Source organism: Legionella sp. PC1000 (assembly GCF_014109805.1).
Lineage (GTDB): Bacteria > Pseudomonadota > Gammaproteobacteria > Legionellales > Legionellaceae > Legionella > Legionella resiliens.
Window position 1 is genome coordinate 395,343 of sequence record NZ_CP059400.1, and the last position, 57,671, is coordinate 453,013.

Here is a 57,671-nt window from a genome sequence, read left to right on the forward strand (position 1 = left end):
AAGCTTTCCATCTTTGGAGCGAGTTCCTTCAGGAGCAATCCACATAACAATACCGCTTTCCATTAATTGCTGCGCATACGCCAAGTCTTTAATCGCTTGATATTTATTTTTTCGATCAATAAAAGGGAATTCTGCAGCTTTCATCGCTTTACCCATTAAGGGAATTTTTGCGAGTTCCTTTTTTGACAACATCCGAATGGAATGATTTGGAAATGCTTTAAATGCAAGAGGAATATCATAAGCGCTTGAGTGATTGCACATAATAATTGTAGCTTTTCCTGGTTGCGGCTGGACATTAAACGGGTTTATCACTTTATACTCTACTTGTACAGCATTCAGTAACTGATCAATCCAATGGTGTAGCGCATTATCTGTCCATTGCCGGCTTATGGTGCTAAAAAAATATTTAAAGAGACAGCGCGTACTGGTAACTGCCGTATAAAAAATGATATTGCAAAGAATCCATGCGGTTCGTAATTGATTTGTTCTCATTCGCGTTAAGACTAAGTGAATTAGCGGTAATATAACGCAAGTTGATTCGCTTGCACAGATAGTTTTTAAGAAGTCTAAATGTATCTATGGGATTGGCAATAGGCTTTGCCCCAATCGAAACACGATAAATTTAAAAAAATCCTACTGCCCTGCCTACGGTATTGATGAATGAGTCATCGGGGAGGACCGCATGAATATCAAAACCATTCGACATAATTTTATCCTCACCCCAACGTTCGTCCATGTAATATCGATATCGAGTTCCATGTAAATGACTAATAGCTCCTATTTTTTCTCTTATCCCATGCCTTCTTTCATCTTCAATGAGTTCAAAATACCGTAAATTGTAATAAAGATTTTCAGGCATGAGTTCCTTCGCTTTTTTAAAGTAGGGAATGGACTCTTGCTTTTTCTCCTCAAAATAAACAAGGGTATCGGCGAGTAAATAATAAATTTTCGCGAGGATTTGACGCATTTCCTTTGATTTTGGCTCATTAATAGTAATAAAAGTTTTAAGCTCGTTCTTCAAATCGTCAATTTCATTTTTATGCACTTTAATAAAATCAACACGGGCGCTTAAACTGTCGTTATAATCAATAGGCACACCAAGTTGGGCAATCAGACAATCAATTTTTCGTAATAATAACTTATTTAATTGATTATAGACTTCCTTTAATGTCGTGTTGCTATTGAGAAATAGAAATTCACTGAGTCGATGTTGCGCTTTGCTTAATTGGGTTCGATCGGATTCTTTCACCGGGTGCTCTAATTCATCGATCGCCAAAAGCGTGGCCGCATAACTTAAAGTCGCCTCCCTGATTAGCGAATCGTGTGGTTGGATACTCACTATTTTTTTAGCCAGCTCTATTTGTTCTTCAGCCATTTGCAGTGCTTCTTTTGTCTTTTTATAGAGCAATGCTTCTTTTATCTGTGATGCATTTGTATTGAATTGAGTAAAATAATATTCACGCAAGCGTTCAAGCTTAAACTTATTAAATTTGAGGTTTTGACTGTTTCGATACAAAACATCAGCGTCCTGAAAACGATGACTTTCCATAGCGAGGTCAAATTGATATAGAGTCCACTCTTCTCTCATCATGATGTCGTGCATGGAATTGTCCTGATCTAAAATTTGGGGTTCAAGTCTGACTGCTTGAGCTAAATACTCGAGGGTTTGATTGCCAGTGAAGAACTGGGTTAATCTCCATTTACTTTTTTCTTTTTTAGCGTCCTCTAAATAACTTTTGGCTACTTGGGTACGTAATTCAGGATATGATATTAAGTAAACTATTTGTTCTTCATAGCTAAAATTGTTTTGTATATAATTAACTGCTTTTTGTTGATCTTCTTTGTTCGTTGATAAGAATAATGCACTAATGAGTTCCATCGCATTGATTAATGCTTGAGGGTCAGTTTCTTCTTGGGTTAAGTAAAAATCAATAAATTCTTCCTTAAATTTTTTTTTGACTTCTGGAGACCACTCCAATGCTTCATAAAATTGTTGTTGTGAAGCCAGGGATTGTGCATAGGTTTTGGCAAAAAGACTGGATTTAAAACAATCTATTTTGCTGACATGTTGGCGGTAATAATTAATTTGGCGAATTGCAGCATCAATTGTTTCATTGTCTTGGGGATCGATGGCAGGAAGCAAATAAGCCAGAGATTCTCGTATAAAGGCTTGACCAAAAGGGTAGTTCCTCCGGATGGATTCATTGAGTTCAGGAAAGGCAGGTGAATGCGCAATGAAATAACTAACTAATAATTGCTGGAGTTCATTAGAAGTTTGATTTGTTCTTGGTAAATGGACTAAGCGTATAAAATTTGTGGAAATTGGAAATCCATCATTGCATTTACTCAATTCTTTAGATTTAAAACCCTTTAGGTAGCCGGCATAGGCAATTTTACCTAAAGTCATTTCAATGCGATTAGGATGGCAATGATTCTCAAAACCCAACCAGCCTTTAAATGATTCAAAAAGAGTACGAAACCAACTGACCTGAAAAACATCGACTCCATCTGTGTAGAGTCTTTGCCGGGGACATGAAGCAATTTCTCGCCAAAACATTCGATATTCATCTTCATCAAAATCATAAATAAGAAAGTCTGGAAGATGCACTGTTCCTTTTACTTGATATTGTTCAGCGATATGTCTTGCTAATCTTAAACGTAACATAAAAAAATCCCAGGAAAATTAGGCAATTACATGGTAATTTAAAATCAAGTATTGGGCAATTAAGTTATAGAATGAACAAACTTAATTGGATGTTTCATTTTGACATTGGGGACAAAAAAAGGAATTACGTCCAGAAATTACCACCGATTCAATAGGCTGTTGACAGAGCAAGCACGGTTTATTTTTTCGGCCATATACTTTAAGCGAGATACTAAAATAACCCGGTTTGCCATCAAAAGCATAAAAATCACGTAGGGTAGTGCCACCACATAATATAGCCTGTTTAAGTACCTCTTTAATCTGTTTGGTGAGCATATAACACGCTTCTTCTGAAAGCATTTTCGCTGGGGTATTAGGATGGATATGCGCTAGGAAAAGGCTTTCTGTAGCATAAATATTGCCTACACCCACCACAACTTCACTATCCATAATTAATGATTTAATCGGTTTGTTCTTATTTTGAGCTTTTTGAAAGAGGTAATGACCATTGAATTCCTCACGAAGAGGTTCGGGACCTAAATGGCTAAGTAATCGATGTTGATACGGGTTTTCATTGATGTACAGGAATAAACCAAAACGCCTGGGATCACAGAATCGGAGTACGAGCTCGTTTGCCATCGTTAAGAGAATGTGATCATGCTTTTCTGGCTGGCTTTTATCCGCTACGATACCCAGGTGACCTGACATTCCCAGATGAATTAAAAGATATCCTTCTGAGAGCTGGATTAGAATGTATTTTGCCCTACGAGAAACAGCAATTATTCTTTTGCCTGCACATAATTGATCCAAGTTGTCGGGAACCGCGATGCGGAGTTGAGAATTGCGGACGATGATTTGTTTAATTGTCTGCCCTTCCAGATGGGATTTAATTCCTTCTTTTGTCGTTTCGACTTCAGGTAATTCGGGCATTATTTTTTATCGTCATGTTCAATAATTCTACCCTGACTTTTATTAATCTCTTCTGTTTTAGTCGAGTGGCTTGGGAACAAATATTGTTTTATTGTCGCGACCAACCAAAGGATTCCTCCTATGAGAAGGCCCCAAACCAAAACATACGAGAACATAAATAACAGACCAAAAAATAGTGCAATAGCAACTCCGGCTACCAAGAAAGGCACCAAATTTTCAAAAATTTTTCCTAAAGGAGATTTTTCGTTCATAACATAATTTCCTATCTTATTATTTATTAATTATCGGCTACATAATGAAATGTTGCAACGTAAAGAGTAAAATTGTGTTATCCTTAGTATGATGGTATAAGGATTTTTTAAATTCTTACATTGAGTACCTAACTAAAGGATGAGTTTTTTCTTAATTTGCATTTTTGCATTTGAAGTGGAGCTATTATGGTTTTTGGTTATTTAAACCTGTCTTTTTGGGGATATGTGGTTGCCACATTGATTTTGACGCAAATTACTATCGCCGCAGTAACATTATATCTTCATCGCCACCAAACCCATCGCGCGTTGACGCTGCATCCGATTATCAGTCATTTTTTCCGTTTGTGGCTGTGGTTAACTACTGGAATGGTTACTGCAGATTGGGTGGCTATTCATCGAAAACATCACGCATCAGCAGATGTTGAGGGTGATCCGCACAGCCCTGTAGTGTTCGGTATTAAAAAAGTATTTTGGGAAGGAGCTGAACTCTACAAAGTAGCGCGTAAAGATAAAGAAATGGTCGCTAAGTACTCTCATGGTACTCCTAAAGATTGGCTGGAGCGAAAAGTTTATTCTCCCCATTCTTCCAAGGGAATATTGCTGATGTTGTTCATTAATTTATTCTTATTTGGTGTTCCTGGAATCACGATTTGGGCAATTCAAATGATGTGGATACCATTTCATGCTGCCGGTGTAGTGAATGGAATTGGGCACCATTGGGGGTATCGAAATTTTGAATGTCCGGATGCTGCAAGAAATATTATCCCCTGGGGCTTTTGGATAGGGGGTGAAGAATTGCATAACAATCACCATACTTTTGCTTCTTCAGCCAAGTTTTCCATTAAATGGTGGGAGTTTGATATAGGTTGGATGTACATTCGAATTCTTTCCTTTTTAGGCCTTGCCAAAGTAAAAAAATTACCACCAAAACTGGCGATGGAAGAAGGAAAGCTGCAAGTGGATTTGGATACGGTGAAAGCAGTTATTGCGAATCGTTTTCAGGTCATGTCGAACTATTATAAAAGCGTGATTAGACCCATTCTCAAGCAAGAAAAGCATAACCTTATTGAAAATACGGAAGAAAAGAAGCTTTTGGCGCGTGCTGGAAGTTTATTGAGACGCGAGAATTGTTTGTTGAACACAAGAGCGAGAATGCGTTTATCTCATCTGTTGGAAGCGCGTGAACAATTGCGTATTGTTTATGCATACAAGCAATCGCTACAAAATATTTGGTTAAAAACAGCCTCTACTCAGAAAGAGTTAATCGATGCATTACAGCAATGGTGCAGGCAAGCAGAAGAGTCTGGTCTTGAAGTCTTGAGGCAATTTGCCCAACAGCTAAAAGGATATGTTCCTGTATATAGGTAATTTTTCTGTAATTTCTCACCATGTTGTCTCATAGAGGAGAGAACAGGTGAGAAGTTATGGTTTTATTTGTTTTTAGTTTCGATCGTCTATAGTAGTATTTTATTATCGCAATAACAGGGAGTCGTTATGATGAAAGGTGTAGCAATAGTTACGGGTGGAACTGGTGGTATAGGTACAGCCATTTGTCAACGCTTAGCTGCCGATTTTCAGGTCGTCGCGTGTTATTTCAAACATGGTAAACATGAAGAAGCGAAGCAATGGCAAGAAGAGCAAAAAGAGCTGGGTCACGATATTGATATCGTTTATGGTGATATCGCACAATTTGCAGATTGTGAAAAGATAGTGGCTTTAGTCATGGAGCGCTATGGCAGTGTTGATGTACTGATTAATAATGCAGGCATTACTCAAGATTGCAGTTTACGAAAAATGTCTCCAGATCAATGGCAAAATGTTATCGATGCCAATTTGACCAGCGTATTTAATATGACCCGCAATGTAATCCCAATTATGATCGATAAGGGTTTTGGCCGCATCATAAGTATTTCCTCCATTAATGGACGGAAAGGCCAATTTGGTCAATGTAACTATGCTTCAACTAAATCCGCGTTGTATGGGTTCACCAAAAGCCTGGCTTTAGAAGTAGCAAATAAAGGCATAACGGTGAATACAGTTTCTCCTGGTTATGTAGAAACGCCAATGCTTACTTCTTTAAAAGAAGAGGTGCTCAAATCAATCATCGCAAGTATTCCTGTTGGCCGCTTGGGAAATCCAAAAGAAATAGCTGATGCGGTTGCTTATTTAGCATCCCCCGATAGCGGATTTATTACCGGCGCAAACTTAGATATTAATGGTGGACAGTATATGTAAAATTAGGTCTGGATTTGATTAATAATCCGGGCATTACTGTTTCTTTATCATTAATTTTCGCAAATCTAACTCATAGAGAACCATATGCACCATAATAATATTGTATTGATCACTGGAGGTACCGGAGATATAGGTACAGCAATTGCAAAAGAATTGAACTCTTCTTACAAACATGTTTTTTCTCTTGATTTAATTTCTGAAGAGGAAGGGAAAGCATGGAAAAAAGAGTTAACGGATGAAGGATATAAGAATATCTATTTTCGCCATATGGATGTAACTGATTATGAGCAATGCGGAGAGGTTATTTCTTCCATTATTGAAGAATACGGTAATGTTGACGTGCTCATTAATAATGCAGGCATCACTCGAGATGCTGTATTTACAAAAATGACTAAACAGCAATGGGATGAAGTATTAACAGTTAATCTTGATGGCATGTTTAATGTAACCCGTCATGTAGTTGAAAACATGAGAGAACATGAATCAGGACGCATCGTTAATATTTCTTCGGTGAATGCGCAAAAAGGTCAATTTTCGCAAGCAAATTATGCTGCTTCAAAAGCAGGTGTTTATGGTTTTACCAAAAGTTTGGCACAAGAACTAATGAGTAAAAACATCACTGTGAACAGTCTTTCTCCCGGATATGTTGATACTCGATTGATGAAAGGTATTAGGCCAGATATTCTGGAAGGGATTATTGCCCAAATTCCTGCAAAGCGGTTAGCTAAGACCCAAGAAATTGCCTGGGCTGTAGAATTTTTAATTAGTGATAAAAGTCGATACATTACCGGGGCTAATCTTAGTGTGAACGGCGGTCTCCATATGTATTAATAAAGATTGCATTCTTCCATTTATTAAAGACTATCCTCTTCTGGTTTACGAAAGAGGAAAAAGGTGAAGTTTTTAACAATGCAAAATTCACCTAAATATTAAGAGAAAACTATGACTCGATTAATAAAAAAATACAAAAATCGCCGGCTTTATGATACTGAGACAAGTCAGTATATTACCCTTGAAGAATTGCAGCGTTATGTGGTAGATGGCGTGCAATTTAAAGTAGAGGACTCATTAACAGAGAAAGACTTAACCAATGCCATCTTGCTACAAATTATTGTGGAAATGGAGGCGGGCTCAACTCAATTTTTATCTTCAGATATTTTGCGGCAAATCATTTCTCTTGCCAATCATCCGATGCATGCTTCTTTAAAACAGATGATGGAGCAGATGTTTCAAGTTATGGAAAAACCGTTACAAAATAATCCTTATCGTCAGGCAACTGATACCTGGAATCAGCAAATGCAAAAAATGATGCAACAATGGCAAAGTTTATTTAAAGGTTAGCGGTTATTGAGGGGAGTTTTAAGGCAAGGGCGCATAAGCGATTTAAAGATTGGTTTTTTTATGCTGCACTGCAAAAAAAGTTTCACTAACCCATTGACAAATTTGCTCTCTATGTACTAATATTAAATTGTGCAATGCAACATAGAGGAGAATATCATGACTCAACAAAATTTTGAAAAATGGACTGAAGTGGCTAAAAAATTTCAAGAACCTTTTCAAGCCATAGCTGAATTGAATGTGAAAACTTTGCAGGGTATGCAATACCTCAAACCTGAAGAGATTGCGAGCATTAAAAAGCCTGAAGAACTATTGGAGAAGCAAATTAGTCTAGCTGTTGAAAATGGTCACAAAGCTTTAGATTACATGCAAAAATCTTTTCAAATTATTGAGAAGGCAATGTTAGGTTTTGTTCACGAAGCGAAAAAAGCATCTGAAGTAAAGCATTAATTTAAAAATCTTTCTTAAAAAGCAGTTCCAGTACTTAAGTCTGAGCTGCTTTTTTATTTTCGTTGCACCTAGGGGAACATTGTGCGTATTTTCTGGTGCAATTTTCATTTAAGATGCGCCAAATAGGAGCGCTCCTTGATATGATGACCTATTGATTCCATCCATAAAATCATACAAAAACCATATAAATTTAAAATATGAGCAATTGATTTTCTGAAAAATTGATATACTCTTAAGAAAGACGTGTTTAATTTTAAGTCAAAAACATAATTTTTTTTACCACTTGTTAAGGAAAGTTATTTTCAAGGAGGTTATCATGCAAGTCAAAGAAATCATGACATCTAAGCCGGAATTCTTACTCACCACGGCTACTATTACTGAAGCAGCTAAAAAAATGCGAGAATTAGATACTGGTTTTTTACCCATTGGTGATAAAGCAAAAGATAAAATTGTCGGTATACTTACTGATCGTGATCTGGTTATCTCCGCTCTTGCCAATAAGAATCCATTGGATACACCAGTAAAAAATGTGATGCATAAAGACGTATGGTATTGTTTTGAAAATGATGATGTAAAAAAAGCATATGAAAGCATGAAAGAGAAACAAATACGCCGACTCATTGTGCTTAATAAAGATAAAAAATTATCCGGTGTCTTGTCTTTAGGTGATATTGCATTACATTGCGATAGCAAACTCTCCGGAGAAACATTGAAAAAAATCTCTGTTCATTAAAAGAGTTGACACTGATCCTTCATCACCTACGGGCCGCCCCCACGACTAGTTCGCGGGGTTGTCCCTGAAGGGCGGTCACATGGAATATATTGCTTTATAGTTAATTTTTAATAAATGCTTAGGTGCCGACGACCTTATGCACTTATCATAAAAAAGTACAATAGAGGCAAAGATTCTGAAAGACGCTAAAGATCATTCAGCATACCCTGTAAAACCGGAGAGATCTTCAAATTTAGCTATCAGTCCACTTGAAGCAAAATGGCTTTAAAATTATCGAAATAGCATTATTGAAATTTTTCAAATAGATCGTTTAAGTTTATATGTCGGTTGTATTTATTAAAATTTTTCCAGGGGTTTGCTTTTTTTCCTAAACGCTGAAATATATTCTTCAAATGATAGGATTGAGGGTGTAATGAACTATCATTCAGTTCCTCCCATTCCAGGGGGGTGGCTACTGGAGCTCCTTTTTTGGCGCGTAAAGAATAAGGGGCTACTGTTGTCATAGCATAATCATTCCGTAAAAAATCAATAAATACTTTATTTCCACGTTTATTTTTTCGTTGTTCCAAAGTCGTTATTTGTGAATGCCGTTGATGCAGTTTTACTGCTATTTTTCTTGATATTTCTTTAATTTTATCAAATTTGAAGTGAGCTTTGATGGGTAAATGGATATGTAGCCCACGGGAGCCAGAAGTTTTGAGAAAGGTTTTAAGCTCAAACTCATCAAGTAGATTTTTTAAAGCAAGAGCTGTTTCACGCACTTTTTCAAAATCATCATCCTGTGGATCCAAATCAAAAATAATTTGATCAGGTTTTTCGATTGAAGACATAGTTGACAGGGACGTGTGTAGCTCCAGAGTATCTTGTCCTGCCAAATAAACCAAAGCCTTTTTAGAATGGACACCCACCATGTTCATTTCTGAATTATTTTGTACTGTCGGTACAGTAAATTGTTTTATAAAATCAGGGAAATAATCTGGACGATGTTTGTTATAAAAACCTTCCTGATTAATACCATCAGGGTACCGTTTCAGAGTAAGTGGTCTATTTTGCACAAAAGGAAGGAGGTATTCTGCGATTTTATAAAAATATTCCACAACTTCCTTTTTTGAAATTTTGTCATCTGGATAAAGCGGTTTATCTGGATGAGAGATATTAACACCGGTAATTTTCATAGGGTTCCTCCCAGAGGTTTGTAACTACCTATTTTATTTGATCTTCTCGGCGTACATCTTTTGCATCCTTGTCCTTACGAAGTCCCAAAAAGCGAGGATGCCTTAATTTTCCATGGCGTGTCCATTTCTGTAAAACCAACTTCACCAACAAGACTGGGTTTAAGCCAATGGACGTTATTCTCTGATTCTTCATAATGGCAGCCCAAGAGATTAATACATCATCGTTTGGTAAACTAAATTCATAATGCAAATGTCTGGCATCATGTTTTTGAATTACAAAAATATTTTCTTTTTTCTTTGATGTTCCTCCTTGAGGTTCTTTAGTTTTTCTAAAATCTCTTTTTTGCTGATAATCTTTTAATGGTTTGTTTTTAGACATTATTAATCCTTATTTTTGTGATGTAGAATTAACCCCACATATGGCGTCGATAAATGATGTTATGCACCATTTCTCTTGTGGGGCCTCGATAGAGTTGAGCTTAGATTAAATTATTCCTTATAAACTTAATTGATATTATGGACAATAAATTCACAATATAATAATTTATTGTCCAATTTATTAAATTGGAACAAAATAATCTAATGAATGGGTGTTTCTGAGTGTGGGTAGAAAGGGCTTTTTTAGTTTTCCACAAGAGGATACAATGCCCCAAGATGAGAATGATTCTATGAATGAGGTTACTAAAATGGGGGCATTGGGTGATCATTTTTCGTTATTTGGCTAAAGAAGTGTTTATCACTTTGATTTCGCTAACCTCCATACTGGTGTTAATTTTTCTGAGTAATCAACTGATTCAATATCTCAACAGGGCTGCTTCTGGAAGTATTCCGGGTGTCATTATTATGAAGTTAATGATATTGGAATTACCCACTTTACTGAGCTTACTGGTTCCATTAGGTTTTTATATTGCCATGTTGCTTGCATACGGCCGTTTATATGCTGAAAGTGAGATGACGGTATTAGGGGCTTGTGGTTATGGACCCAATCAATTATTAAAACACAGTTTTATTATGGCAATAGGGGTAGCCATTATTGTTGCTGTAGTAATGATTTGGGGTAGCCCTTTAATTTACATTGAACGAGCTAAACTGTTACGTACTACTGGCATAAAAACTTTAGTTCAAACCATCATGCCTGGACGTTTCCATGCGATTAATGACGGTCAGGAAGTATTTTATGTTCAATCAATGAGTCGTGATCATACTAAGGCCGAGCAAGTATTTCTGGCAAAGAAAAGTTCTGTAAATCAACAAACACGTTGGGATATATTATGGGCCGATCAAGCTTTCGCTGAAACTGACGCGAAAACAGGAGAGGATTACATCATTCTGCAAAATGGAAAAGAATACCAAGGGATTCCTGGTCATGCGGATTATCAAGTCGCAGAATTTGGGCAATATAAAGCACGATTGCCGCATCCTGTAATTAGAATATCTGAAGATCTTCGTACAATGAGCACAGCCAGTTTATTACCTTATAATAATGAAAACGTTGCCAAGGCTGCTGAATTGCAATGGCGTTTATCTGTTCCGCTCATGGTATTTACTTTGACCATGGTTGCTGTTCCTTTGAGTCGCATTAATCCTCGTTCAGGAAAATATGCCAAGTTATTACCCGCAATTATTATATACATTCTATATGCTAATTTATTATTTATTGCGCGTGATTTAATGATTTCCGGCAAAACACCCCAATGGTTAGGTTTATGGTGGGTGCATCTTATCATTGCTGGCTTCGGGTTGTTTCTAATTTGGCGTAATCAGGCGAAATTAGCATGAGTATGAAGATATTAGATCGCTACATTGCGAAAACCGTACTCAGCTCTATTGGTTTAGTCACGCTCATGCTGATAGGACTGCAAATTTTTATTTTATTTGTGGGTGAACTAAGTGATTTGGGGCGAGTTGATTACGGCATTGTACAAGCAACGGTATTTATTTTGTTGCAAATACCATATCAAGTCTATTTATTTTTTCCTATGGCCAGTCTCCTTGGTTGTTTGATTGGGCTTGGGATTTTAGCCAATCATAGCGAATTAGTCATAATGCGTGCCTCAGGAATGTCTATAGGACAGATAACCTGGGCAGTACTAAAAGCATCGATATTGCTTATTGTATTGATTACTGCATTAGGTGAAACTTTGGTCCCATACTTATCCCATTACGCTAATGACTATAAAACTGCTGCAGTCAGCGGAGGACAAGCATTGAGAACCTCAAAGGGCTCTTGGTTGCGTTATGGAAATGATTTTATTTCTGTTGGCTTAATACTGCCTAATAATGTTTTATACGAAGTTTATCAATTTCGTTTTGATGTTCATCATCATTTAAAAATGTCACGTTTTATTCGTGAAGCCAGGTATACTCCAACAGGGTGGGTTGCATATGATATACAGCAAACAGATTTTGACGTAGATAAAACCAAAACTCAGACTTTTGCTTCTCTTCCTTGGGACGTATCCGTAAAACCAAAAATCTTGGCGATTAGCAGTATCGAACCGGATGAAATGACTTTGCACGAACTAAATCGCTACATACGAGAGCAAAAGCATAATCATCAGAACGTACATACTTATCAGTTTGCTTTTTTGCAACGGATTATTCAACCATTTACGACCATGGTGATGATGATCCTCGCCATCCCATTTATTTTTGGTCCGTTGCGTTCGACAACTATGGGATCGAAATTATTGGTGGGTGCTGCAGTGGGATTTAGTTTTCATATCTTGAGCCGGTTTTTTGGTCCACTCAGCACTGTATTTCAATTGCCGCCTGAATTAGCTGCTTTAGGGCCTACTTTTATTTTCGCGCTATTGGGTTTGTATTTGATGAGAAAAGTCCGCTAACTCATCTGATGATTTACTTCCGATTCGTCTTAGCGTTTTGTGGTAGAATATGGAGCACGTAGTGCAATATATCAAAAAATGAAAATACAGTGTAAGTTTTGCCGACAGCGTATGGAACCAACTGTTCGCTGGGAAAAAAGATTAGTTACTACAGACCAAGCTGTTTATTATTGTAGTTTATGTACCAAACAATTATTTGTTTTAGGCGGATTTTTGGATAAACCGTTTTGGCAGCGTCCTATCTATTTATGGTTTGGCAGTCCATTAATCATCGATCTGATTGATTATTGGGAAAAGGCAAAAAACCTTTTAAGTGAGCTGCATCTTGGCAAATTAATTTACCTTATTTTATCCATAATCTTGACAGCATTTGCTTATTTCTTTTTTAAGTAAAATGACTGTTTTCATCGTTCCATCTGTTTGCGTATAAGCGTGTTATACCATTTGCCCTGCGGCCCATCCTGATGACCAAGCCCATTGAAAATTATATCCACCTAACCAACCGGTAACATCCAAGGCTTCGCCAATGAAATAAAGTCCTGAGATATCTTGAGCTTCCATAGTTTTGGAAGAAATTGCATGGCAATCGATACCACCAATAGTTACTTCAGCGGTACGATATCCTTCAGTCCCATTAGGTTTTACAAGCCAGGAGTTAAGTTGTTTCGCTACAGAGTCCAAATTATGATTGGAGAGTTCCGCAAGTTTCTTTTCAGCAAGTTCTGGTGAAATAAAGAGTTCGATAACGCGTTTAGGTAAATGTGTGGACAAGATAGAGCTTAATTGTTTCTGTGGTTTTTCAGATCGAGCACTTTTTAAGTAATCCAAGAGATTGATTTCGGGTAATAAATTGATACAAATACTTTCTCCTGCATACCAATAGGACGATAGTTGTAAAATTGCGGGGCCACTCAAGCCGCGGTGAGTAAATAAGGTATTTTCACGAAACTCAATACGCGTATTTTTGACTAAACTATCAATACCAATCCCGGAAAGCAGAGCAATTCTTTCTTTCTCCAATACATCCAGAGTAAGAGGAACTAATCCAGCCCGAGTCGGCCATACTTTAATACCAAATTGCTCTGCAACTTTGTAGGCAAATGGACTCGCCCCCATGGTAGGTATGGATAACCCCCCGCTGGCAATAACTAGGGAGTGGCACTGAAATATCCCTTTGGTAGTTTGTAGTTTAAAGCTTTGTGATTTTTGAATTTTTTCTATACTGGTATTTAGATGTATCGTAGCACCTGCAGCGTCGCACTCTTTAAGCAACATATCCACAATGTCTTTCGATTTATTATCGCAAAATAATTGTCCTAAGGTTTTCTCATGGAAAGGAATTTTATGTTTTTTAACAAGCTCAATAAAATCCCATTGGGTATAGCGTGTTAACGCGGATTTAAAAAAATGAGGGTTATGGGAGTTATATTTTTCAGGATCAATATAATAATTAGTAAAATTACAACGACCTCCTCCCGACATTAAAATCTTTTTACCTGCTTTATTTGCATGATCCAATACCAGGACTTTGCGCTGACGTTTGCCCGCTTCAATGGCGCACATTAAACCTGCAGCACCTGCACCTATAATAATGACATCAACTGCTTCCATATTGGATTGACTTGTGTTAAACCTAAACATAGTAACATGCGTTGTACGTGATTCAAAGAGTTGTTCTTGCGCACAAAGGGATTTTTTATACAACTATTCATGATAAGTACATTTTATGTATGTTCTAAAACGTCTTTTAGCGATCGTATTGGGTGTTATCGTATTGCCATTTCGCATCTTGGCATACAATGCGTTTTATGAAGCAATTGCATTTCTTTTGGGAGTTTCTAGTGTAATCAGCTTGCCCATTTATTTTGCATCTGCTTTTAATAATCTTGGCATTTCCATTGCAAAAAATGTTCTACTGACTACTTTAATTATTTTTCCGCTAGTAGCGACAGGAGTGGCAATTACCTTCGCAGCTGCAAGCGCTTTTTTAGTTTACCACACTATCATCAACATACTTGAATCATTCTGGCTTGGTTTTAGAAGTGGATTACTTCATGAGATGGCGGGATTTTGGAATGCGCTTGCTTCGCAAACTACTTTAATCCAGGACATCGATTTGCATATGAGGGCTTTTCAGGCCGGTGTGCACGCGGATGAATTAATCGATGATGTTGATTTTGATGGCTTCCAAAGAATAAGAGAAGAATTACAAGATGTTGTTGTAGTAAAGGAGGATTTGGACGTTCCAGATTTAGAAAGAAAGGCTCCAAGGGGATCTCATCCGTTAAATGACATTGAATTAAAAAAAATCAACACACTCATAAAGAACTTGACCAATTCTCAAGATTCTTTATCTCTCGAAGAAAAGAAACGGTTAGATGCTTTAAAAACTTTGTACACGCAATATAACGATTTATCAAAAAAGCTGGAGGATGTACGAACTGCTTTAGTGGAGAATGATAAAACCCGAATTAAGGATGAAATGATAGCCTTTAATGAGGTGGAAACACCTATATTATTGGTGAAGCAATATAAAAAAGAGGAGCAATGGCATAATGTTCCTGCGAGCAGCTATGTTACCGATAAAGAAAGTTTACTGCATTGGTTAAAGCAAAATCCAAAACACCCTCTCAACAAAGATACTCTGAAAAAACCAAAATATTATAACCAAATGGAAACACAATATATTTGGTATGAACTTACTAAAGAAGATTGCACCTCCCAAGAGTTAGCTGAGATTGCTACCCAAATGAGTGATTTGCTTCAAATGTTACTTCCTCTAGTGCCTAAGCAAAAAATGAATATAGGGCTATGTACTGCATCCCAATCGTTTTTTAGTTCGGGGGGCAATAATTCTGAGTCACCTACAACACAATTGGATACTGCATTAACAGGTGAGACGTTGAGATGAAAGCCAAAGCACTATTTATTCATATTCAAGAGTAAATTGAACATTTATTGTTACTTTTCTTCTTTCATTCGCAATCATGATATTAATTTAAGTTTATACTGTAAGTAGTCAAATGATCTATTTAAAGGACCATGATCATGAATGAACTTGATATTTTGCAATTATTTTATGATGAGATGAAAAATCGTAGTGCAACTCGAGATCAAGTTTTTTTAAGTATGGAAGAGGATGCAGCAGCAATGCTGTCTCAAAAGTTAGGACAGTCTGTGTCAGTTGCAGATCTGCAAAAATTAACGGATACATGCATCGCGAATGAATGGCTGGAGCGAACGACCGCTGATCCTAATTATAAATATTTATCATTAACTGAAGCAGGGCTGCAAATCATTTTAGCGAATCAATACACTTAATTGTGCATTAAGGGTATAAACTTTAAGCAAAAGTAGGTAAAATGTATCATTTTATTCTTTTTTGTTGTCAATATGCCAAAACGAACCGATATTAAATCCATTCTCATCCTTGGAGCAGGTCCTATCGTAATAGGACAAGCTTGTGAATTTGATTACTCTGGAACCCAAGCAGTACGTGCCTTAAAGGAAGAAGGTTATCGGGTTATCCTGGTAAACTCCAATCCAGCCACCATTATGACCGATCCAGAACTCGCGGATGCAACTTATATTGAACCGGTATCCTGGAAAGAAGTAGCACGTATTATTGAAATTGAACGCCCAGATGCGCTTTTGCCCACTATGGGGGGGCAGACAGCGCTTAACTGTGCTTTGGACTTAGTACGCGAGGGAATTTTAGCAAAATATGATGTTGAAATGATCGGCGCCACACGAGAAGCGATTGATCGCGCCGAAGATAGAGAAAAGTTTCGTCAGTTGATGATCAAAATTGGCTTGGATATGCCGCGTTCAGCGATCGCCCATAGCATGGAGGAAGCAATCCAGGTTCAGGCGCAATTAGGTTATCCGGCAATTATTCGTCCTTCCTTCACTATGGGAGGAAGTGGTGGTGGTATTGCTTATAACCGCGAAGAATTTGAAGAAATTTGTATGCGTGGATTAGAGTTATCACCCACGCATGAATTACTGATTGATGAATCAGTACTTGGTTGGAAAGAGTTTGAAATGGAAGTAGTACGTGACAAAAATGATAATTGCATTATTGTCTGTACCATTGAAAACTTTGATCCCATGGGAGTTCATACTGGTGATTCAATTACTGTAGCTCCTGCACAAACGCTTACTGATAAAGAATATCAACGCATGCGGGATGCCGCCATTAAAGTGTTAAGAGCTGTAGGTGTTGATACAGGAGGTTCAAACGTACAGTTTGCTGTTAATCCAGAGGATGGGCGAATGCTGGTGGTTGAAATGAACCCAAGGGTTTCTCGTAGCTCTGCTTTGGCTTCCAAGGCAACTGGTTTTCCAATTGCGAAAGTAGCTGCCAAACTGGCTGTTGGCTACACGCTTGATGAGTTAAAAAATGAAATTACTGGTGGTAAGACCCCGGCTTCATTTGAACCAAGCATTGATTATGTAGTCACTAAAGTGCCACGATTTAATTTCGATAAATTCCCACAAACTTCAGATATCTTGACCACACAAATGAAGTCAGTTGGTGAGGTGATGGCGATTGGATCCAATTTCCAGGAGTCCCTACAAAAAGCAATACGCGGTTTAGAGATAGGGCGTTGTGGTTTGCATCCCTTATTCAAAAAAAGTGATTTAGCACGTCTAAGAGGTCATTTGCGAGAACCAACTCCAGATAGGCTTTGGTATATCGCTGATGCGTTTAGAAACAATATAACTCTTGAGGAAATTCATCAAGAAAGTCGTGTTGATCCCTGGTTTTTGGCTCAAGTCGAGGAACTGGTCGCTCTGGAACGCTCTATGACCGGGAAGAAATTAGCAGATATCGATGCACTCACGTTACGTCTACTGAAGCAACGTGGTTTTGCCGACGCCTATTTGGCTAATATTTGGTCTTGCTCTGAAGAGGAAGTACGCAAGCAACGAAAAGAACTAGGGATTGTCCCTGTCTACAAACGCATTGATTCCTGCGCAGGTGAATTCCCAAGTGATACGGCTTATATGTATTCGTGTTACGAAACCAGTTGCGAAGCTCGTCCTGATACCCACAAGAAAAAAATTATGATTCTTGGTGGAGGACCTAATCGAATTGGTCAGGGAATTGAATTTGATTATTGTTGTGTGCATGCAGCTATGGCTCTTAGGAATGCAGGTTGCCAGACTATCATGGTTAATTGTAACCCTGAAACCGTATCTACCGACTTTGATACTTCCGATCGTTTGTATTTTGAACCTCTAACTCTAGAAGATGTTTTAGGTATTGTAGATGTAGAAAAACCGGAGGGAGTTATTGTCCATTACGGTGGACAAACTCCTTTAAAATTAGCACGAGCGTTAGAAGCAAATGGTGTTAAAATAATTGGGACCTCTCCTGATGCAATTGATAGGGCGGAAGACCGGGATCGCTTTCAAAAATTAGTCACCGAATTGAAACTACATCAACCTGATAATGGCACTGTGCGTAGTGAGGCAGAAGCCATCGCTTTAGCAAATAAGATCGGTTATCCGTTAGTAGTAAGGCCTTCCTATGTTCTTGGGGGACGCGCTATGGAAGTTGTCTATCAAGAAGATGATTTACGCCATTATTTATCGCATGCAGTTGCTGTGTCTAATGATTCTCCCGTATTGTTGGATAAATTTTTAAATGATGCAATAGAAGTAGATATTGATGCAGTTTGTGATGGCAAAGAGGTATTGATTGGTGCCGTAATGGAACACATAGAACAGGCTGGTATACACTCAGGAGATTCTGCCTGTACTTTACCCCCATTTAGTCTTAGTGTTGTGGTACAACAGGATTTGATGGAACAAATGCGTCAAATGGCATTGAATTTAGGGGTGGTTGGGTTGATTAACGCGCAATTTGCTATTCAAGCGGATGATATTTATGTTTTGGAGGTAAATCCAAGAGCTTCAAGGACCGTTCCTTTTGTTTCCAAAGCGACAGGGTTACCTTTGGCCAAAATTGCGGCTCTTTGTAAGCTGGGTATTAGTTTAAAAGAACAAGGTTTAAGTCAAAATCACCATATGCCATCTTTTTATTCGATTAAGCTTCCTGTCTTCCCGTTTATCAAATTTTCCGGGGTAGACTCTATTCTTGGTCCTGAAATGAAGTCTACAGGGGAAGTAATGGGTATTGCCAGACGTTTTGGACAAGCTTATGCTAAAGCACAATTGGGAGCCGGTTCTAACATATCTAAGCGTCGGCGTGCTTTTGTTTCCGTTAGGGATGCTGATAAAACCCGAGTAGGTGAAATTGCCAAGCGATTGATTGAATTAGGTTTTGAAATCATTGCAACACGTGGCACAGCCTTGGCTTTACAAGCAGCGGGAGTTGATTGTCGCCGAGTATTTAAGGTGAATGAAGGCAGACCACACGTTTTGGATTTTATAAAAAATAACGAAATCGATTTTATTGTAAATACAACTGAGGGCAAGCAAGCAATTGCCGATTCTTTTGCAATCAGACGCAATGCATTACAACACAAGGTTAGCTATACTACGACCTTGTCAGGAGCTGAGGCCGCTTGTTTGGCTATGAAATATGAAGATAGAGAAACGGTAACTCGATTGCAGGATTTACATTAGGATCTATTTACATTTCTACTATCTTGGCCAAAATGGCCTGATTTTCTGCGCTCCGATGCTCACATACCTTATGTATGCTGCGCTTCGGTACTCGAAAATCAGGCCATTTTGGCTCAAGCTAGCGAAATGTAAACAGACCCTAATAAAAATAAAAAGTGCATAGTCTGGGTGCAACGTAGCGAAACCCAGGGGGTAAACATTAGGCTTCGTTTTTACCAAGACCGCACTTATTACTGAGCTTAATGATCTCGTTTTCACCTTGATGTGAGAATGGGGTTAAAAGATAAATTACCAGGGAATTATTTTTTGAGGTAGATATGAGCAAACACCCCATGACAGTTGAAGGTGCAGAAGCACTTAATTCAGAATTACAGCGATTAAAATTTGTTGATAGGCCTCGTATTGTTGAAGCGATTGCTACAGCAAGGGAACATGGTGATTTGAAAGAAAACGCCGAATATCATGCAGCCCGGGAACAGCAAAGCTTTAATGAAGGGCGTATTCAAGAACTGGAAGCAAAATTATCTCATGCACAAATTATTGATATCAGCAAATTGCAGAATAACGGCAAGGTAGTCTTTGGTTGTACCGTCACAGTATGTCATATCGCAACAGATGCGAAGGTGACCTACAAAATTGTTGGTGAAGATGAGGCTGACATTAAACAGAATAAAATCTCCTACAGTTCTCCTATTGGCCGTGCTTTAATAGGTAAAGAACTGGATGATTCAGTCACCGTAAACACACCAGGCGGTATGGTGGAGTATGAAATTGTTGATGTAGAATACATCTAATTTCCATCAAATTTTTCCTATAGCCTGGGGGAGTCGCGGCAAAACCCAGGTTTGAGCGCATCTGTTGTCTCAATTCATAAAGTAACAAAAGGTCTATAATTATAGCGAGCATTGAAACATGCTTTGAATGAAGCATGGCAAAATATGAATGTAATTTCGGTGTTAATTATTACAGGAAGTAATAATGGACCTATTTTCTGAATGGTTTCAAGTAACCCCAATTCCAGCGAATACAATCACCGGCTATTATGATTGGAAGTTGGTGGCCTTATCCTATGTCATTGCAGTACTTGCCTCATATGTAGCCTTAAATCTGGTGGGTCGACTTCGCGCCACCAGGACTAATCATGCACGAATTTATTTGCTTCTGGGCGGTGCTTTTGCTATGGGGGCAGGGATATGGTCTATGCATTTTGTTGGAATGTTAGCCTTCATTATGCCCATGTCCATGGAATATGATTTCAGTTGGACTCTCGCTTCGTTAATTGTTGCGATACTCGCTTCAGCGTTAGCATTGTTTATTTTGCAAAAAAAAGATTATTCCGTGCTGCATTTTGCTTTGGGTGGCTTGGTCGTTGGTCTTGCTATATCCTCTATGCACTACATGGGGATGGAAGGAATGAAAAGCCATGTCCATATTCATTATTTACCGGGTTTATTTTTTCTTTCTATTCTCATTGGAATTGCAGCAGCGGAAACCGCCATTTGGTTGGCAATACAGAGTAATTATGGTTCGTATAAAAGACAATTTAATCTAAAATTTATTAGTTCCCTATTAATGGGATTGGCTATTTGTGGCATGCATTATACAGGGATGGCCGCTGCTGTATTTACTCCCAGTTTATCACACGTTATTACCAGTGAAGATCTTTCAGTACAGTCACATTATTTAGCTTTTTCTGTGGCGGGGATCACGGGATTAATCTTGATTATTGCACTTATTGCATCGGGCTATTACAAGAAAATGATCACTGCTATAGCAAATGAGAAAGAATTTCTTAACGCAATGCTTGATAATTTAGAGGATGGAATCATTGCGTGTAATGCGGAAGGCCGAATTACCGTTTTAAACCATACAATTCAAAAATACATCCAGTCAGACAAGTCGAATAAAGACATGAACAATATATTGGATTATTTTAGCCTTTTTACAATGAATAATAATCCAATTAGTCCTGATGATTTTCCCCTTAAACGAGCTTTAAATGGAGAACGTGTGCGCGGTGTCGAACTCCTGCTAAACATTAAACAAAATGGAACTCGTAATGTAGTAATTGACGGACAAAAAATTATTAATTCGGAAGGAAATAACTTAGGAGCAGTTATTGTAATTCATGATATCACTGATTTAAAACAAACTGAGAAATTAAAAAATGAATTTGTTTCTATAGTCAGTCATGAATTACGTACACCTATTACATCCATACGGGGTTCTTTAGGATTATTAGTGGGTGGGGTCATGGGGGAATTTCCTGAAAAGGTAAAAAAATTGCTTGAAATAGCGAATAATAACTGTGAACGCTTACTATTGTTAATTAATGATATTCTGGATATTGAAAAAATTGAAGCTGGAAAAATGGATTTTGAATTAAAAACAACCAACTTAAATAAAATAATAGCAGAGTCAATTGATGTTAATAAAATATATGGAGATAAATTTGGAGTAAAAATTGAATTAATACCGCCTAATAAAGACTATTTAGTAACCGTTGATTCAGATCGTTTAATGCAAGTTTTAACGAATCTCATTTCTAATGCCTGCAAATTTTCTTATGAAAATGAGAAAGTTATTTTAAGGATGAAACAAATTGATGCATCGGTGCGTGTCTCCATTTCCAATAAGGGTAAAGGAATATCACCGGAATTCCAGCCACGTATTTTTCAAAAATTTTCTCAAGGAGACGCATCAACTACTCGCGGAAAAGGAGGCACGGGCTTAGGGCTAAATATAAGTAAGACTATCATTGAAAAATTAGGCGGAACGTTAAATTTTGAAAGCAATCCCAATGATCTAACTACCTTTTATTTTGATTTGCCAATATCCCAGCAACCAGCTTTTGTCCAAGAAAATCAAATGTTAATGCCAGAAGATAAAAAGAGATTACTTATTTGTGAAGATGATAGGGATCAAGCAAATTATCTTAAATTACTTTTAGAATCAGCAGGTTTTATTGTGAAGGTTGCTAATAGTGCAGAAGAGACACGAAAATTATTAGAAAAATATGAGTTTCACGCGCTCTTATTGGATTTAATATTACCGGATCAAGACGGTATTTCATTTATTAGAGAGTTGCGTACAAATAAAAAAACGATGACGCTACCCATTATTGTACTTTCAGTAATTGCTCAAACAGGGAAAGAGTTATCTAATGGAAATGCGGTTTCAATAATCGATTGGTTAGATAAGCCCATTGATTTTAATAAATTACTTTCCGCAATTAATAAAGTCCAGAAGGTAGATCCTCAGAGTAAGCCTCATATATTGCATGTTGAGGATAATAAGGATACCCAAGCCATTGTAGGAACACTTCTTGAAAAACACGCAATCATTTCAAATGCAAATAACTTACACGAAGCAAAAGAAATGCTTGAAAAAGACAAATATAATTTGATTATCTTGGATTTATTGTTGCCTGATGGAAATGGTGCGGAAATTTTACCCTTGATCTCCAAATATCATGCGCCAGTAGTTGTATTTTCTGACACCAAATTAAATGAAGATTATTCCAAGTTCGTTAGCCAAGCATTGCTTAAGTCAAATTCGTCAAATGAAATTTTATTAAATACCATCAAAAACCTTCTTTAAGTACTGATTAAAGGAGAAAAATATGTCCAGTAAAGAACTTAAAAAAATTTTGTATGCTGAAGATGAAGCGGATATAAGAGCAATTGCTCAAATTGCTTTGGAAGATATTGGTGGGTTTACAGTAAAATATTGTTCTAATGGAAAAAAAATTCTTGAAGCAGCAAAAGAATACATTCCTGATTTGCTCTTATTGGATGTGATGATGCCTGAAATGGATGGACCCACCACGTTACGTGAATTACGTAAGAACCCCGATTTTATAAAAATACCTGTTATATTTATGACTGCTAAAATACAAATTAAGGAGATAGAAGAATATAAAGCAATAGGAGCAATTGATGTAATTAAAAAACCCTTTGATCCTTTGACGCTTGCCACGTCAATAAAAAATGCATGGTTGAAATACAATGGATGAAAATATACAGAAAAAATTACATGATCTCATGGTTCTCTATAGCAAGAATCTCCCTGAGAGAATTCATAATATAGAGATGCAATGGCATGCACAACTTAAAAAATGGGATTTAGTAGGCTTTCAAAATTTTCATCGAGATGTCCATAGTTTGTGTGGCTCGGCGGGTACCTATGGTTATACTGAACTAAGTAAGACAGCACGCCAAATGGAAATATTATTAAAGGAAATTCTTGCTAATAGAAAGTTAACTCATGATGATCAAGAAAAAATTAATTCTTTTTTTAGCCAATTAAAAAGTGTATTAGCTTATGAATCTCCTAAAAACCCTTCAATCTTTTCAACTGAAATAAAACCCAAAGAGAATAAATTAGTATACGTATTGGAGCAGGAAGCTGAATTAGTCAATGAATTAATTCAAAGCCTCAAACAATCTGATTATAACGCACAATATATAAAAGATATGACCTCATTATTGAATTCAGTGCAAGAAAAACAACCCATTGCAATAATTATCGATACAGATTATTTGAAAAAAGATGCCCCGGATCAACTGGTTGCCATGCAAGAGCAACAGAAAACGCCTATCCAATTGTTTTGTATTGTTCCTGATAATGAGTTATTACCGCGACTCATTGCTATACGTGCTGGTTGTGTCGCTTATTTCCAAAAGCCGCTGGATGTGGCTTATCTGGTGCAAGAATTGAATATAAATTGCAGTTCACCTGTTAACGAAGCCTATCGAATTTTAATACTGGATGATTCGAAATCATTAGCTGAATATTATTCTTTGATTTTAAAACAGGCTGACATGATTACTCGTGTTATTACAAATCCATTGCAATTATTAAAGGAACTTGAAACGTTCCAACCCGATTTAATTTTAATGGATATTTATATGCCGGAGTGTTCTGGTTTAGAGCTCGCTGTTTTGCTGCGCAAGGATAGAAGATATACAAAAATTCCTATTATTTTTCTATCTACGGAGGATGATAAAAATAAAAAATTAGCCGCAATCAGCTTAGGGGGGGATGATTTTCTTACCAAGCCTGTATCACCGCATGATTTAGTTTCCGCAGTACGTTCGCGATCAAACCGTGCAAGTATTTTAAATTATTATATGACTACAGATAGCCTGACCGGTTTATTAAATCACTCAAGTATTTTGAATCGTTTGAATATTGAAATTATTAGAGCAAAACAACAGAATTCACTGCTGTCTTTTATCATGATCGATATTGATAATTTTAAATTAATTAATGACACCTATGGCCATCCATTTGGTGATCTTGTTATAAAGAAACTCGCCTCTTTATTGATGGTTAGTTTACGTAATCGGGACATCATTGGTCGATATGGCGGGGAAGAGTTTGCTTTGATATTGCCTGGTGCTGATCTCAAAAGCAGTCAAAAAATTTGCAATGACTTGCGACTGCAATTTTCTCGAAATTATTTTACTGTCAATGAACAAAAAGTGTATGTCACAATCAGTATCGGAATTTCTAATTTTAACGGAAACCAAGATATCAATAGTATTGTAATCCAAGCAGATCAGGCTTTATATAAAGCCAAAAAAAATGGACGAAATCAAGTCGTTGTTTTTGATGAACACTTTATTTTGAATTAGTTTTCAAAACCTGCCGTTTTGCACGAAGACATACATAACCTGGATGTTGCATCCAGGTTATGGGTCGTAAGAATTAAGGTTGAAATACTTCCTGCTGAATACCGCCAACAACCCATTGGGTACTATTAGTGAATTGACGAAAATGCCAAATTTCATCAAGTTGACTCATAGGCTCATCATCTTCTTTAATGGATCCGGTAAAGTGAACGCTTGCAACGAGTGAATTAGATTGTCTTGACACATCAAGTAACTTAGCGTCTAAAGTGATGACTTCTGTTTTATTTGACGTATTTCCACGCTCATCTAACTGCATCTTGATCTCTGCGAATACTTCGGGTGCTGTGAATTCACTCAAATCTTGAAGATTTTTTTGATCATAAGCAGCTTGCAAGCGGTTAAATGTTACTTTAGCTTCACGTAAAAAGGTTTCGGGCACAAAACCTGCAGGATATTGAGCAAAGTTATTCGCGGTACCGCTCTCTGAACTGCTGTTAAATGATTGACTAAAATTATTAAAAGGATTTTGGTTAAAAGGCTTGGCTTGTCCTTGTGCTGACTGAAAACCTGGCTGCATTCTTTTGCGAAAAAAACCGATAACAAAAAAGAGAATTGCCCCAACAATTAACCAGGATAAAATGCCATTGGCAAAGCCATGTCCCATAAATAAACTGGTCAGCAAGCCGCCAATTAATAAGCCACTGAGTAATCCTCCCCATCTACTGGGATTTTTTGCGCTTTGTCCCAGAACACTGGACTTCTGTACCTTATTGGGTGAAAACAAGGCACTTTGGGAACGCTGGATGCCAAAACTTCTACCGGCGCCAAAGCGTTTAGCAGATGCTTCGTTAACCAACAGTCCAAAGCTTAGTAATGCAATAAGGAAATAGGAAATAAACGTACGCATGGTATGAGACCCTTTTTTTAAAAGAGTTAACAGTATATATGAATTCTATTGAATCCGCCTCTTTGTGATTAAAATTTTAACGATAAGGTTTGTATATAAGAATGTTGTGTAATGATGCCGCATTGAGGATGCTTTTGGGGAGTATTTCCCTGCTCTTAGGCATAATGCTTTGCTGGATTCAAACAAACGCGTTTTGAATTCAGGTTCGTAAGACCAGAACTCGAGCCTAACTCAAGCTCGACTTGATAACTTCACATTTTCTTTACGAAATCTTCGTTCGCAACATCGGTCGATATTTTTGTATTTTCAAGTTCGTCTTTATATTTTTTAAAATTTCCAGCAACCGCTTGAACATCCTCTTTTTCATCTTTATTCGCTTTATAGGATTCTGAAAATACTGAACCCTTAGACTTGAAAAGCTCTTTACCAAAAAATTGATTTATGAATAATTTGAATTCATTAACTGTGCCGGGGGCCACTTTCATTGCTTTCTCATATTTAGTGACAATATCCAGAGCGTCTTGGATTAATTTTTGTTGCGCTTTTAGGGAGGAAGAATTTGGATTTTTCTCATCTTCAGCCAATAGGGCTCTGAATTCTGTTTCCAGAGCAAATGCTGCTCTTCCTGCAAGATGCTTTTGCGAATAACCATATTTATAGTCAAGTTCTTTCACGTCCTTATAGAATTTTTCCACTGCTTGATGCGCCTTCGATTTAGGCATATGTAATTCCTTAAATCTAGTTTCTGATGTATTAAACTATAGATGAATTAAAGAGTTTATACAAAAACGGTACCTGATAAATTAGAAATAAAACAAAATTTTAAAGAATTAAACTATAGATTCATTCAATGTAAATCCATTCAGAATTCCTGGAGTAAATGGATTCACCTGATTATTTGTTTTTAACAGGTAACGTCCTGAATTGCTGTTGATTTCAAAGAGAATTTGTAAGCTGGAACTGTCTTGTTCATCAACTAGAACGTTCACTTTTTCGAGAAGTTTAAATAGAGCCCAGATTCCTTGTTCTGCAAGTTCATAGTGATTTCCTTCAATTGAATTAAGAGCAAGTTTTGCGTGGGATTGGGGCCAGGTAAAACGAATAACAGAGTCAGTGCTTTGATTGTCGGTCAATTTTGTGTTGCCAATTTGCAGTTCCAGATTGGCAACCACAGGGTCAAGACTAATTTTTTGCAGGCTAAAATCAATTTTACTTTCTTCACCATGGTCAGGGAAAAACATATTGGTAATAATATTTGCACGTATCAGCGCATCTAATGTTTCTGATGCGATAGGTAACACCGAATCATTTACTGCTTTAGGTTTCCATTCTGCATTGGAAATATCCAAAAATGGTTTAACATAGTTTTCAGTAAATGAATTTAATGCGCCGTGAGTCGAAAAGAAATGATTGAAATCGTTTATTGCGATTTCTTCTGGTTGTGATGCGTCAAAAGGATAGCGTCTGGCAATAGTGGCCTGGAATTCTCTATAAACGGTCTGTTGCCATTGTTGATTGATATACTGACGGCTGTCTTTGATCAGTATCACCCAAGTGTCGCTTGCTAATTGTTTCGTCCAGGTACTTAGAGGTTCGGGTAATTGCCGTGCTTGATTATAAAGCAAACTTACTGGATCCGAAGCACTATCGCTGGCAAAACGGGTTTTAGTAATATTAAATGCAGTTTTACCCCCATCATTGATCATGGATAAAGTTGAAATAAAGCGTTCCAAATCAACGATTTTCAGACTTAACTCTTTAGTGCTGGAAAGACTCATTAAGTTTAAATCAGTAAATTGATTGGCAATAGATTGATTGAATAGCGAGGCGCTATTGGTCAAGTCCGCCTTGGTTTCCTGTTGGATTAAACCGATTATTTTACTTAGTGCATGAGATTGTTCCAGATTTTTAACTACTTGCCTGCCTGCTTGATAATCTTGATAATGCAAGGGTTGTGATTTGCGCATGAATGTTTGCCACCAGGTGACATAATCAAAACAATATGCCTGAGTTATCATTTCCTGTAATTGGCTTAAATCATTGCGTCCAAGAACCCAGTTTTCTTTTTGCAGACTGTGGCTAATATCAGGGATTCTTTGCATGACTTCATTAAAACCTGATCGGGTAAAATAACTCGGTAATTCGTTAGTCGCTAATACAAAACCATTAATTGCAATTTTTTGTTTGGCATTAGGTAGAAACTCTTTTGCAATAGAATAATAGAGGTAACTGGTGGGCAATGCATTTAAATAATTCCTGGCGTCACTAATTACTTGTGGTTTCGTAGTTATATTTTGAGGTGGTTTGCTTAATAAGAGTTTTAAAAGTGCCAGCTGTTTGTTTAAAGAACTCTCAGGCTGGTTTTTCCATTGAGCAGCAAACCAATCATGTACTTGCATTGCTGAAAAATGTTCTGGCTGGCTCAACATCAGATAGATTTTCAAGGCCTTATAACGAACGATAGGGGTATTTCCTGAGTTATTGATTACGTCTTCCAGCTCATTGCTTAATGAAGGTAAAAACTCACCCTGGAGACGGCTTTCAGCATTGTGGTGCAAATTGTGTTTTAATTGATGCACTGTGGGTAGCGACAAGGAATTACTGGGAATATGGCTCATCGTTTTTGCAGCCTTGGATAAATGATAAAGAGCCTGCTTTTCTTTATTTTTCTGACTGTTGAGTATGTCATAAGCGAGTAATTCTTTACTTGCTTCATCCAATAAATGAGCTGTTTTATAATGGTTGTAGCTTAAGATTAGCAAGCTGATTCCCGCAATACTTGCAGTAATTGCAATAATGGGTTTTTGCGAAAACTTTCTGACTTGTGGAATTTGACTGCAATGCTCCTGAAGGGTTTGTAATGCACCTTCAACAAAATAGGCTCTGAAATTTGTCGCTTGCGGAAAAGTATCTTGGACCACCAATGCATATTCATGCTGAATTTTTTTATTCAGACGGTCAATACTCACTCCGCCTTGCTCTGCACTGCTAAAATAAATGGAGTGTAAATTAAAAAGTTTGGGTGAAACCCCCTGGATCAATGCTTGAATAGGGGCACGCAAGCTGGCTACCTGTAATGGAAATTCCCGAATTAAACTGCGCCTCATTGTAGAGCGTGCAGGATGCATTTTGCTAATTACTTGTTGGCCAAGTTGTTCTGTGAGCTGATTGAATTGTAGTGAATATGCTTCTATTTTTTTCTTTAATTCATTCCTGCAATCCAGCGAAAACCCCAAAGGCTTTGATAAATCGGCTGCATGTTCTGACTGGTAAAATTCGGTGAAACCAGCAAGAGTATCCATTTTGGTAAACATCAGCGCAAGATTAATGGAATAACCCAGGTTGCTCCCAAATCGTTCCAACAATTGCAAATGCGCTTTTTTCTGTTCTGCAAACTGACTTGGATCTGCAATAAGCAAGTCATTTACATCAATGCATAAAACAAGACCGGTAATTTTTAGATATGCATTGCATCGATTTAATTGTTTCAGGGTTGTGAGCAATAAGGTTTTACTGTTGGAAAGCCAATTTTCACCAAGCTCAATAATGATCCCTTTCTGATTAAAATATATTTTGGCATGTTGTTCGCTAAAAACAGGTATTTCTTCCATATTGCTTTGCTTTAATATAGCCGACTTCCCTTGAGTATTCTTGCCGGTAATCACTATAAAGGACAACTGATTGCTTTGTGGCTTTAATTGTGAAAGTATTTTTGTTATAGCATCACATAATGCGCGTAAAGAATTGTTCATCAGCTATCCAGAAGAGCAAGTTGGGTATGTCCAAATAAAACGTTTTTTGCTTTATTTTCCAATAAGTATTGGCTGGTCAAAAAAGCAAGTGTTACCACAGTAATCGCAGTAATCAAAGTAATTATGACCGCTTTATAATTTTTTTTAACAATCTTGGGTATAGGGTTTTCATTAAATAAACGGCGTGGTTGATTAAAACGATTTTTCTGAATGATTTGATAAAGATCTTCAATATAGTTATCCAAAACCTGTCGTCCATCCGGTTTGAGATGGTAATGCCCCTCAAAGCCAATAATTAGAAAAAAATAAACCAACTCGATAAGATCAAGGTATTGGTTTGGTCGTTCTTTGATATAGTTAAGGATTTCAAAAAAACGATGTTGTGGCTGAGCATTATCATTAGTGAGCGGTGTAAAGGCTTTAAATTCAGCGGTAATTTGATATACACGCATGTAATTTTTACCCAGGATTTCATCTATGGTCGCTGCCATTAAATAATGAGCGATGGCAGCAAAGTCTGCTGGGTATTTCGATGCATCCATCTTGCTCTGAAAAGCAAGTAATTCATGTTCAATATTGTCTCTGATATTCTCAATGGCGGGCAATGAAGGGCTAAGACAGAGGCGTTCCAATAGCGACAAAAGAGGGCCTGCTGCCGCAACTAAAGCGTTAGTAGAAAATGGAGCAATAAATAATTTGGAGCGATAGTAACCTTGCGGGACAAGCATCGTTCCCGAATCAACAAGTTGGCTGCTGACCAATGAGGCTGGATAATGCGCAACTGTCATGGTCTTGCTCCTAATAGATCCTGATTCAAGCATGAAATTCTATTGCAAACACTCTAAGTTTAAAAGAAGATGATACGTTATATATTGCTTTTAGTTCAAGTGAGTCAAATTTTTAAACTGCTAATGTGCTATGAACAATAGTCATCACCTAGATCGCAAGCGTTTTACATAGAGAATGGGTATTCGTTTGTTCAGCCTGGACTGTTTGAATCGCTTTGGCAATATGCCTGATTTTAATAGGTATATCTGGGACATCCACTAACTTCTTACAAACCATCCAATAGAGTTGCTGTTATTGTTGAATTTATTTGCATCCATCATGAACAATAAGGTAATATTCTGGTTTGCCAAATATAGAACTATTTTGGTACTATATTTATAATATGGATAGGAAATTAATCAAGTGGATGTGTTGTTCCAAATTAAGACTTATTTAGTACTAGATTATTCGATTTTGAGGTGTTATGCTGCGCATCAGCAAGTTGGCCGATTATGGAACAGTTGTGATGGTTTATCTCGCCAGGCACGCACAAGAATTGTGTAATGCTCGTGATATTGCATTACATACACATCTGACTGTACCTACGGTAAGTAAAATTTTAAAACGTTTGACCAGTGCAGGTTTGTTAACCTCAGTACGTGGAGTGACTGGAGGATATCGATTGCGACGGCCTGCAACTGAGATTTCTGTGTCGCAAATAATTTTTGCATTGGAAGAACATCGTGGTTTCACAGAGTGCAGTTTGCAACCTAATGATTGTTCATTACAAGGTGTTTGCACGATTCAGGGCAATTGGCGATTAATAAGCCAAGCAATTGAAACCGCTTTGGATAGTGTCAGTTTAGCTACTTTGGCTAAACCAACTTTGCAAGCACATGATGTGGAGCGAGTTCGACAATTGGCAAGTGGAGTTAATCGTGGCTAAAAGCAGTGAGCAAATTAATTCTCTGCTCGATAGAGAATATCAACATGGGTTTACAACCGACATTGAAGTAGATACTTTTGAGCCTGGACTGAACGAAGATGTTATTCGTCGTTTATCAGCAATTAAAGGCGAGCCAGAGTTTTTGCTTGAGTGGCGTTTAAAAGCCTATAAGCATTGGTTAACCATGTCACCTCCTCAATGGTCCAGTGTGCATTATCCGCCTGTGGATTACCAGGCTATTTCTTATTATTCAGCACCTAAAATGAAAAAAGATGCGCCCAAGAGTCTGGATGAGGTTGATCCTGAGTTACTAAGAACCTATGAGAAGCTGGGCATTCCTTTAAGAGAACAAGAAATGCTGGCTGGCGTTGCTGTGGATGCTGTTTTTGATAGTGTTTCTGTGGCAACTACGTTTAAAGCGAAACTCGCTGAAAAAGGTGTTATTTTTTGTCCTATCTCTGAAGCAGTACATAAATATCCAGAATTGCTGATGCAATATTTAGGCTCGGTAGTCCCATATCGTGATAATTTTTATGCGGCGCTGAATTCGGCAGTATTTAGTGATGGTTCTTTTGTATATATTCCCAAAGGGGTGCGTTGCCCGATGGAGTTATCGACTTATTTTCGGATTAATGCAGCGTCCACAGGACAATTTGAGCGTACCTTGATTATCGCTGATGTAGACAGTTACGTTTCTTATCTGGAGGGCTGTACCGCGCCTATGCGTGATGAAAATCAACTCCATGCCGCTGTAGTCGAGTTAGTTGCATTAGACGGAGCACAAATTAAATATTCTACGGTGCAAAACTGGTATCCAGGTGATAAGGAAGGAAAAGGAGGTATTTATAATTTTGTGACGAAACGCGGTGCTTGCCGTGGCAAACGGTCCAAAATTTCCTGGACGCAAATTGAAACGGGCTCAGCAATTACCTGGAAATATCCCAGTGTAATTTTACAAGGAGATGATTCCGTTGGTGAGTTTTATTCAGTTGCCTTAACCAATAATTATCAACAAGCCGATACCGGCACTAAAATGATCCATATTGGAAAAAACACGCGGTCAACTATTATTTCCAAAGGGATCAGTGCAGGACGTGCACATAATGCTTATCGCGGTTTGGTGCGTATCGCCCCAACAGCAACGAATGCACGCAATTATACTCAGTGTGATTCAATGCTTATGGGCTCTGAATGTTCCGCACATACTTTTCCTTATATAGAAGTCAAAAACCCCACAGCACAAGTAGAACATGAAGCAACTACTTCCAAGATCAGTGAAGAGCAATTGTTTTATTGTCAGCAACGAGGAATCGATACCGAGGATGCTGTTTCGATGATTGTGAATGGTTTTTGTAAGCAGGTATTAAAAGAATTACCTATGGAATTTGCGGTGGAAGCGACTAAATTGCTAGGTCTAAGTTTAGAAGGGGCAGTAGGTTAACATGTTAAAAATCAAAGAGTTAAATGTTGAAATAAATGACCAGTCCATTTTGAAAGGCATTAACCTTCAGGTCAATGCAGGTGAAGTTCATGCCATTATGGGGCCTAATGGCTCAGGAAAAAGTACCCTGTCCAAGGTATTGGCTGGCCATCCTTCTTATCAAGTGATGAGTGGAGAAATAGACTATTTAGGTCAGGATTTGACCCCTTTGTCTCCTGAAGAAAGGGCGCGTGCCGGTATTTTTTTGTCGTTTCAATATCCGGTAGAAATACCTGGGGTAACGAACATTAATTTTCTTAAAGCTTCTGTTAATGCAGTGCGTAAAGGTCAGGGAAAAAATACGCTGGATGCCATTGAATTCCTTACATTCATTCGGGAGAAATGTCAGTTACTGGAAATGGATGAAAGCTTTCTATACCGCAGCATCAATGAGGGGTTTTCTGGCGGTGAAAAAAAGCGCAATGAAATTTTGCAGATGGCAGCTCTGGAACCCAAGCTTGCTATTCTCGATGAGACTGATTCAGGCTTGGATATTGATGCGCTGCGTATTATTTCGCATGGTGTTAATGCCATGCGTTCTCCTGAGCGTTCTATTATTTTAGTAACGCATTATCAGCGCTTGCTTGATTATATTGAGCCTGATTTTATCCATGTGCTGGTAAATGGGCGTATTATTATGTCTGGTGATAAATCATTGGCACTGGAATTAGAGAAAAAAGGGTACAGCTGGCTTGAGGAAACGGTGTAGTGATATGAGCGAGATTTTGGATTTTTACCAACAACGAGCAAAAGCGGGTTTATCATCTTTGCCTTGGCTTGCCCAATTGCAAACTAAGGCATTAATGGATTTGGATCGATGTGGATTTCCAACGCGACATGATGAAGACTGGAAATATACCCGTGTTGAAGCATTACTAAATCAGCCTTTTATGCGTTTTAATGCCACAGATCACATCAAGGAGGCTGCGGCTACCTATAAGGATAAAGTAAACTCTGATTTGCCAATAAATCAGCATATGTTGATTCGAGACGGACTCATTTCGGGTGTGGAGCAGCTTGCTAAGACCTTACCTAAAGGAGTGTTAGTTCTGCCTTTATCTGTAGCAATAGCACAACATCCAGAATTACTTAAGCCTTATCTGGGAACTATTTTAAAACAAGAGCATGGTTTTCATTATTTAAATACGGCTATGATTCACTGTGGTGTGTTGATTTATATTCCATCAGGAGTTGTTCTTGAAGAACCCATAGCGTTAACTCATGTACAAACTCAAACGAATCAAGCGGTTTATTTGCGACATTTGATTATTGCTGAGGAAAACAGTCAGGCTGCAATAATTGAAGATTATCAAGGTTTGGTTGATTGCTGCTATTTGACGAATACGGTAACCGAGATTGTTGTTGGTACTGGTGCAAAATTAACGCATTATACCCTTCAAAGAGAGAGTAAATCTGCGTTTCATATAGGTCACCTGTCGGTGAAACAATTAGAAGGCAGTGAGTTTGCCAATCATTCTTTAAGTCTTGGCGGACAATGGGTGCGTTCTGATATCAGTTTGTATATGCAAGAAGAAAGAGCACACTCTTTGATGAATGGGATTTATGCTCCTGCTGAAGGACAACATGTAGATCATCATACTACAGTGCAGCATCTGGTGCCTGACTGCAGCAGCGAACAGGATTATAAAGGTATTCTCACTGGTCGTTCGCGAGCAGTATTTAATGGTAAGGTATTTGTTGCTCAAAATGCACAGCATACAGATGCCAAACAACAAAATAAAAACCTGTTACTTTCAGCAAACGCCGAAGTGGATACTAAGCCGCAGTTAGAAATTTTTGCTGATGATGTATTGTGCTCTCATGGTGCGACGGTTGGACAATTGGATGAGGAAGCATTATTTTATTTGGCAACTCGTGGGATTGGTCGGCTTGAAGCATCGCATTATTTAATTCATGCTTTTGCTAGTGATAATCTGCGGCTTATTCCCCATCGCAAATTAGCAGACTACATGGGGCATTTATTAACACAACAGTTGGGGTAAGCTAAATGGACGCTTTGGATATTCAGGCAATTCGTAGAGATTTCCCTGTACTCAATCAAAAAGTAAATGATTTTGATTTAATTTATTTTGATAATGCGGCAACCGCACAAAAACCTAAAGCGGTGATTGAGGCTATGTCTCATTATTACGAGCATGATAATTCGAATGTACATCGTGGTGTGCATACTTTAAGTGTCAGAGCCACTGAGAGTTATGAAGCTGCCCGTTCCAAAGTGAAGCGCTTTATCAAAGCGAATTCACCACGTGAATGCATTTTTGTACGTGGAACAACTGAAGCGATTAATTTGGTTGCACAAAGTTTGGTTGCCCCACGTATTTTACCTGATGAAGAAATATTAATTACGCATATGGAACACCATTCCAATATTGTTCCTTGGCAGATGGTGTGTAAAAAAACCAGGGCCAAGCTGCAGGTTGCCCCCATTTCTCTTGACGGTGAGATTTTATTGGATGAGTTTGCCAAGAAATTAAATAAAAACACTAAATTTGTAGCAATTTCACATGCCTCTAATGCTTTAGGCACGATTAATCCCGTTAAAGAAATGATTAAGATGGCACATGATGTTGGTGCAGAAGTATTACTCGATGGCGCACAAGCGGCTCCTCATTTTCCTGTGGATGTGCAAGATTTAGGATGTGATTTTTACGCTTTTTCCGGGCATAAATTATATGGCCCTACAGGTATTGGTGTTCTATGGGGCAAAGAAGAACTTCTGAATGCCATGTCTCCTTATCAAGGAGGGGGCGAGATGATTAATTCCGTTTCTTTTGAAGCAACAGAATACGCTGCGGTGCCAAGTAAATTTGAAGCAGGTACTCCTGATATTGCCGGAGCAATTGGCTTAGGCGCTGCCATAGATTATTTAGAATCTTTGGATATGGAAGCAATCATCGCTTATGAACAAGAGTTGTTAGACTATGCAACTGCCGGAGTTCGGTCGAGCGGATTTAATATTATTGGAACCGCCAAACAAAAAGTACCGGTTGTCGCTTTTGTACATGGAACAATTCATGCCCATGATATCGGTACTATTTTAGATAGCGAAGGAATTGCAATACGAAGTGGCCATCATTGCGCCATGCCGTTGATGGATTTTTATAATGTTGCAGCTACTTCGCGTATTTCCCTGGCATTTTATAACACCAAAGAGGAAATTGATGCATGCATACACGCATTGCAGCGAGTTAAAGAGGTATTTGCATGAGTGCTGAATTGCGAGAACTTTATCAAGAAATCATTATCGATCACAATCGCAATCCACGCCATCATTATGAAATGAAGGATGCGACGACGCAAGCGAATGGTTTTAATCCTTTGTGTGGGGATAAATTAACGGTATATGCCAAAATAGAAAAAGATGTGATTACTGAGTTAAGTTTTCTGGGATGTGGTTGTGCTATATCCCAAGCATCGGCCTCATTGATGACCGACTCGATCAAAGGGAAAACTATAGAAGAAGCTCATGAAATGTTTCATCGCTTTCATCATATGTTGACTCAGAATGAAGAAGGTCAGTTACGTTATATGGATAAGTTGACAGTACTTGCAGGAGTGAAGGCTTATCCGGCACGGGTAAAATGTGCTACTTTGGCTTGGCATACTTTGGAAGCCGCGTTGAATAAAGACAGCAATGTGGTGAAAACAGAATAGGATGATCTATTTCTGGGTTCCATTGAGCATTGCAATTAAATGTAGGAATTGAGTTAAATCCTACGTCCCGCGGCTTGTCTGCGGGATCCAGTGATGGTGAAAGATGCCTGGTTCCCACGGAAAGCCGCGGGACGTGGGCGAGGTTTATATATACCATTAGGTTATAACAGCTCAGCTGTGTTGGCACCTAGATTACGGCCACCAAAAAGAGTAGGTACTTTATGTTTGGTTTTAAGAAAAAACAGGATGAGGAATTACTGAAAGAAGCCATTGTTAATGCGCTTAAGGGCGTTTATGACCCTGAGATTCCTGTTAATATTTATGATTTGGGCTTAATTTATAATATCTCGATTGATGAAGATGCTCACGTCACGATTCAAATGACCTTAACTACCCCTGGTTGTCCTGTGGCACAAACTTTTCCAGGAACGGTAGAACAAGCAGTCAACAACGTAGAAGGCGTTCGCGATTGCTCTGTAGAGTTGGTCTGGGAGCCGCCTTGGTCTCAAGAAAGAATGACCGAAGCAGCACGGCTTGAATTGGGAATTTTTTATTGATGTGGCCTCCTTCAGCACCGATCGAATTCTTACGCCAACGCGCAGAATTATTAGCAAAAATACGTTTGTTCTTTACGGAACGTGGTTATTGGGAAGTAGAAACGCCAATTATGGCGCGATATGGGACAACCGATGTTTATCTAAGCAATATCAAAGCCACCTTTCGTGATGAAACGTATTATTTACAGACTTCCCCCGAATACCATATGAAGCGTTTGCTCGCAGCAGGAAGTGGTTCTATTTTTCAAATAGCCCGTGTATTTCGTGACGATGAATTAGGACGTTGGCATAATCCAGAGTTTACCTTGCTCGAATGGTACCAGCTGGAGATCGATCATCATGCATTAATGGAAGAAATGGATCTTTTTCTGCAAAGGGTAATGCAGTCCAGTCCCATGATCAAAAAAACGTATCAACAAGCTTTTCTTGAAGCCTGTGGTATTGATCCATTATCGGCAACCCCCAGGCAACTTCGTGACCTATTGGCGCATTACGATTTGGAGAATGTTTTGCCTCCTCAAGAAGAGGATAGAGATCAGTATCTCTTTTTATTGATGAGTCATGTCGTCGAACCTTTTCTGGGCAAGGAAAGTGCTCCAGTTGCGGTATATAATTTTCCGGCATCACAAGCTTCCTTGGCAAAAATTAGCAATGGAGTAGCGGAACGTTTTGAGGTTTATTATCAAGGGGTTGAGTTGGCTAATGGTTTTCATGAGTTAACCGATGCTGCTGCGCAAGCAACGCGTTTTGCCCAGGACCAAAAAATAAGAAATGAAAAAGGCTTGCCTTTCATGGAGGCAGATCACTATCTTTTGCAGGCATTAGAACATGGTTTGCCTTCATGCAGCGGAGTCGCTTTAGGTATTGATAGACTCTTGGCCTTAGCTTTAAAACAACCTGAAATTGCCAAAATTATCTCTTTTGATTTTGACAGGGCATAGTTACTTCTAATTTCTCCAAATTTAAATCCGATTATTTTTGAACTATTTTGAAAATAGAAAATGGAGCTCTAATTTTATTTTGAGGCTCCATTTGTTCTTTCTGGCTAAAATATAACCTATAAAATCTTTAATGACTTAATAGATAGTCTAATATTTAAATATATATTGATTTTTTGTGCGGTAAAGCATGATACGTTCTGAAGATGTTTTTAAACCCGATTTTAAAGGTAACTCTGATTTTAAAGGTCCCATAGTGTTGCATATGAGTGATCAAGAGGGTTTTGGTGATGTTTCTTTAGGAATGAAAATAGCTAAATTTCTTGCAAAAAAATACCCCAATGCTCCTATTTACGTTTTGGCTAGAGAGGATTCAGTTAAGAAAATAAGCCAAATTGAACCGAGCTTCTTAGATGGAGAGGTTTATCCTCAAATTGGAGTTGTTAATACGACCACTACCCATGGTTCAGTAATTGGCAGGATATGTGGCAAAGCGCAACTCGCTGTGGAAACTGCTATTTGCGAGGGTTCACTAACATTACATCATAAAAATAGTGATTGCGCCAAAATTTTCATTGGGGAATATGGTCTTTATGAGGTAACACCTGAAAAGGAGCCAATTTACAAGCCCCCCATAATTTGTTTAAGCGGAAATGTGGGTGTAGGGAAAGATTACCCTGGAATTTTGATTGAATCCGATTTAAAGGAATTTTCACGTCTTTCTCCTCCCGCAAAACAAAATGCGCGCGCAAAAATAATTGATGGAATTGAATCTTCTTTGAAAAAACAGATTTTAGGTAATTGGGGCGGTGATACATCTTCATTTCTTGCAAAAAATAGTTTTGCTTTTTCTTATTATAATTGGCCTTTTTCTTACAAAAGAGCTGCTACGGTTTTTGCAGCAAGTAATGAGCCCGGCAAACATGCTAATTTTTTTGTAAGTGCTTCAACTAAGGATGATAAGGACAAAAAAACATTATTAATGCTTCAAGAACCGGATTTTCAAGAAAAGTTAAAACAACTTGGGTATACCAAGCTTGTTTTTCATATTGGAGATTCAGAAAAGCCACAGGAAATTATTTTAGATAGGTCAAATCCTGAGGGTAGAGAGTTTAGAGTATTTGAACGAAATCGCTTCACCCTTGAAACGACACTTGATTTAATGCGTTTGTCGGATGTTTGTGGCGTTGCAGGCGATCAATCGCTCACTGAAGCATTTTCTCTTGGTGCTGTTCCTGTACCTGAGGAATGGTATTGTCAACGTGATATAATACGTCAAATATCGAGTACTTATTATGAGTATACCGCAATGCAAAAAGTTCATGAAAATACTTGGAGAGTAATGGATTCTGTTGATCGATGGGCTGAAGCTGGGGAGCAAATACGAAGACGCCGCTCCAGTGTGGAATCTGTAATAACTAAATTTCAAGAAGAAGCAAATCTGTACAATGCGCTCGATTATCGACTTAATTTAGAATTTGATAAACCGAAACAAGAAGACATCGATAAATACAATCAATCGTTTATTGAGACACTGAAGGTAGGCCAGAAAGGTAGAAAGAATGACAAAGATAATGCTTTTTATATCGCTACGGAAATAGCGCGTTATTATGCTAAATGGCAACCCAGTGAACCGCTGACCATGAGTAAAATACTCGATACAATGAATGCACATGTTGGTAAAAGAATTACGCATATTGACAGTATCAGCAATGTTACAATAAAAGAAAAAGATTGTGAGTTAGTAAGTAGCGAGCGTAGCGGCAGTTTTTTTAAAAGAAACATAACTCATAAACCTTCTCGAAATAAGGAATTGCTCACTAAACTTCATTCTTTGCAACAACAACATTTTGCCTCAGGAAGCGTTGAGACCGGCACTCAAGAAAAAAGTACTATTCTCAAAGAGAAATTATCTGACATACGTCATCCAGCACTTACAGAAGATGATCTTCATTTGGCAGTGAAATATTTGGCTGGATTGGATATAGATAAACTCGGTGAGAAAGTTGGCTTTGGCCATACTCAATATGTCGGCAAGACTTTGAACACTTCGTATCACTTCGTTGAAAAAATAACACCATGTGAAGATAAACCAATTAAAGAAAATAAAAAATTTACTATTACTCTCGAGAGTAACTATTCGACTGATGAAAGGTATAACGTTACTCTTTCTAGAGAACAAGTGTACGAGTTTGCAGAGAAGCAAAAAGAACTAGAAGCGCAGTCAACATATAGCTGTTAAAAGCAAATTCTAATAGCTTCATGTTTACTAAACCAAATCGAATGAGGTGTGCTTCACTTCACTATGTTGTTCTTTTTGAAACGTGATGTACGCATTTTTTTCTTTTTCAGTGAATTTTTGAAATTCCGTGATTTTCGCTGAAATCCTTTCCTTGAGAATCTGTTGATATTCAGAATAATCCTTTGTATTTGTCACAAAATCTTTAGGGGTATTATAGCAATAATGAATATAAGCAATCTGATTTTGAGCTGCTTCAGAAAGCGTAGATTTCCTTGGAGTGCAGCTAAAGAAGCCTTTAACCGCTAAAATAAAAGGCGAAGTAATGAGCATTTGTAATTCTTGAGCAATTAAATTGAACTCTTCAATGCGTACTACAGGAATACGATCTAACTCTTCATTAATCAATTCAACATAATCTGCTCTTAATTTACTCGAAAACGTCATGATATAACAGCTCAGCAAACATTAATTGTCCGCATTATATAAATTTTGATCATAAAATTGCAATAGAAAAATTTGGCCCCAAATTAAAGGATCTGGGGAATAAAATGACTCGTAGCTTGAACTAGAAAAACTAAAGCCTTTTGTAATATTTCGACACCTTTTTTCAAAGCATTTTTTGAAGTATAGACTCCAGAACAAAGCATCATTTATCTCATTACTTGAAATCCATTTCATAATAAGCAGGCTCTGCTTTTGTATAATGATTATTCTCTGTTGTTAATTTTATAATTAAATTTTGGCACTCTTTTTCGGAAGCACAAAGCGTTACGCTTAAAGAACATAAATTAGGCTTTATTTCATCAGCAGGCAATACGGCACATAAGCCACCTTGGGTTTCTATCACGTCAGGGTTTTTGACTGAAAACAAGGGGATGTAATTGGTACAATCGTTACTTGTTTCGACTGTGGATGAATAAAGCGACGGTTTATGGGTATTGATTTTGATTACGGAGATTAAATCACTTTTCTCTGCATATAAATTTTCTATTGCCAATTGGCAATAGTCTGTTTCAGCGAAAGCAGTACCGATGGCAAGAGAAAAAAGCAGTGATGAGATAATTTTAGTCATAAGGATGGGTTATTTTAATTGGCATCATCTAATTATACGAGAGATTGGGATACGTCGATGGTTTTTCCCAATCTCATATTTTGAAAGATTATTTCTAGAACAACAACATCACTTTTTATGTTGTTCTAGAGATCCAGAGTTAGCCAAAACTTCCGCTGTTACCAAGCTTTGTACCTGGTTGAGGATGAAAGCCTAATTCATCCTCGTCCTGCTCAGAGCCGTACTCTTGTGTATCTGATTCCGTTATTACTAATTCAGGAAGTTCGCTTCTCTGCTTACCACCAAAATTTAGCAAGCGCATTGTTCCATACGAACGGTTCGGATTTTGCTCCAGTAGTGCATCTGTTTCATCGACTTGCCAACCGGTAATTTCCAAGTCTCTGTCTGTTACTTCTTGTGCAACTTGTTGATAGTCCGGATTTAGTTCTGCATAAGGCACATATCGTACATTCATTTTTCCAGGAGTATGTTGATCTACTTGAATCCTAAATGGCAGCATAAATAGCTCTTTTTTCCCATTTACATCAAATGCCATCAGAGCTTGGCTTTCAGCAAAGTCTAATGCATCGTCTTTTCGATGCTCCGCTTTATAACCTGGAAAAAGCTTCGTTAAAGTATCTCGTATTGAATTACCATGGCCTATGACTACCATATCGCGCGGCTCATCATTATCTAGTTCATCTACTATCTCTTTTGCTAACCCATTTTCTCTTTGTGCGTCTGTTGTATGGGTTACATCAGAGGGCTGTGACGTCTCATCAAGCGCTCCGATAGTATCCAATGCTGTTTGTTTTGCACTCTTATTGTCTTCTAACGTGCTTCCAAAAATAGCGTAACGAATAAATGAGAAAAAAAGCAAAGCTCGATGTAAAAACTTCACATCAGAAAATGGATTAAGCAACGGACCATATTCACGCCAATTCATTATATCAAAACCGGAAGGTCCTTCGGCAATTTCTGTTATTTCACGTGAGGATTTGGCTGTTACTTTTTTGTTATGAGTACGTAAGCCTTTAATAAAATTTGCGGCGGTTACAGTAGCCCGTGTCATAGTTGAAAATACAACGTGAGCATCATTACTTTGATTATGCAAAAGCACTGAATAATCAAAATGCTTCATATTTGCATCGGCGGCTGGATTAATATTTGCATTCGGTTTGAATCCATATCCTTTATCCGCGTTCGTGCATTCTCCATGTCGAAATAATTGAATGACTTTAAAATTATCCGCATCATTCGTGCAGGCTTTTTTAAGATAAGTTTGCGTGAAAAGATATAAATCATCAATTAATTGTTTATTATCTAGTGGAGTAGGGGCTGATAATTGATTATATTTTGTTATTCGATTCTGTATTCTTTTTAGGTATTTTTGCAGATCCTTATCTTGTTCTGCGTTAATTTTTGTTTGTGACATCGTTTATTCCGATTACATTTACTTCATAGGTGTAAATGATAAAACATTTACCTTATGTGATTATTAAATGATCAATAAAATAATTTATAGGTCAAAAAAATTTAAGTAATAATGAGATGCCACTGTATCTGGATACAGGAAATTATCGTGATTAGGTACAGCATATCGATTTGCTTTCGGCAATAATGGAATAGACTTCGTTGTCGCCAACAACAATGTGATCGAGTAAGCGGACATCAACCAATTCCAGAGCTTCACGGATGCGTTCGGTTACGATGATATCCTGGTGGCTTGCGTCGGATAGGCCTGATGGGTGATTGTGGGCCAGAATGAGTGCTGCTGCATTCAGTTGTAAAACACGCTCTATGATGGGCCTGGGATGAATCGTTGCTGTATTGATTGTCCCGGAAAAGAGTTCCTCATAAGCAATGATGCGATGTTGATTATCAAGAAATAATGCAGCAAAGGTTTCATTTTTATAATCACGCAAACGTTTTTTTAAATAAGCATAAGTTTGTTTGCTGTTCGTGATTTGGGTTTCTTTTTTTAATTGAATAAAATCACTGCGCCGACACATTTCCTTGATTGCTTGCAACTGGGCATACCGCACATCACCCAAGCCCGATATTTGTTTGAAGCTTTGTATATCGGCATTTAGAACGGCGCGTACATCACCCAAATGCTTGAGGAGATCAAAAGCTAATTGCACACAGGATTTTTTACTGGTGCCAGAGCTGATAAAAATTGCGAGTAATTCAGCATCTGAAAGGTTTTGTGCGCCATACGTGATAAGTTTTTCACGCAGATCGAACCGCCGTGTTGATTGGACAACCGTCATTTTTCTATTCCTTTATTGCGAAGTTTATGCTTTGATCACAGCTATTCTTATCAAAAACGTTGAGTCATGCAAGATTTTACCGGGAAAAAAGTATTGCTTGGGGTTTGTGGAGGAGTTGCCGCCTATAAATCAGCGTACCTGATTCGAGAATTAACTCGAGCTGGTGCGGAGGTCAAAGTGGTGATGACGCAATCCGCCCAGGAATTTGTTAGTCCTTTGTTGATGCAGGCCTTATCAGGAAACGATGTACGTACTGATTTATTTGATGCCCAGGCAGAGCGTGCCATGGGACATATTGAATTAGCACGCTGGGCTGATTACTTGATTATTGCTCCTGCTTCCGCCAATTGCCTTGCCAAACTGGCACAAGGTATTGCTGATGATTTGCTCTCTACTTTATATCTTGTTGCTGAAGTGCCAGTGATAGTTTGTCCTGCCATGAATCGCAGCATGTGGGCCCATCCTGCAACCCAAGCTAATTTTAAGCTTTTGCAAGAGCGAGGGGTGATTTTTGTTGGCCCTGAAGAAGGGGCTCAAGCATGCGGTGAGCAAGGTTTGGGACGCGTAAGTGAAGTGGAATACATCATGAGTGCTTTACGTTTATATAATGTCCACCAGTTATTGGCGGGTAAAAAAGTACTTGTGACCGCTGGACCTACTCGTGAACCTATGGATCCGGTACGCTATATCAGTAATTACAGCTCTGGAAAAATGGGCTATGCCATGGCAGAGGCTGCTGCAATGGCAGGAGCGCAAGTTACTCTGATTAGTGGACCAAGTACTTTACAGGCTTCAGCAAAAATTAAGCGGATTCTCGTTGAATCGGCACAAGAAATGCTGGACGCAGTAATGCAGGAAATGCCAGCAGGTGGTATATTTATAGGAACAGCTGCTGTTGCTGATTATCGGGTCGAGTCGCCTGCTTCTGAGAAAATGAAGAAAAAAAATCAGGACGAAATGACGCTTAAATTGATAAAAAATCCCGATATCCTCAGTCGTGTTGCTGAATCAGCTAAGGCTTCTTGCGTGGTTGGGTTTGCTGCTGAAACCACTGAGGTTGTGCATTATGCCACTGAAAAATTACAGCGTAAAAAACTGGATATGATTGTGGCAAACTCAGTAGGAAAAGGACTTGGATTTGATAGTGAAGTGAATCAAGTAACTGTAATTACAAAAAACAAGCAAATCGAATTACCCTTAACCCATAAAACACGGTTGGCTGGACAAATTATTGCAATCATTGCTGCAACTCTGCAAAATGATGGGCATTAATATTTTATAGGAAAAATGATGGCGCAAGCGATTCAATTAAAAATTCTTGATCCTCGAATAGGTGATACTATTCCGCTACCTTCGTATGCAACTCACGGTTCAGCCGGATTGGACTTGCGTGTTTGTATTAATGAGCCGATTCAAATTGCACCGCAAGAAACGGTGCTATTGCCGACAGGACTGTCGATTTATATTGCTGATCCTAAATTAGCGGCTGTGATTTTACCCCGCTCAGGCTTAGGGCATAAAAATGGTATTGTTTTAGGGAATTTAGTGGGACTCATTGATTCTGATTATCAAGGAGAACTCAAAATTTCTTGTTGGAATAGAGGGATTGAGCATTTTACAGTAAATCCCGGGGAGCGTATTGCGCAATTAGTTTTTGTCCCAGTTGTGCAAGCTGCTTTTGAAATCGTTGAGGCATTTACCGAAACCTCCAGGGGTGAAGGTGGGTTTGGAAGTTCAGGGAGGCATTAAATGAAATATCAGCAAAAGCAAGTGACGCGTTCGGTGTTCCGTGCATATGATATCAGAGGCATAATTGGACAGGAATTGGATGAAAATGCTTTTTATAGTATTGGACTCGCTCTAGCCTGTTATTTGCGTGATTTGCAGCGCCAACAAATTTTTTTGGCACGCGATGGCCGTCTCACGAGTTTTGCTATGGCTTCCGCCTTAAAACAAGGATTGCTGGACAGCGGTATCGATGTAGTAGACTTAGGGGCAGTTCCTACGCCGGTCATGTATTTTGCAATTCACACTCAAAGCATTGATTGTGGATTGATGGTAACAGGAAGCCACAACCCAGCAAATTACAACGGTATTAAAATGGTCTTGTTGGGTAAGACTTTAATGCAAGAAGATATTGATATTTTGTATCAACTGGTTCTTGACGGCAAGCGCGTTGCGGGCCAAGGGAAAGACATGGCATTTGATGTATTGCCTGAATATGAGCAACGCATTAGAAGTGATATAAAAATCAAGCGTCCATTAAAAGTGGTGGTTGATTGTGGTAATGGGATTGCTGGTCCAATTGTACCTCAGATGCTTAGCGAGTTAGGTTGCGAGGTTATTGCGCTTTATTGTGATGTAGATGGTCACTTCCCTAATCATCATCCCGATCCAACCATTGAGGCTAATTTAGCTGACTTGAAAACTGCAGTAGCAGCCCATAAAGCAGATATCGGTTTAGCTTTTGATGGTGATGCCGATCGCTTGGGTTTAATCACGAATAAAGGTGAAATGATTTGGCCTGATCGTTTGATGATGCTGTATGTTCGTGAATTATTAACTCGTCTTCCCGGAGCTACTGTAGTTTTTGATGTTAAATGCTCCAGTCACTTGGAGGCTGTGATCAAAGAAGCGGGTGGCATACCCAAAATGTGCCCTACAGGTCATTCCATTGTGAAACACGTGATGAAAAAAGAAGAGGCTGCTTTGGCTGGTGAAATGAGCGGCCATTTATTTTTCAAAGATCGCTGGTATGGATTTGATGATGCACTGTATAGTGCCTGCCGTTTACTTGAAATCATTAGCGCATCGGACATGACTGTAAGTGAGCAATTTGAAGCAATTCCCAATAGCGTCAATACGCCTGAATTGAAGATTGCTATAGCGGATGATGAGAAGTTCCAGTTTATGAAGCGATTTAATGAAATGGCTGAATTTCCTCAAGCACGCGTTATTGCCATTGACGGGTTACGTGTTGAGTTCGATAAAGGATGGGGGCTATTACGTGCTTCGAATACTACACCTTGTCTCGTTGCTCGTTTTGAAGCCGAAGATAAAGATAATTTAGAACAGATTAAGCAGTTATTTAAGAAACAAATGCATTTGTTGGATGACACATTGGAATTGCCATTCTAATGAGTGGTTGTAATCTGGCTATAAATAGATTCTAAAATGACTCAATAAGCCTGGAGGGGTCATTTGCCCAGACTTATTGAGGATTAAAAATTCCACCTAAATTATTTTGTTGAAAAATCTTATAAAAAAGAACACACTAAGCCCAGTTTTTGGCGAATTTTTACTATGATAAATGGAGTTTACGCTTGGAACATCTAAAGTCTCCCAATACTCGCAAAATGTCTGATCCTGTAAGTATGAGCAGAGTAGACATACCTATAACAATTGGTTATGGTTGTCAGTTAACTATTGCTTCTTCTCAAGCATTGGCACATCATTCATTGCCAGTAGCCTTACCCCCCCAGGCGATGGAGGCCATAGAAGCCTCATACCAGTTTTTGAAAGTTCATGTTGATTCGAGAATTCCTATTTATGGGGTCAATACAAATTTTGGTGATCAGGTTCGTTATATCGATGCTACGCTCAAAGCTACTGATACATCAGATTATTATGACTCGATTAATGAGCGACAGGAAAATATTCTCCGCTCTCTTTCTTGCGGCTTAGGTACAATTGTTTCACCGCATATCGTACGCGTGGCGATGATGTTGCGTGCGCATTGTCTGGCACAAGGATATTCAGGCGTTCATCCTGAATTAATTAATTCACTTTTAGACTTTCTTAATGCAGGTATTACTCCGGTCGTTCGTTGTTATGGTTCTATTGGTGCCAGTGGTGATCTTATTCCTCTTTCTATGATTGCAGCAGCGCTTATTGGAGAACCAGTTGCTGTGACTTATCAGAATCAGGTTATGTTGGCGCCTGAAGCGATTCAATTAGCGGGCCTTAAGGCATATAAACCCGTAATGCGTGATGGGCTTGCCTTGATCAATGGCACCTCATTCATGACGGCAATAACCAGTTTGGCCGTCTATGATTTGCATCATTTATTCAAGCAAATGTTGGCCGCTATTGCCATGACGTTAGAGTCTTTACTCGTGATCAGCAGTGCTTATCATCCTATGGTGCACCAACTGAAAAAACATAAGGGTGAAATGACAATCAATCAATTTTTTATCGATTTCTGGGAAGGGAGTCAATTGTTGATTGATTTAGATGAATTGAGAGTTACAGATTATACCTATAAACCAGTACAAGATTATTATTCAATTCGATCTGTTCCCCAAGGATTCGGACCATTCCATGAGAATTTGGAGCGTGCAATCTGTTGGATAGAAAATGAAATGAACTCTGTTAATGATAATCCAATTATTGATGTCGCTGCGAACAGTATTCATCATAGCGCAAATTTTATGGGTTTTTATATAACCGATGCATGCGACATTTTAAAAATGGACATTGCTCAAGCTTCAACCTGGATGCATGCATTGCTCGCCAACTTAGTTCATCCTCGTAAGAATCATAATTTACCAGTTAATCTTGTACCTAATCCAAGTAAACATAATGGTTTTCGATCAATGCAGCTATTAGCTGCAGCACTTGCAGTTCAAAATCGCAAATTGGCCCAGTCACATCAGGCATTTACCTTAGCTACCGAGGGTGATAATCAGGATGTAAATAGTTTGGGCACACATGCTGCTTTTGATTTTCAAGAGTCAGTAGCTAATTTGGAGCGTCTCACGGCAATTTTGTTAATTGCAGCAACGCAAGCACTTGAATTACGTGGTATTGAAAAAGCGAGTAAAAAAGCTCAATCTATTTATCATACAGTTCGTCAATATTCTCCAAAAATAGAACATTGTAGACCGATGTCAGAAGAAATTGAGAAGGTTATTAATTTATTAAGGGATAGTAAAATATAAAGGGGTAAAAGACTCAGTCCCTACCAAGGAACGGCTGTATTTGGCGCATCTTGGGAGAACCTGCGCTCAAATCCAACCGTTCGAGTACATATTCATACAGGGGATTAGCTATTTACTATAAAGGAGCAAAACGTGCGTCAAGTCTCTCATTTATACCTAGCGCTTTTTTCGTGCTGTGTAGTTTCTCCAGTTTGGGCATCCGATTTTAGCCTGCCTTTTGTTAATTCAGCAGGATTGGGTGTTGCTTATGCTGATTGGGCAACGGCTGCCAGTGATGCAAGTACGGCTTATACAAATCCAGCAGGTCTTGTTAAGCTGTCGCGTCAACAAATAGTAGGTAATGCATTGGGCATCATCGGTACTGCCCGATTTACAGGATCTGCAGTGACACCACCCTTCCCATTTCCGTTCGCTGTGGCGCAGTCTGGCGTAGCAAAAAGCCAAATTAGGGCTTTTATGCCCTCATTTTATTATTCAGCGCCCCTTACTCAGCGCGTTTCTTTTGGTTTTAATTTAACAACTCCGTTTGGATTGGGTACGAATTATGGTTCCACCCGCTCATCCATGGCACGTTATGCTGCAACACGTGCTCAAGTGGTTGGCATTGATGTAGGCCCAAGTTTAGGAGTGAAAATTACGGAGCGCTTTTCTCTGGGTGCGGGTTTTGATGCACTGCATTTGGCATTTACATTAAATAATATGTATGGTCCGCCTGTTTCTTTTCCTTCTGACTCAAGACTCGAAAATCATTTAAGCGGTTGGGGATATGGGGGCCATGGCGGTATTTTATGGGATTTTTTACCAGAAACTCGGATTGGATTGAGTTATTATTCTAAAATTTCACTTACGACTAGAGGCCATAGCACAGTACATACACCTGCAATCGGACCTGTGGTAGCGATCTTTAGAACCAATCAACAAGAAACAAAAGCAGCTTTGCCGGCCCGAGCTCAATTGAGCTTACAACATGATTTCACCAAACGATGGACTGGGTTTGGTACGGTTTTTTATACCAATTGGAGAACATTTAATCAAATAACCATGGAAAATACGGAAACTCCTACGGGAGAAACGCGTTCAGTAACAATTCCATTTAATTACCACAATTGTTTTGATTATGCAGCAGGCGCTACGTTTAAGGCAACTGAGAAAATATTATTCCGTGGCGGTATTCAATTTATGAGTACCCCTTCTAACGATCGTGATCGCGGTATTGCCGATCCTGTAGGGAGTGCGACCATTGTGGCAGTGGGAGCCCATTATCAACAAAATGCAAATTTAGGCTACGATGTAGGGGTAGGCCATTCATTCTTTAACCAAATGCCAGTGAATCTAATTACTCCTTTGACATCCCTTAAGGGACATACCAATACACAAACCACAGCCATTGGCGGACAAATTAACTGGAGTTTTGCTTAGCATTAGCATGCAGCAAACTACCCTTTAAAGATGAAAAAGCCCGATGCGAGATAAAATCTTAAAACTTTATGTACTTTCGACCTTATTAGGCATATTAACAGGAACTGTGGGTTCATTGTTGCAGTTGGCAATCCATTGGTTAAATAATGTTTTAATCAGCTGGTTTAATTTCGCAGGGTCAAAAGGTTATAATATCGGTGTCATTTCTGCACTCACAACGATGGTCATGGTTTTCATCGCATGGGCTTTAGTAAAATGGGTTGCAACCGAAGCATCAGGAAGTGGTGTTCAGGAAATTGAAGGGACTTTGCTTCATGAGCGTCCAATTTTGTGGCGAAGATTATTACCTGTAAAATTTATTGGTGGAGTCATGTCAATTGGTTCTAAGATGGTGCTCGGTCGTGAAGGGCCTACCATTCAAATTGGTGGTAATTTAGGTGAAATGTTAGGTGAGATCTTCTTTTTAAATAGGAAAAGACGTGACTCACTTATAGCTGCCGGAGCTGCAGCAGGACTTGCAACAGCGTTTAATGCACCTCTTGCTGGTGTTTTATTTGTACTTGAAGAAATGCGCAATGAGTTTAATTTCTCCTTTACAAATTTCAAAATGGTTGCCATATGTTGTGTGTTTGCAACAATCATGTTGCATATCATTATTGGACCTCAACCTGATATTAAGATGGTTGTCTTTACCCCGCCAAGTCTTCAATCGCTTTGGCTTTTCTTTGCCTTTGGTATCGTAGTAGGTATTGTAGGTCTGTGTTTTAATAAATTCTTGATGAAATTGTTGTACAGCCTGGACAAACTGAAACCCTGGATGAAAGATATTTACGTATTAATTATTGGCCTCACCGTAGGATATTTGGCTTATAAACAGCCTGGCGTTGTTGGAGGTGGATATCATATTATTGAACAAGCTTTAATCGCTTACCCTGATTTTTCAGTCTTGATAATGTTACTTATAATTCGATTTATTATGACTTTATTGTGTTATGGCACAGGTGTCCCCGGTGGTATTTTTGCGCCTATGTTAGCTTTAGGAACCATTTTAGGATTAGCTGCTTCACATATTCTTCAGGCAATTTCAAGTGACATAAACATTCATCCGGGTATGCTTGCGGTGGCTGGCATGGGGGCTCTGTTCGCTGCTTCTGTAAGAGCACCGATTACAGGTATCATTCTTGTTGTTGAAATGACGCAAAATTATTTATTGATATTGCCGTTAATGATTACCTGTTTAACATCAACTACAGTTGTTCAGTTTGCAAAAAATGCTCCTATCTATACGCAACTTTTGCGTAGAACGTTAAAAAAAGAAGCATGTTCATAGAGGTTCCATGCCCCTTGGCTTTTATTTCCTTAGTTCACAGCATTTTCTTACTGAACAGAAATTTTATCCCAACATTAACCCGACAACTTTTCAGAGTAGATTATTCTGGTTTTCTTCAGACTTTTTATCATAAATGTCTCTATATGATCATTGCTAATCATACAGAACACACTGTGTCAAATTTTGCATCATTGGCAGTAAATTGTTAGCATGTAAATTTTACTTGAAGGATAACGACTAATACACAGCTTATGAAAAACTCAAAACTCAATATTTGTAACGCGACTATTCATCCTGGCGAACAGGTTAATCTGGCTCTACCTTTACCTGATTTCTATTCATGTACTTCATTTTATATGCCTATAAAAGTAATTCACGGTAAAGAACACGGACCCTGCTTGTTAATTTTTTCGGCTGTTAAAGGAGATGAGCTAAATGGACTGGAAATTATAAATCGCTTACTCGAATCTGATAGATTGTCTCGAATGCGAGGAACTCTAATTGCTGTTCCTGTTTTAAATATTCTTGGGTTAATCGGTCCATCAAGAGCACATAATGATACAAATCTTGAGCGTTGTTTTCCCGGTGTAGAAAATGGTTCATATGGTGAGCGTATAGCTCACATCTTCACACAAGAAATATTAAGTAAAAGTGATTTTTGTATAGAATTACAAACTGGCTCTATCAACCATGAAATTTTGCCTCAAATTTATTGTGACTTAAATAATGTTGAAAGTAAGTGCTTAGCTAAAAGTTTTAGAGCCCCCGTTATTACCAATGTCAACATGCAAAATAATTCATTGAGAAAAACTACAGAACAATTAGGTATTCCCATGCTTGTCTATCAAGCAGGAGAAGCAATGCGATTTGACAAATCGGCAATTAGTTTAGGTTTATCTGGGATTCATAACGTGATGGAGGCTTTGAGCATGCTGGATGTGTCTGATCAAAATGATTATGTATTCAAACCTGTTTTTTCGCAAGATCAAGACTGGATCCGTACTCATCGTAGTGGTGTGTTTTTGAGTACCGTAGAGCTTGGACAAAGAATTCAAAAAGGACAGTGTATCGGAATCATTAGTGATCCTTTCAGTGCTGATACAGCTGAAGTTCTAAAGGCAGAGCATGAAGGAATAGTGGTAGGTATAAACCGTCATCCATTAATTTATGAAGGACAAACTATTTTTAAGGTAGCTACTTTTATCGATAATAATCGAGCCGAAATCGCTTTAGAAGCCTGGGGCAAAGAGGCTCAAGAATGAGTGCAGAAAATAAACTCAATTTAAAAGGTTTATTAGTCTGGCTTATCTGTGCACTCTTTTTTATGTATGAATTTTTATTGCGTACAGTGGTAGGCACTTTTCAAACACAACTAATGAATGACTTAAACCTAACACCGATGACTTTTTCTTTGTTAAGCACAACAGGATATTTAGTCATTTATGGAGTAATGCAAATTCCTATTGGAATTATTACTGCACGCTTTGGATTAAAAAAAGCATTATTTATTGCTTTAATTTTTTGTACAAGCTCTACAATGGGCTTTGCCTTATCCCAACATTTCTGTGTAGCAATGTTGTGCCGCATCTTCATGGGTTTAGGTTCTTCTTTTGGATTTATTTGTTTGTTAATTGCTGTCTATGATTGGATGCCTAGAAAAAATATTGCTTTGTTTATAGGTATTTCTCAATTTATTGGTACCTTAGGCCCAATGCTTGCTGCAGGCCCATTAAACACATTGTCTCAAAACTCTATGTTAGGATGGCGTGGTATATTTTTCAGTATGGCAGTTATCGGTATAATTATTGCTGTACTCACATTGTTGTTTGTAGAAAACAATCGTAATACTCGAGAAAAATTTATAGTACTTACCAAACCTATCAAAGTATCACAGAATTTATTAAAAATAATCAGTCAAAAACAGGTGTGGAGCATTGCACTTTTTTCTGGTTGTGTTTACTTTGCTATTGAATATTTTTCAGAAAATATCGGGGTGGAATTTCTAATAAAAAAAGGATTTTCTCCCGTATTTTCCTCCTACATGATAACATTGGCATGGTTAGGTTATGCATTAGGTTGCCCCTTACTCGGTTTTTTATCTGATAAGCTACAACGGAGAAAACCTCTAATGCTCACAAGTGCTTTTACAGCTTTAATATCCCTCTCCGGAATTATATATTTTCCATTCGGAAAAACACTAACAGGGCTTAGTTTTCTAGCCCTTGGTTTAAGTGCCAGTGGACAAAGCATCGGATTTGCAGCTATTGCAGAGCAATGTAAAGAAGAGTATCTGGCAATAGGGTTAGCTTTTAATAATGCGATGATAGCGATAACTACATCAGTTAGTGCTCCAATAATAGGGAGTATGTTGCCTTATCCTGCACAAATAAAAAATTATCAGGAGGCCCTCTTTCTCGTTATTATATTTTCTATAATTTCGGTACTAATTTCAGCTTTTGCCATCAAGGAAACGTTTGGAAAGTCAGTGAGAGAAAATACAGTACTCTCTTTAGACCCAACCAAACCATCCTATCATTTAGGTGTTGTTGAATAACAAACCAATTAAAAAAAGCAACTCTTTATAACTATGTGAAGGGTTTTGATTCATATTCAATCTGACAGTGCAAAATTAATATCCTATTATTAAATCAAGGAGGGTAAATATTGTTCATTACTTGAATTTTGAATGCATATGATTTTTTGAGCAACAATCAAAAAGCAAGGATGAAATATGAAAAAAATACTCTTGACTGTTTTTGCGACATTACACACATCATGGGCATATAGTGCTGCTTATTTTGGACCAACGCTCTGTGCTTATTCGCAATATGATTGTTTAAAAATAGTTCGTGGTGATAGTTGGGAAAATCTTTTTCCAGATCCTCAACAGCGTGATATAGTTCAGCGGTTGAATCGTAGTTACAATGTTCTTTGGCCCGGCAAAGAAATAGCAGTTCCCGTTAATTTAACAAATTTAAGTCTTTTCGATATTGCTCCATTTTCATTAAAAGTTGATACTAATGGAGAGAAATTAATTGTTGTTGATCAGGAAAAGCTGGCTTGGGCTGCGTATAACCATCAGGGGCATTTAGTCAAATGGGGACCTATCTCTTCAGGTCGTGATAAATGTGTTGATAGCCCAAAATCATGCAGAACGCTCACTGGAATATTTCGCGTCTTTAGTAAAGAAAACGAAAAGTGTCAATCCAATACCTACGATAATGCCAGGATGCCTTATTGTATGTATTTTCATAAAGGATTTGCTCTTCATGGTTCTAATGACATTCCAGGGTACCGTGCGAGCCATGGCTGTGTGCGTATGTTTACAGAAGATGCCAAATGGCTAAACTATGAGTTTATTGAATTATCCAGCGAAAAAAATAATTTTCTAGGGACTAAAGTCATAATAAAGCCATTACTCACCAATTTTAATGAGTTCAACTAAAAAAAGTAATTCTCAACGCCCAAGTTTTGTAAATTTGATGGTTTTGGCGACACCTCTCAGCTTTATATACGGTCCAGAGGGGCTTAGATCTCAGAATCTGCTGTACTAAAACGCAGAAGTTTCTCTGAAATTTTTTGAATTACTTGTGATCTTATTTCTTTTTCTCTTATAAACAGATGCCCACTATTAAATTGTTGGAATTCACAATGTTCCAATGAATGAGCCGCCCACCCTAAATGATCTTCTGGAGAGACCCAAGTATCCTGTTTGCCTAGAAATACGGTAATATTTGATTTTAAAGGCGATTCATCACGATAACCGTAGCTTTTTACAATATTCATATCACTGATAAAAATCGGTAATAAGACTTTAATAATACTTTTATTCATCCGCTCATCACTGTAATCAACAATGCCGTTTTCTTTAAATACTATGGATAAAGCCGTTAATTGTTCGTCGTCTAACTCACTGATTCGTTCTGGGTCTAAATCAAATAAGTTAATATTCATTTGCTGCAGTGTTGTCAGCAAATTATCCAAGCTTTTGGAGGGAATACGCGGGTCAGGGTATGCTGAGGCAAATAGATGTGCGGGTTGCGGCAAATTATGGCGACGTAAATAGCGACTCAGTTCAAATCCAATAAGGGAACCAAAACTATGGCCAAAAAAAGCAAAAGGGAGGTTGAGTTGGGGTTTAAGCTGATTGGCTAACATTGAAACCAAGGTATCGAGGTTGGCAAGAGGTGGTTCCTCCATTCGATTTTCCCTGCCTGGCAATTGGATGGGGCATACTTCGATGAAATCAGGAAATTCCTGTTGCCATTCGCGATAAATTGAAGCACCGCCACCGCCAAAAGGGAAACAAAACAAACGTACTTGTGCATTAGCTTGTATTGTTCGATTGGCGATCCAGAGAGTAGACCGCGTGGGAAAGTGCTCCGGGTCTCCTTGCACTACTGGTTCTATAGCGAATTTCTGAAGAGGTTTAGTCTCAAATTGAGCTTGGGGTACAGGAGGTTCTTGCTGGGAACCTAACCATTGGCTTGCTAATACATACTCGGCAATCTCATGAATGGACGGTCCTTGCATCATCAAAGGCAAAGAATAAGTGATGCCTAAGTTTGTTTCTATGATTCGGATCACTGCCAGCGCCATGAGTGAGTCCATTCCTAGTTCATGCAAGGATTGGAAGGGTTTGATGTCGTCTTGGGGCATTGAAAAAATCATCGCAAATTGCTCCGTTAAGTACCGAATCAATTTGGTTTGACACACTTCATAAGGCAATGATAAATCGAGTTGGAATTGGGATTGAATCTCCATAATTTGGTTAATTTGCAGGGTATCATTGAGTACGGTCATGCGCAGATCATGGCATGCAGCGATCAATTCATGATTTTTATCCAGCAAGTACCAGTCAGCAATGATGTATTTTCCTTCTGGATGCAGTTCTTTTAATACAGTGTATATATATTTCTGATCTTCTACTGAGCCATAAAACTCTAAAGCGCCCATATGTGATGCAATATAGGGTTTGGTGAATTGCTTGGGCAACAATAAAAAGAGTGTCTGAATGCAGGCATCAATAATACCTGGATGCATTCGGGTTACAAATTGTTTCCCTCGCTCTGAGGACTTGGGTTCGCGTAACTCACAAAACAGTTCATCCTTATTCGCCCAATATTGCTGTGCCCAACGAATCGTATCACCGGCGGGCATGCCCATGCCTGTTATTCGGTTATAAAACAGTTCACCAGTTCCCGAGACAGGGAGTCGTTGCAGGAGTTCGTCCTGGGTTTCAATTTGGTTGTACGAGGGCAAAATATTCAGGGCTAAAGTACCACTTGCATGCTCTATCCACGATTCTTTGCCATCATTGCTGTAAAAGCGAAAGGATAATATGCCCTCTTCATCTGTTTGGATGATAAGTTGTACCAAGATGGTTTTCCCATCCAAAACTAATAGGGGTGATAAATAATTGAGGTTTCGTACTTTAAAAGAGGCTTTTTGCGATAATTGCTTGGTTGCATAGGCTAACATTTCCAGATAATAACCTGCATGCAAAACATAAAAAGTATCCTGAACTTCAGGCATTACTTTTGTATCAAAGACAAACTCAAACTGTCGTGCGGGTAAAGGCGAGGCAAGAACTTTACCCCGCATGGGATAGGTTGTATTGATTCTTTCATTGATGTTTTGTTCTAGGGTTGGCCAATATGTTTTGTGTTGCCATGGATAAAACGGCAAATCCAGAGGTGCATAAGAACGTTCTTCTTCATATTTTTTCCAATCAATCTGCGCATGGGCGACATAGTTTTTTGCTAAAGCAGGCAAATCCAAAGTAGAAAACTCAGATATCGGGTTAGGGGTAATGGATTTTTTTTGCTCGTGATTGATAAATACAAACTCATTTCGAGCATCTGGATCGGTACGCAACGCAAACAGTTTTTGGTAAAGATCAGTAACTGAATCAGTTATGATTGCTACACGGTGTGCAAAATGAGAGCGCCTGATATGGAGGTTATAGCAAAGCTGTGCCAAATTTGTTTCCGGATTATTTTTTAAATAATCACACCAACGAGCAATTAATGCAGATAATGCAGATTTTTCTTTTGCAGAAAGGGTAAATAATTCTTTATCTCTGGAGATCCCATCGGTAAAAATGGGCTGCTCATTTAGAGAGAGTTCGCGTAATACAAGATGGGCATTAGCTCCACCAAAACCAAAACCACTTACTCCAGCAATACCGGTATCGCTGTATCTGGGTAATTGTTCCGGTTGATGGGGAATCTGCAAAGAATAACGCTCAAACGGAATATGGGGATTGGCCTGGTTAAAGTTAAGATGGGGGGGAACCAAACCATTTTTTAAGGATAAAGCCGTTTTAATCACACTGATAATGCCTGCAGCAGGTTCCAAATGACCTACGTTGGTTTTGACTGAGCTAATCCAACACGGCTTATCGGTGCTGCGATTTTTACTGATTACTTCGCCTAAGGCTTGAATTTCAATGGGATCGCCAAGGAACGTGCCTGTTCCATGGCATTCGATATAGGAAACATGGGCGGGATCTGTTTTGGCTGTTCGATAAGCTGCCCGTAATAGTTGTTCTTGCTG

At 38.4% G+C, this 57,671-nt stretch carries 50 protein-coding genes (2 of these 50 cut by a window edge); 34 read left to right on the forward strand and 16 right to left on the reverse strand.

The features are described 5' to 3' along the window. The 4 genes from FOLKNPGA_RS01780 to FOLKNPGA_RS01795 all read right to left on the reverse strand — a co-directional run. Nucleotides 1-492: the 5' portion of a 1-acyl-sn-glycerol-3-phosphate acyltransferase gene (locus FOLKNPGA_RS01780; RefSeq protein ID WP_182351472.1), read on the reverse strand. Its footprint begins 246 nt before the window's first position; only the first 492 of its 738 coding nucleotides appear in the window; its start codon is at nt 490-492; its stop codon lies beyond the left edge, outside the window. A gap of 130 nt (nt 493-622) precedes the next feature. Beyond that, nucleotides 623-2,665, reverse strand: coding sequence for a hypothetical protein (locus FOLKNPGA_RS01785; protein WP_182351473.1), 2,043 nt, complete (start codon nt 2,663-2,665; stop codon nt 623-625). A gap of 81 nt (nt 2,666-2,746) precedes the next feature. Further along, nucleotides 2,747-3,574 (reverse strand): bifunctional DNA-formamidopyrimidine glycosylase/DNA-(apurinic or apyrimidinic site) lyase, encoded by an 828-nt coding sequence (gene mutM / locus FOLKNPGA_RS01790; protein WP_182351474.1) that lies wholly within the window; start codon nt 3,572-3,574, stop codon nt 2,747-2,749. Next, entirely contained in the window at nt 3,574-3,825 is a 252-nt protein-coding gene (locus tag FOLKNPGA_RS01795) for a hypothetical protein (RefSeq protein WP_182351475.1), read from the reverse strand. Before FOLKNPGA_RS01795 ends, mutM begins: the two co-directional genes overlap by 1 nt. A 186-nt stretch (nt 3,826-4,011) precedes the next feature. On the opposite strand from FOLKNPGA_RS01795, the gene FOLKNPGA_RS01800 reads away from it, so the two are divergent. The 6 genes from FOLKNPGA_RS01800 to FOLKNPGA_RS01825 all read left to right on the forward strand — a co-directional run bounded on the left by FOLKNPGA_RS01800 (nt 4,012) and on the right by FOLKNPGA_RS01825 (nt 8,581). Further along, nucleotides 4,012-5,193, forward strand: coding sequence for a fatty acid desaturase (locus FOLKNPGA_RS01800; protein ID WP_182351476.1), 1,182 nt, complete (start codon nt 4,012-4,014; stop codon nt 5,191-5,193). A 126-nt stretch (nt 5,194-5,319) separates the two neighbouring features. Beyond that, the gene (gene phbB, locus FOLKNPGA_RS01805) at nt 5,320-6,060 is read left to right on the forward strand and encodes an acetoacetyl-CoA reductase (protein WP_182351477.1); all 741 of its coding nucleotides are present in this window, start codon (nt 5,320-5,322) and stop codon (nt 6,058-6,060) included. 84 nt (nt 6,061-6,144) lie between these two features. Next, nucleotides 6,145-6,891, forward strand: coding sequence for an acetoacetyl-CoA reductase (phbB, locus tag FOLKNPGA_RS01810; protein WP_182351478.1), 747 nt, complete (start codon nt 6,145-6,147; stop codon nt 6,889-6,891). 111 nt (nt 6,892-7,002) lie between these two features. Next, the gene (locus FOLKNPGA_RS01815; protein WP_182351479.1) at nt 7,003-7,401 is read left to right on the forward strand and encodes a polyhydroxyalkanoate synthesis regulator DNA-binding domain-containing protein; all 399 of its coding nucleotides are present in this window, start codon (nt 7,003-7,005) and stop codon (nt 7,399-7,401) included. Between the two features lie 156 nt (nt 7,402-7,557). After that, the gene (locus FOLKNPGA_RS01820) at nt 7,558-7,848 is read left to right on the forward strand and encodes a phasin family protein (RefSeq protein WP_182351480.1); all 291 of its coding nucleotides are present in this window, start codon (nt 7,558-7,560) and stop codon (nt 7,846-7,848) included. 316 nt (nt 7,849-8,164) lie between these two features. Next, nucleotides 8,165-8,581: a CBS domain-containing protein gene (locus tag FOLKNPGA_RS01825; RefSeq protein WP_182351481.1), complete on the forward strand. Its 417-nt coding sequence runs from the start codon at nt 8,165-8,167 to the stop codon at nt 8,579-8,581. 284 nt (nt 8,582-8,865) lie between these two features. On the opposite strand, the gene ligD is transcribed toward FOLKNPGA_RS01825, so the two are convergent. Both ligD and FOLKNPGA_RS01835 read right to left on the reverse strand, forming a co-directional pair. Further along, nucleotides 8,866-9,756, reverse strand: a complete 891-nt coding sequence (gene ligD, locus FOLKNPGA_RS01830; RefSeq protein ID WP_182351482.1) for a non-homologous end-joining DNA ligase — start codon at nt 9,754-9,756, stop codon at nt 8,866-8,868. 28 nt (nt 9,757-9,784) lie between these two features. Next, nucleotides 9,785-10,135 carry a hypothetical protein gene (locus FOLKNPGA_RS01835; protein WP_182351483.1) on the reverse strand — a complete coding sequence of 117 codons (351 nt, stop codon included), beginning with the start codon at nt 10,133-10,135 and terminating at the stop codon, nt 9,785-9,787. A gap of 320 nt (nt 10,136-10,455) precedes the next feature. On the opposite strand from FOLKNPGA_RS01835, the gene lptF reads away from it, so the two are divergent. From lptF to FOLKNPGA_RS01850, 3 genes are all read left to right on the forward strand, one after another. Further along, a complete protein-coding gene (lptF, locus tag FOLKNPGA_RS01840; RefSeq protein ID WP_182352725.1) occupies nt 10,456-11,535 on the forward strand; it encodes an LPS export ABC transporter permease LptF in 1,080 nt (359 codons plus the stop codon). Continuing rightward, nucleotides 11,532-12,602: an LPS export ABC transporter permease LptG gene (gene lptG / locus FOLKNPGA_RS01845; RefSeq protein ID WP_182351484.1), complete on the forward strand. Its 1,071-nt coding sequence runs from the start codon at nt 11,532-11,534 to the stop codon at nt 12,600-12,602. The genes lptF and lptG overlap by 4 nt, the downstream gene beginning before the upstream one ends. A gap of 111 nt (nt 12,603-12,713) precedes the next feature. After that, nucleotides 12,714-12,995, forward strand: coding sequence for a hypothetical protein (locus FOLKNPGA_RS01850; RefSeq protein WP_182351485.1), 282 nt, complete (start codon nt 12,714-12,716; stop codon nt 12,993-12,995). Between the two features lie 42 nt (nt 12,996-13,037). Here FOLKNPGA_RS01850 and FOLKNPGA_RS01855 read toward each other — a convergent pair whose 3' ends face one another. Next, nucleotides 13,038-14,213, reverse strand: coding sequence for an NAD(P)/FAD-dependent oxidoreductase (locus FOLKNPGA_RS01855; RefSeq protein WP_182352726.1), 1,176 nt, complete (start codon nt 14,211-14,213; stop codon nt 13,038-13,040). A gap of 115 nt (nt 14,214-14,328) precedes the next feature. Between FOLKNPGA_RS01855 and FOLKNPGA_RS01860 the strand changes: the two genes are divergently transcribed. The 7 genes from FOLKNPGA_RS01860 (at nt 14,329) to FOLKNPGA_RS01890 (ending at nt 24,838) form a co-directional block, all read left to right on the forward strand. Next, a complete protein-coding gene (locus FOLKNPGA_RS01860; protein ID WP_182351486.1) occupies nt 14,329-15,513 on the forward strand; it encodes a coiled coil protein in 1,185 nt (394 codons plus the stop codon). A gap of 137 nt (nt 15,514-15,650) precedes the next feature. Then, nucleotides 15,651-15,923 carry a hypothetical protein gene (locus tag FOLKNPGA_RS01865; protein WP_182351487.1) on the forward strand — a complete coding sequence of 91 codons (273 nt, stop codon included), beginning with the start codon at nt 15,651-15,653 and terminating at the stop codon, nt 15,921-15,923. A 72-nt stretch (nt 15,924-15,995) separates the two neighbouring features. Beyond that, nucleotides 15,996-19,199, forward strand: a complete 3,204-nt coding sequence (gene carB, locus FOLKNPGA_RS01870) for a carbamoyl-phosphate synthase large subunit (RefSeq protein WP_182351488.1) — start codon at nt 15,996-15,998, stop codon at nt 19,197-19,199. 317 nt (nt 19,200-19,516) lie between these two features. After that, nucleotides 19,517-19,993, forward strand: a complete 477-nt coding sequence (greA, locus tag FOLKNPGA_RS01875) for a transcription elongation factor GreA (protein WP_182351489.1) — start codon at nt 19,517-19,519, stop codon at nt 19,991-19,993. 184 nt (nt 19,994-20,177) lie between these two features. After that, nucleotides 20,178-22,799, forward strand: a complete 2,622-nt coding sequence (locus FOLKNPGA_RS01880; RefSeq protein WP_182351490.1) for an MHYT domain-containing protein — start codon at nt 20,178-20,180, stop codon at nt 22,797-22,799. A 22-nt stretch (nt 22,800-22,821) separates the two neighbouring features. Further along, nucleotides 22,822-23,214 carry a response regulator gene (locus FOLKNPGA_RS01885; RefSeq protein ID WP_182351491.1) on the forward strand — a complete coding sequence of 131 codons (393 nt, stop codon included), beginning with the start codon at nt 22,822-22,824 and terminating at the stop codon, nt 23,212-23,214. Next, a complete protein-coding gene (locus FOLKNPGA_RS01890) occupies nt 23,207-24,838 on the forward strand; it encodes a diguanylate cyclase (protein ID WP_182351492.1) in 1,632 nt (543 codons plus the stop codon). Before FOLKNPGA_RS01885 ends, FOLKNPGA_RS01890 begins: the two co-directional genes overlap by 8 nt. Nucleotides 24,839-24,911: 73 nt before the next feature. Here the strand turns inward: FOLKNPGA_RS01890 and FOLKNPGA_RS01895 are convergent, their stop codons facing one another. The 4 genes from FOLKNPGA_RS01895 to icmH all read right to left on the reverse strand — a co-directional run bounded on the left by FOLKNPGA_RS01895 (nt 24,912) and on the right by icmH (nt 30,282). Beyond that, entirely contained in the window at nt 24,912-25,742 is an 831-nt protein-coding gene (locus FOLKNPGA_RS01895; RefSeq protein ID WP_182351493.1) for a Tim44 domain-containing protein, read from the reverse strand. A gap of 251 nt (nt 25,743-25,993) precedes the next feature. Continuing rightward, complete coding sequence (locus FOLKNPGA_RS01900; protein WP_232890438.1) at nt 25,994-26,437, reverse strand: hypothetical protein; 444 nt, start codon at nt 26,435-26,437, stop codon at nt 25,994-25,996. Nucleotides 26,438-26,572: 135 nt separating this feature from the next. Then, nucleotides 26,573-29,494: a type IVB secretion system protein IcmF gene (gene icmF / locus FOLKNPGA_RS01905; RefSeq protein ID WP_182351495.1), complete on the reverse strand. Its 2,922-nt coding sequence runs from the start codon at nt 29,492-29,494 to the stop codon at nt 26,573-26,575. Further along, entirely contained in the window at nt 29,494-30,282 is a 789-nt protein-coding gene (gene icmH / locus FOLKNPGA_RS01910; protein WP_182351496.1) for a type IVB secretion system protein IcmH/DotU, read from the reverse strand. The genes icmF and icmH overlap by 1 nt, the downstream gene beginning before the upstream one ends. A gap of 464 nt (nt 30,283-30,746) precedes the next feature. Here icmH and FOLKNPGA_RS01915 point away from each other — a divergent pair, with 464 nt between their 5' ends. From FOLKNPGA_RS01915 to FOLKNPGA_RS01955, 9 genes are all read left to right on the forward strand, one after another. Continuing rightward, a complete protein-coding gene (locus FOLKNPGA_RS01915; RefSeq protein ID WP_131778053.1) occupies nt 30,747-31,208 on the forward strand; it encodes an SUF system Fe-S cluster assembly regulator in 462 nt (153 codons plus the stop codon). Next, nucleotides 31,201-32,649: a Fe-S cluster assembly protein SufB gene (gene sufB, locus FOLKNPGA_RS01920; RefSeq protein WP_370529173.1), complete on the forward strand. Its 1,449-nt coding sequence runs from the start codon at nt 31,201-31,203 to the stop codon at nt 32,647-32,649. Before FOLKNPGA_RS01915 ends, sufB begins: the two co-directional genes overlap by 8 nt. A 1-nt stretch (nt 32,650) precedes the next feature. Then, nucleotides 32,651-33,397 (forward strand): Fe-S cluster assembly ATPase SufC, encoded by a 747-nt coding sequence (gene sufC, locus FOLKNPGA_RS01925; RefSeq protein ID WP_182351497.1) that lies wholly within the window; start codon nt 32,651-32,653, stop codon nt 33,395-33,397. A gap of 4 nt (nt 33,398-33,401) precedes the next feature. Next, nucleotides 33,402-34,691, forward strand: a complete 1,290-nt coding sequence (gene sufD / locus FOLKNPGA_RS01930; protein WP_182351498.1) for a Fe-S cluster assembly protein SufD — start codon at nt 33,402-33,404, stop codon at nt 34,689-34,691. A gap of 5 nt (nt 34,692-34,696) precedes the next feature. Beyond that, nucleotides 34,697-35,917 carry a cysteine desulfurase gene (locus FOLKNPGA_RS01935; RefSeq protein ID WP_304599226.1) on the forward strand — a complete coding sequence of 407 codons (1,221 nt, stop codon included), beginning with the start codon at nt 34,697-34,699 and terminating at the stop codon, nt 35,915-35,917. After that, a complete protein-coding gene (gene sufU / locus FOLKNPGA_RS01940; RefSeq protein ID WP_182351499.1) occupies nt 35,914-36,363 on the forward strand; it encodes a Fe-S cluster assembly sulfur transfer protein SufU in 450 nt (149 codons plus the stop codon). The genes FOLKNPGA_RS01935 and sufU overlap by 4 nt, the downstream gene beginning before the upstream one ends. Nucleotides 36,364-36,584: 221 nt before the next feature. Next, nucleotides 36,585-36,920, forward strand: a complete 336-nt coding sequence (locus FOLKNPGA_RS01945; RefSeq protein WP_182351500.1) for an SUF system Fe-S cluster assembly protein — start codon at nt 36,585-36,587, stop codon at nt 36,918-36,920. Continuing rightward, nucleotides 36,920-37,861: an elongation factor P--(R)-beta-lysine ligase gene (gene epmA, locus FOLKNPGA_RS01950; RefSeq protein ID WP_182351501.1), complete on the forward strand. Its 942-nt coding sequence runs from the start codon at nt 36,920-36,922 to the stop codon at nt 37,859-37,861. Before FOLKNPGA_RS01945 ends, epmA begins: the two co-directional genes overlap by 1 nt. A gap of 187 nt (nt 37,862-38,048) precedes the next feature. After that, entirely contained in the window at nt 38,049-40,100 is a 2,052-nt protein-coding gene (locus tag FOLKNPGA_RS01955) for a hypothetical protein (protein ID WP_182351502.1), read from the forward strand. 27 nt (nt 40,101-40,127) lie between these two features. On the opposite strand, the gene FOLKNPGA_RS01960 is transcribed toward FOLKNPGA_RS01955, so the two are convergent. The 4 genes from FOLKNPGA_RS01960 to radC form a co-directional block, all read right to left on the reverse strand. Continuing rightward, nucleotides 40,128-40,544, reverse strand: a complete 417-nt coding sequence (locus FOLKNPGA_RS01960; RefSeq protein ID WP_182351503.1) for a hypothetical protein — start codon at nt 40,542-40,544, stop codon at nt 40,128-40,130. Between the two features lie 214 nt (nt 40,545-40,758). Beyond that, nucleotides 40,759-41,172: a hypothetical protein gene (locus tag FOLKNPGA_RS01965; protein ID WP_182351504.1), complete on the reverse strand. Its 414-nt coding sequence runs from the start codon at nt 41,170-41,172 to the stop codon at nt 40,759-40,761. A 139-nt stretch (nt 41,173-41,311) separates the two neighbouring features. Further along, the gene (locus FOLKNPGA_RS01970; RefSeq protein WP_182351505.1) at nt 41,312-42,586 is read right to left on the reverse strand and encodes a hypothetical protein; all 1,275 of its coding nucleotides are present in this window, start codon (nt 42,584-42,586) and stop codon (nt 41,312-41,314) included. 151 nt (nt 42,587-42,737) lie between these two features. Beyond that, nucleotides 42,738-43,424 carry a DNA repair protein RadC gene (gene radC, locus FOLKNPGA_RS01975; protein WP_182351506.1) on the reverse strand — a complete coding sequence of 229 codons (687 nt, stop codon included), beginning with the start codon at nt 43,422-43,424 and terminating at the stop codon, nt 42,738-42,740. Between the two features lie 66 nt (nt 43,425-43,490). Here radC and coaBC point away from each other — a divergent pair, with 66 nt between their 5' ends. From coaBC to FOLKNPGA_RS02020, 9 genes are all read left to right on the forward strand, one after another. Beyond that, nucleotides 43,491-44,696, forward strand: a complete 1,206-nt coding sequence (coaBC, locus tag FOLKNPGA_RS01980; RefSeq protein ID WP_182351507.1) for a bifunctional phosphopantothenoylcysteine decarboxylase/phosphopantothenate--cysteine ligase CoaBC — start codon at nt 43,491-43,493, stop codon at nt 44,694-44,696. An 18-nt stretch (nt 44,697-44,714) separates the two neighbouring features. Then, complete coding sequence (gene dut, locus FOLKNPGA_RS01985) at nt 44,715-45,173, forward strand: dUTP diphosphatase (RefSeq protein ID WP_182352729.1); 459 nt, start codon at nt 44,715-44,717, stop codon at nt 45,171-45,173. Then, nucleotides 45,174-46,562 carry a phosphomannomutase/phosphoglucomutase gene (locus tag FOLKNPGA_RS01990; RefSeq protein ID WP_182351508.1) on the forward strand — a complete coding sequence of 463 codons (1,389 nt, stop codon included), beginning with the start codon at nt 45,174-45,176 and terminating at the stop codon, nt 46,560-46,562. It begins immediately after the preceding gene. Between the two features lie 185 nt (nt 46,563-46,747). Next, nucleotides 46,748-48,364, forward strand: a complete 1,617-nt coding sequence (gene hutH / locus FOLKNPGA_RS01995) for a histidine ammonia-lyase (protein ID WP_255466039.1) — start codon at nt 46,748-46,750, stop codon at nt 48,362-48,364. A 132-nt stretch (nt 48,365-48,496) separates the two neighbouring features. Further along, entirely contained in the window at nt 48,497-49,783 is a 1,287-nt protein-coding gene (locus tag FOLKNPGA_RS02000; protein ID WP_182351509.1) for an OmpP1/FadL family transporter, read from the forward strand. A gap of 43 nt (nt 49,784-49,826) precedes the next feature. Continuing rightward, entirely contained in the window at nt 49,827-51,113 is a 1,287-nt protein-coding gene (gene clcA, locus FOLKNPGA_RS02005; protein ID WP_182351510.1) for a H(+)/Cl(-) exchange transporter ClcA, read from the forward strand. Nucleotides 51,114-51,364: 251 nt separating this feature from the next. Further along, nucleotides 51,365-52,375 (forward strand): succinylglutamate desuccinylase/aspartoacylase family protein, encoded by a 1,011-nt coding sequence (locus FOLKNPGA_RS02010; RefSeq protein ID WP_182351511.1) that lies wholly within the window; start codon nt 51,365-51,367, stop codon nt 52,373-52,375. Beyond that, on the forward strand, nt 52,372-53,667 hold the full coding sequence (locus FOLKNPGA_RS02015) for an MFS transporter (protein WP_182351512.1): 1,296 nt from the start codon (nt 52,372-52,374) through the stop codon (nt 53,665-53,667). The genes FOLKNPGA_RS02010 and FOLKNPGA_RS02015 overlap by 4 nt, the downstream gene beginning before the upstream one ends. A gap of 177 nt (nt 53,668-53,844) precedes the next feature. Further along, a complete protein-coding gene (locus tag FOLKNPGA_RS02020) occupies nt 53,845-54,558 on the forward strand; it encodes a L,D-transpeptidase (protein WP_182351513.1) in 714 nt (237 codons plus the stop codon). A gap of 83 nt (nt 54,559-54,641) precedes the next feature. Here FOLKNPGA_RS02020 and FOLKNPGA_RS02025 read toward each other — a convergent pair whose 3' ends face one another. Continuing rightward, nucleotides 54,642-57,671: the 3' portion of a beta-ketoacyl synthase N-terminal-like domain-containing protein gene (locus FOLKNPGA_RS02025; protein WP_182351514.1), read on the reverse strand. It continues 924 nt past the right edge of the window; 3,030 of the gene's 3,954 nt are visible here — the last part of the coding sequence; its start codon lies beyond the right edge, outside the window — the gene reads right to left on this strand; it ends in the stop codon at nt 54,642-54,644.

Excerpts from the sequence above, each read along its gene's own strand:
- FOLKNPGA_RS01795 (WP_182351475.1), bottom strand. The coding sequence starts at position 3,825 with ATGAACGAAAAATCTCCTTTAGGAAAAATTTTTGAAAATTTGGTGCCT.
- sufD (WP_182351498.1), top strand. The coding sequence starts at position 33,402 with ATGAGCGAGATTTTGGATTTTTACCAACAACGAGCAAAAGCGGGTTTA.
- FOLKNPGA_RS02010 (WP_182351511.1), top strand. The coding sequence starts at position 51,365 with ATGAAAAACTCAAAACTCAATATTTGTAACGCGACTATTCATCCTGGC.
- FOLKNPGA_RS01820 (WP_182351480.1), top strand. The coding sequence starts at position 7,558 with ATGACTCAACAAAATTTTGAAAAATGGACTGAAGTGGCTAAAAAATTT.
- FOLKNPGA_RS01885 (WP_182351491.1), top strand. The coding sequence starts at position 22,822 with ATGTCCAGTAAAGAACTTAAAAAAATTTTGTATGCTGAAGATGAAGCG.
- FOLKNPGA_RS01825 (WP_182351481.1), top strand. The coding sequence starts at position 8,165 with ATGCAAGTCAAAGAAATCATGACATCTAAGCCGGAATTCTTACTCACC.
- ligD (WP_182351482.1), bottom strand. The coding sequence starts at position 9,756 with ATGAAAATTACCGGTGTTAATATCTCTCATCCAGATAAACCGCTTTAT.
- carB (WP_182351488.1), top strand. The coding sequence starts at position 15,996 with ATGCCAAAACGAACCGATATTAAATCCATTCTCATCCTTGGAGCAGGT.
- radC (WP_182351506.1), bottom strand. The coding sequence starts at position 43,424 with ATGACGGTTGTCCAATCAACACGGCGGTTCGATCTGCGTGAAAAACTT.
- FOLKNPGA_RS01895 (WP_182351493.1), bottom strand. The coding sequence starts at position 25,742 with ATGCGTACGTTTATTTCCTATTTCCTTATTGCATTACTAAGCTTTGGA.
- FOLKNPGA_RS02020 (WP_182351513.1), top strand. The coding sequence starts at position 53,845 with ATGAAAAAAATACTCTTGACTGTTTTTGCGACATTACACACATCATGG.
- FOLKNPGA_RS01960 (WP_182351503.1), bottom strand. The coding sequence starts at position 40,544 with ATGACGTTTTCGAGTAAATTAAGAGCAGATTATGTTGAATTGATTAAT.
- epmA (WP_182351501.1), top strand. The coding sequence starts at position 36,920 with ATGTGGCCTCCTTCAGCACCGATCGAATTCTTACGCCAACGCGCAGAA.
- FOLKNPGA_RS01850 (WP_182351485.1), top strand. The coding sequence starts at position 12,714 with ATGGAACCAACTGTTCGCTGGGAAAAAAGATTAGTTACTACAGACCAA.
- clcA (WP_182351510.1), top strand. The coding sequence starts at position 49,827 with ATGCGAGATAAAATCTTAAAACTTTATGTACTTTCGACCTTATTAGGC.
- greA (WP_182351489.1), top strand. The coding sequence starts at position 19,517 with ATGAGCAAACACCCCATGACAGTTGAAGGTGCAGAAGCACTTAATTCA.
- FOLKNPGA_RS01965 (WP_182351504.1), bottom strand. The coding sequence starts at position 41,172 with ATGACTAAAATTATCTCATCACTGCTTTTTTCTCTTGCCATCGGTACT.
- mutM (WP_182351474.1), bottom strand. The coding sequence starts at position 3,574 with ATGCCCGAATTACCTGAAGTCGAAACGACAAAAGAAGGAATTAAATCC.
- FOLKNPGA_RS01785 (WP_182351473.1), bottom strand. The coding sequence starts at position 2,665 with ATGTTACGTTTAAGATTAGCAAGACATATCGCTGAACAATATCAAGTA.
- FOLKNPGA_RS01955 (WP_182351502.1), top strand. The coding sequence starts at position 38,049 with ATGATACGTTCTGAAGATGTTTTTAAACCCGATTTTAAAGGTAACTCT.
- FOLKNPGA_RS01915 (WP_131778053.1), top strand. The coding sequence starts at position 30,747 with ATGCTGCGCATCAGCAAGTTGGCCGATTATGGAACAGTTGTGATGGTT.
- phbB (WP_182351477.1), top strand. The coding sequence starts at position 5,320 with ATGATGAAAGGTGTAGCAATAGTTACGGGTGGAACTGGTGGTATAGGT.
- icmF (WP_182351495.1), bottom strand. The coding sequence starts at position 29,494 with ATGAACAATTCTTTACGCGCATTATGTGATGCTATAACAAAAATACTT.
- FOLKNPGA_RS01835 (WP_182351483.1), bottom strand. The coding sequence starts at position 10,135 with ATGTCTAAAAACAAACCATTAAAAGATTATCAGCAAAAAAGAGATTTT.
- lptG (WP_182351484.1), top strand. The coding sequence starts at position 11,532 with ATGAGTATGAAGATATTAGATCGCTACATTGCGAAAACCGTACTCAGC.
- sufC (WP_182351497.1), top strand. The coding sequence starts at position 32,651 with ATGTTAAAAATCAAAGAGTTAAATGTTGAAATAAATGACCAGTCCATT.
- FOLKNPGA_RS01935 (WP_304599226.1), top strand. The coding sequence starts at position 34,697 with ATGGACGCTTTGGATATTCAGGCAATTCGTAGAGATTTCCCTGTACTC.
- FOLKNPGA_RS01860 (WP_182351486.1), top strand. The coding sequence starts at position 14,329 with ATGTATGTTCTAAAACGTCTTTTAGCGATCGTATTGGGTGTTATCGTA.
- FOLKNPGA_RS01815 (WP_182351479.1), top strand. The coding sequence starts at position 7,003 with ATGACTCGATTAATAAAAAAATACAAAAATCGCCGGCTTTATGATACT.
- FOLKNPGA_RS01800 (WP_182351476.1), top strand. The coding sequence starts at position 4,012 with ATGGTTTTTGGTTATTTAAACCTGTCTTTTTGGGGATATGTGGTTGCC.
- FOLKNPGA_RS01880 (WP_182351490.1), top strand. The coding sequence starts at position 20,178 with ATGGACCTATTTTCTGAATGGTTTCAAGTAACCCCAATTCCAGCGAAT.
- FOLKNPGA_RS01970 (WP_182351505.1), bottom strand. The coding sequence starts at position 42,586 with ATGTCACAAACAAAAATTAACGCAGAACAAGATAAGGATCTGCAAAAA.
- FOLKNPGA_RS01945 (WP_182351500.1), top strand. The coding sequence starts at position 36,585 with ATGTTTGGTTTTAAGAAAAAACAGGATGAGGAATTACTGAAAGAAGCC.
- FOLKNPGA_RS01865 (WP_182351487.1), top strand. The coding sequence starts at position 15,651 with ATGAATGAACTTGATATTTTGCAATTATTTTATGATGAGATGAAAAAT.
- phbB (WP_182351478.1), top strand. The coding sequence starts at position 6,145 with ATGCACCATAATAATATTGTATTGATCACTGGAGGTACCGGAGATATA.
- FOLKNPGA_RS01990 (WP_182351508.1), top strand. The coding sequence starts at position 45,174 with ATGAAATATCAGCAAAAGCAAGTGACGCGTTCGGTGTTCCGTGCATAT.
- FOLKNPGA_RS01890 (WP_182351492.1), top strand. The coding sequence starts at position 23,207 with ATGGATGAAAATATACAGAAAAAATTACATGATCTCATGGTTCTCTAT.
- coaBC (WP_182351507.1), top strand. The coding sequence starts at position 43,491 with ATGCAAGATTTTACCGGGAAAAAAGTATTGCTTGGGGTTTGTGGAGGA.
- FOLKNPGA_RS02015 (WP_182351512.1), top strand. The coding sequence starts at position 52,372 with ATGAGTGCAGAAAATAAACTCAATTTAAAAGGTTTATTAGTCTGGCTT.
- icmH (WP_182351496.1), bottom strand. The coding sequence starts at position 30,282 with ATGACAGTTGCGCATTATCCAGCCTCATTGGTCAGCAGCCAACTTGTT.
- sufU (WP_182351499.1), top strand. The coding sequence starts at position 35,914 with ATGAGTGCTGAATTGCGAGAACTTTATCAAGAAATCATTATCGATCAC.
- dut (WP_182352729.1), top strand. The coding sequence starts at position 44,715 with ATGGCGCAAGCGATTCAATTAAAAATTCTTGATCCTCGAATAGGTGAT.
- FOLKNPGA_RS01855 (WP_182352726.1), bottom strand. The coding sequence starts at position 14,213 with ATGGAAGCAGTTGATGTCATTATTATAGGTGCAGGTGCTGCAGGTTTA.